At 44.9% G+C, this 57671-nt stretch carries 51 protein-coding genes (1 of these 51 running past the window's edge); 24 read left to right on the top strand and 27 right to left on the bottom strand.

Translation table 11 applies throughout. From position 1 onward, the window contains the following. Positions 1 to 975 carry the 5' portion of a COG3014 family protein gene (locus tag OH460_RS05475; RefSeq protein ID WP_269995799.1) on the bottom strand. The gene continues 417 nt to the left of window position 1, outside the view, so the window shows 975 of its 1392 coding nt (coding positions 1-975); its start codon is at positions 973 to 975; the stop codon falls past the left edge of the window. Between the two features lie 310 nt (positions 976 to 1285). Beyond that, positions 1286 to 1636 (bottom strand): purine nucleoside phosphoramidase, encoded by a 351-nt coding sequence (gene hinT / locus OH460_RS05470; RefSeq protein ID WP_004736268.1) that lies wholly within the window; start codon positions 1634 to 1636, stop codon positions 1286 to 1288. Positions 1637 to 1912: 276 nt separating this feature from the next. Here hinT and OH460_RS05465 point away from each other — a divergent pair, with 276 nt between their 5' ends. Beyond that, a complete protein-coding gene (locus tag OH460_RS05465; RefSeq protein ID WP_061031797.1) occupies positions 1913 to 3904 on the top strand; it encodes a methyl-accepting chemotaxis protein in 1992 nt (663 codons plus the stop codon). 196 nt (positions 3905 to 4100) lie between these two features. Then, positions 4101 to 5267 (top strand): DUF1887 family protein, encoded by a 1167-nt coding sequence (locus OH460_RS05460; protein ID WP_061031798.1) that lies wholly within the window; start codon positions 4101 to 4103, stop codon positions 5265 to 5267. A gap of 188 nt (positions 5268 to 5455) precedes the next feature. Here the strand turns inward: OH460_RS05460 and udp are convergent, their stop codons facing one another. The 4 genes from udp to OH460_RS05440 form a co-directional block, all read right to left on the bottom strand. Beyond that, on the bottom strand, positions 5456 to 6214 hold the full coding sequence (gene udp, locus OH460_RS05455; RefSeq protein ID WP_017632176.1) for a uridine phosphorylase: 759 nt from the start codon (positions 6212 to 6214) through the stop codon (positions 5456 to 5458). Positions 6215 to 6495: 281 nt separating this feature from the next. Next, positions 6496 to 8841, bottom strand: a complete 2346-nt coding sequence (locus tag OH460_RS05450) for a zinc/cadmium/mercury/lead-transporting ATPase (RefSeq protein WP_269995792.1) — start codon at positions 8839 to 8841, stop codon at positions 6496 to 6498. A 164-nt stretch (positions 8842 to 9005) separates the two neighbouring features. Beyond that, the gene (locus tag OH460_RS05445; RefSeq protein WP_008221673.1) at positions 9006 to 10469 is read right to left on the bottom strand and encodes an MATE family efflux transporter; all 1464 of its coding nucleotides are present in this window, start codon (positions 10467 to 10469) and stop codon (positions 9006 to 9008) included. Between the two features lie 144 nt (positions 10470 to 10613). Then, entirely contained in the window at positions 10614 to 11030 is a 417-nt protein-coding gene (locus OH460_RS05440) for a CBS domain-containing protein (RefSeq protein ID WP_008221675.1), read from the bottom strand. A gap of 304 nt (positions 11031 to 11334) precedes the next feature. Between OH460_RS05440 and OH460_RS05435 the strand changes: the two genes are divergently transcribed. Both OH460_RS05435 and OH460_RS05430 read left to right on the top strand, forming a co-directional pair. Continuing rightward, on the top strand, positions 11335 to 11568 hold the full coding sequence (locus OH460_RS05435; RefSeq protein WP_269995788.1) for a hypothetical protein: 234 nt from the start codon (positions 11335 to 11337) through the stop codon (positions 11566 to 11568). Between the two features lie 128 nt (positions 11569 to 11696). Next, complete coding sequence (locus OH460_RS05430) at positions 11697 to 11969, top strand: hypothetical protein (protein WP_171762303.1); 273 nt, start codon at positions 11697 to 11699, stop codon at positions 11967 to 11969. Positions 11970 to 12059: 90 nt separating this feature from the next. Here OH460_RS05430 and OH460_RS05425 read toward each other — a convergent pair whose 3' ends face one another. Further along, entirely contained in the window at positions 12060 to 13046 is a 987-nt protein-coding gene (locus OH460_RS05425; RefSeq protein ID WP_269995785.1) for a glycosyl transferase family protein, read from the bottom strand. A 167-nt stretch (positions 13047 to 13213) separates the two neighbouring features. Here OH460_RS05425 and OH460_RS05420 point away from each other — a divergent pair, with 167 nt between their 5' ends. Both OH460_RS05420 and OH460_RS05415 read left to right on the top strand, forming a co-directional pair. Next, positions 13214 to 13822: a TetR/AcrR family transcriptional regulator gene (locus tag OH460_RS05420; protein WP_269995783.1), complete on the top strand. Its 609-nt coding sequence runs from the start codon at positions 13214 to 13216 to the stop codon at positions 13820 to 13822. A gap of 123 nt (positions 13823 to 13945) precedes the next feature. Next, on the top strand, positions 13946 to 14440 hold the full coding sequence (locus tag OH460_RS05415; protein ID WP_269995781.1) for a peptidylprolyl isomerase: 495 nt from the start codon (positions 13946 to 13948) through the stop codon (positions 14438 to 14440). Positions 14441 to 14570: 130 nt separating this feature from the next. Here OH460_RS05415 and OH460_RS05410 read toward each other — a convergent pair whose 3' ends face one another. After that, a complete protein-coding gene (locus tag OH460_RS05410) occupies positions 14571 to 15008 on the bottom strand; it encodes a c-type cytochrome (protein WP_269995779.1) in 438 nt (145 codons plus the stop codon). Between the two features lie 184 nt (positions 15009 to 15192). On the opposite strand from OH460_RS05410, the gene OH460_RS05405 reads away from it, so the two are divergent. Both OH460_RS05405 and OH460_RS05400 read left to right on the top strand, forming a co-directional pair. Next, entirely contained in the window at positions 15193 to 15834 is a 642-nt protein-coding gene (locus OH460_RS05405; RefSeq protein ID WP_269995777.1) for a cytochrome b/b6 domain-containing protein, read from the top strand. Positions 15835 to 15852: 18 nt separating this feature from the next. Beyond that, on the top strand, positions 15853 to 16281 hold the full coding sequence (locus tag OH460_RS05400) for a MarR family winged helix-turn-helix transcriptional regulator (protein ID WP_004741927.1): 429 nt from the start codon (positions 15853 to 15855) through the stop codon (positions 16279 to 16281). Between the two features lie 71 nt (positions 16282 to 16352). Here the strand turns inward: OH460_RS05400 and OH460_RS05395 are convergent, their stop codons facing one another. From OH460_RS05395 to OH460_RS05380, 4 genes are all read right to left on the bottom strand, one after another. Continuing rightward, positions 16353 to 17216 carry a DMT family transporter gene (locus OH460_RS05395; protein WP_061031808.1) on the bottom strand — a complete coding sequence of 288 codons (864 nt, stop codon included), beginning with the start codon at positions 17214 to 17216 and terminating at the stop codon, positions 16353 to 16355. 110 nt (positions 17217 to 17326) lie between these two features. Next, positions 17327 to 18424 (bottom strand): alkene reductase, encoded by a 1098-nt coding sequence (locus OH460_RS05390; RefSeq protein ID WP_269995772.1) that lies wholly within the window; start codon positions 18422 to 18424, stop codon positions 17327 to 17329. 14 nt (positions 18425 to 18438) lie between these two features. Continuing rightward, positions 18439 to 18816: a lactoylglutathione lyase gene (gloA, locus tag OH460_RS05385; protein WP_061031810.1), complete on the bottom strand. Its 378-nt coding sequence runs from the start codon at positions 18814 to 18816 to the stop codon at positions 18439 to 18441. Positions 18817 to 19053: 237 nt separating this feature from the next. Further along, on the bottom strand, positions 19054 to 19989 hold the full coding sequence (locus OH460_RS05380; protein ID WP_269995768.1) for a LysR family transcriptional regulator: 936 nt from the start codon (positions 19987 to 19989) through the stop codon (positions 19054 to 19056). A 134-nt stretch (positions 19990 to 20123) separates the two neighbouring features. Between OH460_RS05380 and OH460_RS05375 the strand changes: the two genes are divergently transcribed. The 5 genes from OH460_RS05375 (at position 20124) to OH460_RS05355 (ending at position 26889) form a co-directional block, all read left to right on the top strand. Beyond that, a complete protein-coding gene (locus tag OH460_RS05375; RefSeq protein WP_269995766.1) occupies positions 20124 to 21350 on the top strand; it encodes an OmpP1/FadL family transporter in 1227 nt (408 codons plus the stop codon). A 999-nt stretch (positions 21351 to 22349) separates the two neighbouring features. After that, complete coding sequence (locus OH460_RS05370) at positions 22350 to 22931, top strand: magnesium transporter (protein WP_269995764.1); 582 nt, start codon at positions 22350 to 22352, stop codon at positions 22929 to 22931. Next, positions 22931 to 23920, top strand: a complete 990-nt coding sequence (locus tag OH460_RS05365) for an efflux RND transporter periplasmic adaptor subunit (protein ID WP_061031814.1) — start codon at positions 22931 to 22933, stop codon at positions 23918 to 23920. The genes OH460_RS05370 and OH460_RS05365 overlap by 1 nt, the downstream gene beginning before the upstream one ends. Before the next feature lie 345 nt (positions 23921 to 24265). Further along, positions 24266 to 26242 carry an alkyl sulfatase dimerization domain-containing protein gene (locus tag OH460_RS05360; protein ID WP_269995758.1) on the top strand — a complete coding sequence of 659 codons (1977 nt, stop codon included), beginning with the start codon at positions 24266 to 24268 and terminating at the stop codon, positions 26240 to 26242. A gap of 155 nt (positions 26243 to 26397) precedes the next feature. Further along, on the top strand, positions 26398 to 26889 hold the full coding sequence (locus tag OH460_RS05355; protein ID WP_269995756.1) for a hypothetical protein: 492 nt from the start codon (positions 26398 to 26400) through the stop codon (positions 26887 to 26889). Between the two features lie 74 nt (positions 26890 to 26963). Here the strand turns inward: OH460_RS05355 and cyoE are convergent, their stop codons facing one another. The 7 genes from cyoE to OH460_RS05320 all read right to left on the bottom strand — a co-directional run bounded on the left by cyoE (position 26964) and on the right by OH460_RS05320 (position 36647). Further along, on the bottom strand, positions 26964 to 27836 hold the full coding sequence (gene cyoE / locus OH460_RS05350; RefSeq protein ID WP_269995754.1) for a heme o synthase: 873 nt from the start codon (positions 27834 to 27836) through the stop codon (positions 26964 to 26966). Between the two features lie 8 nt (positions 27837 to 27844). Continuing rightward, a complete protein-coding gene (gene cyoD / locus OH460_RS05345) occupies positions 27845 to 28156 on the bottom strand; it encodes a cytochrome o ubiquinol oxidase subunit IV (RefSeq protein WP_004740018.1) in 312 nt (103 codons plus the stop codon). Beyond that, positions 28156 to 28773, bottom strand: coding sequence for a cytochrome o ubiquinol oxidase subunit III (gene cyoC, locus OH460_RS05340; RefSeq protein ID WP_269995751.1), 618 nt, complete (start codon positions 28771 to 28773; stop codon positions 28156 to 28158). The genes cyoD and cyoC overlap by 1 nt, the downstream gene beginning before the upstream one ends. Further along, positions 28763 to 30820, bottom strand: a complete 2058-nt coding sequence (cyoB, locus tag OH460_RS05335; RefSeq protein WP_269995749.1) for a cytochrome o ubiquinol oxidase subunit I — start codon at positions 30818 to 30820, stop codon at positions 28763 to 28765. The genes cyoC and cyoB overlap by 11 nt, the downstream gene beginning before the upstream one ends. Positions 30821 to 30825: 5 nt before the next feature. Further along, a complete protein-coding gene (gene cyoA, locus OH460_RS05330; RefSeq protein ID WP_008221709.1) occupies positions 30826 to 31722 on the bottom strand; it encodes a ubiquinol oxidase subunit II in 897 nt (298 codons plus the stop codon). A gap of 693 nt (positions 31723 to 32415) precedes the next feature. After that, a complete protein-coding gene (locus OH460_RS05325; RefSeq protein ID WP_269995748.1) occupies positions 32416 to 35514 on the bottom strand; it encodes an efflux RND transporter permease subunit in 3099 nt (1032 codons plus the stop codon). An 8-nt stretch (positions 35515 to 35522) separates the two neighbouring features. Beyond that, positions 35523 to 36647 (bottom strand): efflux RND transporter periplasmic adaptor subunit, encoded by a 1125-nt coding sequence (locus OH460_RS05320; protein ID WP_269995747.1) that lies wholly within the window; start codon positions 36645 to 36647, stop codon positions 35523 to 35525. A gap of 236 nt (positions 36648 to 36883) precedes the next feature. On the opposite strand from OH460_RS05320, the gene OH460_RS05315 reads away from it, so the two are divergent. Further along, a complete protein-coding gene (locus OH460_RS05315; protein ID WP_269995745.1) occupies positions 36884 to 37498 on the top strand; it encodes a TetR/AcrR family transcriptional regulator in 615 nt (204 codons plus the stop codon). 48 nt (positions 37499 to 37546) lie between these two features. Here OH460_RS05315 and OH460_RS05310 read toward each other — a convergent pair whose 3' ends face one another. Continuing rightward, positions 37547 to 38443: a LysR family transcriptional regulator gene (locus tag OH460_RS05310; RefSeq protein WP_269995743.1), complete on the bottom strand. Its 897-nt coding sequence runs from the start codon at positions 38441 to 38443 to the stop codon at positions 37547 to 37549. A 175-nt stretch (positions 38444 to 38618) separates the two neighbouring features. Here OH460_RS05310 and OH460_RS05305 point away from each other — a divergent pair, with 175 nt between their 5' ends. Both OH460_RS05305 and OH460_RS05300 read left to right on the top strand, forming a co-directional pair. Continuing rightward, on the top strand, positions 38619 to 38924 hold the full coding sequence (locus OH460_RS05305; RefSeq protein ID WP_105059238.1) for a monooxygenase: 306 nt from the start codon (positions 38619 to 38621) through the stop codon (positions 38922 to 38924). A 48-nt stretch (positions 38925 to 38972) separates the two neighbouring features. After that, the gene (locus tag OH460_RS05300) at positions 38973 to 39347 is read left to right on the top strand and encodes a hypothetical protein (RefSeq protein WP_239961904.1); all 375 of its coding nucleotides are present in this window, start codon (positions 38973 to 38975) and stop codon (positions 39345 to 39347) included. Positions 39348 to 39474: 127 nt separating this feature from the next. Here the strand turns inward: OH460_RS05300 and OH460_RS05295 are convergent, their stop codons facing one another. From OH460_RS05295 to OH460_RS05285, 3 genes are all read right to left on the bottom strand, one after another. After that, positions 39475 to 40017: a cytochrome b gene (locus OH460_RS05295; RefSeq protein ID WP_105059236.1), complete on the bottom strand. Its 543-nt coding sequence runs from the start codon at positions 40015 to 40017 to the stop codon at positions 39475 to 39477. A gap of 109 nt (positions 40018 to 40126) precedes the next feature. After that, positions 40127 to 40645 carry a lipocalin family protein gene (locus OH460_RS05290; protein WP_269995737.1) on the bottom strand — a complete coding sequence of 173 codons (519 nt, stop codon included), beginning with the start codon at positions 40643 to 40645 and terminating at the stop codon, positions 40127 to 40129. A 147-nt stretch (positions 40646 to 40792) separates the two neighbouring features. Next, positions 40793 to 41755 (bottom strand): helix-turn-helix domain-containing protein, encoded by a 963-nt coding sequence (locus tag OH460_RS05285; RefSeq protein ID WP_269995735.1) that lies wholly within the window; start codon positions 41753 to 41755, stop codon positions 40793 to 40795. A gap of 354 nt (positions 41756 to 42109) precedes the next feature. Between OH460_RS05285 and OH460_RS05280 the strand changes: the two genes are divergently transcribed. Then, positions 42110 to 43828, top strand: coding sequence for an amidohydrolase (locus OH460_RS05280; RefSeq protein WP_269995733.1), 1719 nt, complete (start codon positions 42110 to 42112; stop codon positions 43826 to 43828). 153 nt (positions 43829 to 43981) lie between these two features. On the opposite strand, the gene OH460_RS05275 is transcribed toward OH460_RS05280, so the two are convergent. The 3 genes from OH460_RS05275 to OH460_RS05265 all read right to left on the bottom strand — a co-directional run bounded on the left by OH460_RS05275 (position 43982) and on the right by OH460_RS05265 (position 47420). After that, the gene (locus OH460_RS05275; protein ID WP_269995731.1) at positions 43982 to 44638 is read right to left on the bottom strand and encodes a hypothetical protein; all 657 of its coding nucleotides are present in this window, start codon (positions 44636 to 44638) and stop codon (positions 43982 to 43984) included. 382 nt (positions 44639 to 45020) lie between these two features. Beyond that, the gene (locus OH460_RS05270) at positions 45021 to 46502 is read right to left on the bottom strand and encodes a serine protease (RefSeq protein ID WP_269995729.1); all 1482 of its coding nucleotides are present in this window, start codon (positions 46500 to 46502) and stop codon (positions 45021 to 45023) included. Between the two features lie 438 nt (positions 46503 to 46940). Further along, complete coding sequence (locus OH460_RS05265) at positions 46941 to 47420, bottom strand: hypothetical protein (RefSeq protein WP_116870606.1); 480 nt, start codon at positions 47418 to 47420, stop codon at positions 46941 to 46943. Between the two features lie 302 nt (positions 47421 to 47722). Here OH460_RS05265 and OH460_RS05260 point away from each other — a divergent pair, with 302 nt between their 5' ends. The 6 genes from OH460_RS05260 (at position 47723) to OH460_RS05235 (ending at position 55387) form a co-directional block, all read left to right on the top strand. Beyond that, positions 47723 to 48985: a metal-dependent hydrolase family protein gene (locus tag OH460_RS05260; RefSeq protein WP_269995727.1), complete on the top strand. Its 1263-nt coding sequence runs from the start codon at positions 47723 to 47725 to the stop codon at positions 48983 to 48985. 156 nt (positions 48986 to 49141) lie between these two features. Further along, positions 49142 to 50419 (top strand): lipase family alpha/beta hydrolase, encoded by a 1278-nt coding sequence (locus OH460_RS05255; RefSeq protein ID WP_443088674.1) that lies wholly within the window; start codon positions 49142 to 49144, stop codon positions 50417 to 50419. A gap of 186 nt (positions 50420 to 50605) precedes the next feature. Next, entirely contained in the window at positions 50606 to 52177 is a 1572-nt protein-coding gene (locus OH460_RS05250; RefSeq protein ID WP_269995914.1) for an amidase, read from the top strand. Positions 52178 to 52236: 59 nt separating this feature from the next. Continuing rightward, the gene (locus tag OH460_RS05245; protein ID WP_269995724.1) at positions 52237 to 53235 is read left to right on the top strand and encodes a DUF2860 family protein; all 999 of its coding nucleotides are present in this window, start codon (positions 52237 to 52239) and stop codon (positions 53233 to 53235) included. 104 nt (positions 53236 to 53339) lie between these two features. Further along, on the top strand, positions 53340 to 54359 hold the full coding sequence (locus OH460_RS05240; RefSeq protein ID WP_269995723.1) for a helix-turn-helix domain-containing protein: 1020 nt from the start codon (positions 53340 to 53342) through the stop codon (positions 54357 to 54359). A 134-nt stretch (positions 54360 to 54493) separates the two neighbouring features. After that, positions 54494 to 55387, top strand: coding sequence for a DMT family transporter (locus OH460_RS05235; RefSeq protein ID WP_269995722.1), 894 nt, complete (start codon positions 54494 to 54496; stop codon positions 55385 to 55387). 110 nt (positions 55388 to 55497) lie between these two features. Here OH460_RS05235 and OH460_RS05230 read toward each other — a convergent pair whose 3' ends face one another. Beyond that, the gene (locus tag OH460_RS05230) at positions 55498 to 56382 is read right to left on the bottom strand and encodes an SMP-30/gluconolactonase/LRE family protein (protein ID WP_269995720.1); all 885 of its coding nucleotides are present in this window, start codon (positions 56380 to 56382) and stop codon (positions 55498 to 55500) included. 99 nt (positions 56383 to 56481) lie between these two features. On the opposite strand from OH460_RS05230, the gene OH460_RS05225 reads away from it, so the two are divergent. After that, entirely contained in the window at positions 56482 to 57378 is an 897-nt protein-coding gene (locus OH460_RS05225) for a LysR family transcriptional regulator (RefSeq protein ID WP_269995718.1), read from the top strand. Positions 57379 to 57671 lie beyond the last annotated feature (293 nt).

The following is a 57671-nucleotide window of genomic DNA, read 5'->3' as shown; positions in this document are numbered from 1 at the left end:
CTCTACGTTCTGACTTGGGTAATATGGCAGCGCAAGAGAGTATATTGCTCCCTGATCTCGACTGTCATAAACAGGTAAATCTAATCGCCAACTGTCCATTGCTTGAACAGCACTCTGCTCTTGAAGAACAATCACGCGCCCTTGACCGCTACTTAGCTTAGACGACTGCTTGTAACGCTTCTCAAGTGTGGCCAAATCCTGTCGCATACCTAAGCGTGCGGCCGTTGCCATGGTTCTGTCGATAATCTCTTGGTTATCAGGCATCACCGCCAATGCGCGTCGATAATCGACATAAGCACTGTTAAGGTCGTTTGAAGCATCATAAAGCAGACCCGATAAAAACATCAGATAAGCGTTTTGCACTGACTGCAGCTTTTTACCCGCATCTGGGTAATTCGCGAGAATACTGCCGACATTGGCAGACAGCCCCTGCTTCTTCGCATCGTTGGCGGCTCTTTCTAGCTCGGCCTCACGCTGCTTTTTCGCTTGCTCTTGAACTTGATTGGCACGACGCATTTCGATCACCGCACCTTCTAAATCGTTTTTCTTTAAATAGTTTAAGCCGAGATAAAGGTGAAGAAAGCCTAACTCGTAATCCGGCGGCACATACTCGGTAATGTTGTCATTCACAGCCAATGCACCCACACTGGTTGCACTGTCTGAGATAGAGATGACGGCTTTTCTCTGCTGCTCGGTAACAGCCTGATCCGCCGCTTCAAACGAAGACTTACTCTCTGGGTACTTTTGATCCAACAGATTGATTCTGCCTCTCTCAAAATTATCGAGAATATCGCCTGCTGCGTAATCTGGTAACTCTTGTTGAGCCTCTGAATAATCTCCAGATTTAACAGCTTGGTAGATACTTTTATTTTGTGCGCTGTAATGACTGAACAGGTTACCTGCAGACATACTCGCGCATCCCGCGGTCAGCGCCGATAGTAGGGCAATGGAAGCGAATCTAAACTGTTGCTTCACTTATCGTCTCCGTGCATGTTTAAAATGCCAACTTTATTATGGTCTGCTGACCTTTCGTGGTGAAATCAGCTCGAAAGCTCAACAGACCCTAGTCTCATTATCAAAACGAAACGTGCTGTAAAAAGGATCTCAAGCAAGTAAATCCTTGCTTCATCGGGCTCTGGCTAAGCAAAGCCGATATTCAGACAACAGATAACAATTAAAGTTGGCATACAAACAACAAATTTTCCAACTTGTTGTTTGTGTTAATTAACTCATTAACTTTCTAGTTCGTTCATTGACTATTTTGTTAATTCGTTAACTTATTTGATTAGCTCATCAGTAAAGGGCCAAGCGGACGGCCACCAACTAAGTGCATGTGGATGTGGTAAACCTCTTGGCCACCATGAGAGTTACAGTTCACGATAAGACGGTAACCATCCTCTGCGATACCCTCTTCTTTTGCTAGCTTACGAGCAACTGTAAACATGCGCCCCATCATTGCTTCGTCTTCCACTTCAACATCGTTGGTCGTTGGAATAAGCTTATTAGGGATAATTAGGATGTGGCTAGGCGCACGTGGGTTGATGTCACGAAACGCTGTCACTAAATCGTCTTGGTATAGCAGATCTGCTGGAATTTCTTTGTTAATGATCTTACTAAAGATGGTTTCTTCAGCCATGTTTTTCTCCGATAAAACATTTACTTTTTAGTGCTTTGAGTATGCGCTATGCCGCTACAAACCACAATAAACCTGCTTTAAAGCTTAATAAAAAACACCGTTCAAATCAAAGAAAACTAGCCTAAGCTCTCAAGAATGGCATGTTGATTATAACTGAGGGTTATTTTTGCTGTGTGCGTCATAAAATGCGCAAGCGGAGCTCAATAGAATGCTGACAATTTTGTTAGTTTTACTTTGACCTGACATTAGGTCTGCATTTTATTTAGGGAGAAAGCCATGAAGGGATCTGTGATCAAGCGTATGTACGCTGGTTTCGCACTGATCATCATCATGTTCGCAGTCACGATAACCATCATGATGAACAGCATGAATCAGATACACAGCAATTTTGAGAGTGTCTCAGAAACCTCTTTACCGCTTGTTGCGCTTTCCAATCAAACAAGTGTCCAATTGCTTTCGGCAGATAAGTCATTCAAAGATTTCTTAACCACACAAAACACTGAACGCATGTCTGCAATGCGCACAGAGTTTGCTGCATCACAAAACGCTTTTTCAGAAGTCCTTGGTAATCTAGAAGCGGCAAGCCAAAACAACACCTCACTCATCGAACGCATTACTCAGCTAAGAGCCATGGAAGAACGCTACTTTGCTGAAGCAGATGAAGCGATGAACAACTACGTCGCGATGTTTGAAGCGCAAGAGCAAGTACAAAAAGCATCACGTGATTTCCAACGCCTACACTCAGAATTGACCGTTGGCATGAAAGAGTACGTTGCCGATCAGAAGAGCATCTCTGTGAAAGTCATGGCGAAAAGCTACTTCATCAAACTGCAAGATGCAGAAGTGATCACATCAGACGCACTCGCGAGCTCAGATGTGGCATTCGTACAAAAAGCCGTAAACCAAAATAAGAAAGCCGTTACTCACCTAAACTACGCCTACCGTGGTTTGGCAACACAGCTACCTGCTCTTAAGAATGTATTCGATGAATCGGTTCAGAAATTCACCAAAGACGTAGGCCAAAAAGGCGGTGTTCTTGATAAGCACAACAACTACCTACAAGCGAAGCAAGCCCTGTATGTAAACATCGCCAATCTAGCGGTTGAAGTAGACCAAGCGATGGCCGTGTTAGACTCATTCAACGTGACAGCCGAAGAACAACTCAACTCTTCATTGGCAGACGCGAGCAGCATTTACGACAAAGGCCTATTCAACGCGATTGCCATCGGAGTGGTTGTAACACTATTTGCGGCAGCGATTGGCTACCACATTGCTCACAGTGTAAGAGAGCCACTAACGCGCATCCTTAAAACACTAGAAGGCCTGACAGAAGGCGACATGACACAGCGCATCGACATTCGTTACAACAACGAATTCAGCCGCGTGAGTGGTCACATCAACACCTTAGCCGATAACCTACACAATATTCTTGTAAAGCTTAACGATGCGTCAGATGACCTAACCAAAACAGCAAGCGTCAACCAGAAAACCTCTTCAGAGACACAGGCTCAACTGAACAGCCAGCGTGAACAAACAGCGACAGTAGCGACTGCGATGACAGAGATGTCTCACTCTGTACAAGAAGTGGCGAATAGCGCACAAAGCTCTTTGACTATGGTTCAACAAGTCGAGACGGCTTCTGAGTCGGGTCGTCAGATCATGAACACCAACATCAGCACCATCAACCAACTGGAAACTCGCCTAACCGAGTCGGTAAGTGCGGTGGGTGAACTGCAGCAGATGAGTAGCCAAATTGGCTCAATCCTAGACGTAATTCGCGGCATTGCAGAACAGACGAACCTACTCGCACTGAATGCAGCAATTGAAGCAGCGCGTGCCGGTGAGCAAGGTCGTGGTTTTGCAGTCGTTGCCGATGAGGTTCGTGTGTTAGCGCAGAAAACAACGCAATCTACAGCTGAAATCGAAACCATGATCAGCAACCTACAATCCAGCTCGAAAACCGCAAGTAACGTTATCGAAAGCTGTATGAGTGATATGGACATGTCGGTACAACAAGCATCGAATGCCAATAGTGCAATGGAAGAGATTCAAGCCTTGATTCTAGAAATCAGCCATATGAGTACCCACATCTCTCAAGCTGCTGCTGAACAGAGTGAAACCTCGGGTGATATTGCGCGTAATATTGAAGACATTAACCACATCGCCGACGCCAGTTACCAAGCGATGTCATCAATAGCTGAAGCGAGCCAAAACCTAACGATTCTCGCAAATCAACAAGGGGATTTGGTTCATCAATTTAAGCTATAGATAAATGATGAAACCATAGATATTTGGTGAGATTGTTGGGACTTCTTACCCAATAGTGGTAACTATTTGAACAAGGGCAGCTTTTATCAAGAGTTGCCCTTGTTTTTTATGAGCTTTGTCATTATATGGTTATTAAGGCTTGCTGCTTCCCGTTTTTCTTTCACCTTTATGAGCGAGCCGCTATTAAGGAATTTATATGGCTGTTCATGTTGGCATTATCGATCAAGACCCCATTCGCTTGCTTACCCCACTGCTTGATAACCGTACGGTCAGCACGCACATCGTGTTCATCGGTGACAAAAATCAAGTCGATATGTATCAACGCTTAGACAGCGTTTTGCAAAAGCGCGACATTACCAGCGAGTTTTTTGAAATTCCTACGATCGTAAACACGTCCGTGATTAAAGAATCCATTCAAAACCTCGCTGAAGATTTAAAAGCACGTGGACAAGAAGTGAAACTCAACGCAAGTTGTGGTCTACGTCACCGTCTACTTTCAGTCTACGAAGTGTTCCGAACTTACCACTGGCCTATCTTCGTTGTAGAACCAAATAGTGACAAACTATGCTGGCTTTACCCGAACGGCAAAGAAGACGCGCAAGTTCAAGACCGCATCACTATCGACGACTACCTGACGGTATTTGGCGCTCGTGGTGAGTTCAGCGACGTGCAATTGCCTCCGCAACTAGACCAAAAGCTTTATGAGCTAGGTGAACGTTGGGCAAGTAACGCACTTGAATTAGGTCCTGGCCTAGCGACACTGAACTACCTTGCAACCACTTGTCGTAAAGAGCAGAAGCTGGATGTTGAGTTATCCGAAAAACAGCAAGGCTATCGTGAACTAAACATGCTATTGAGTGATTTAGTTGAAGCTAAGATTGCCACTTACGACAATGGTATTTTAACTTTCGCTAATGAAGACGCACGACGCTTCTCAAATGGTGAATGGCTTGAAACTCTGGTTCACAGCACCGTCAAACAGATCCAAGATGACATGCCAACCATTCAAGACCGCTCTTTGAATGTTCAGGTATACCGCCAGCTCGGCGAGCGTGAAGTTCGAAATGAGCTAGATGTGGCATCTGTGGTGAACAATAAACTGCACATCATCGAATGTAAGACGAAAGGCATGCGTGATGATGGTGATGACACGTTATACAAACTGGAATCACTAAGAGACCTATTAGGTGGCCTACAAGCCCGCGCTATGCTAGTGAGCTTCCGTCCACTTCGTCATAACGACATAACACGCGCAGAAGATCTTGGCCTTGCTCTGATCGGCCCAGATGAATTGAAAGATCTTAAAACGCACCTAACCGCTTGGTTTACGGCTGCTGGCGGTAACGAAGACCAAGAGTGCTAAAAAGAAACATTTAAGAGCAAGCTTCTCTTAAACAGATATAACAAAGGCGAGTCGCTATTTAGTGACTCGCCTTTTTCTTATCTGTTTTTTCTCTGTCACTTAACGAGTAAATAAAAAATGGCCGCATCAATCGATGCGGCCATTTTCAAAATTTGCTGTCAGATTAAGACTTAAAGCACTTTTGCTACTTAAAGCATTTTACGAGCAGCTTCTACAACCACTTTGATTGAGCGTGCTTCTGTTACTTTTAGTGTATCGTGATCAGGCGTCTCTTTTTGAGTACGGTTGATGATTACACCAGCAACACAACCCGCTTTCAGACCAGAACTTGCACACATAGTTAGCAGCGTTGCAGATTCCATTTCGAAGTTTAGAACGCCCATGTCTTGCCACTCTTGCATAGAACCTTGGAAACGCTTAACTACGCGACCTGAGAACGTGTCGTAACGCTCTTGACCTGGGTAGAACGTATCACTTGAAGCGGTTACGCCCATGTGAACGGCTGCACCTGATTCTTCAACTGCCGCTTTCATTGCTGTTGCCACTTCGAAGTCAGCAACTGCTGGGAACTCCATTGGAGCAAAGTGTAGGCTAGCGCCGTCTAGACGAACAGAACCAGTAGAAACAATCATGTCACCCACATTTACGTGAGGTTGGATAGCACCAGTAGTACCAACACGTAGGAAAGTGCGAACACCCAATTGAGCTAGCTCTTCTACAGCGATAGAGGTAGATGGACCACCGATACCTGTTGAACATACAACCACTGGCTTACCGTCTAGTTCTGCGCGGTAAAGTGTGTATTCACGATGGCTAGCAAGAAATACTGGGTTCTCCATCTCTTCTGCAATTTTTTGTACACGAGCAGGATCACCTGGAATGATCGCAAGAGTAGCACCGTTAAGATCTGCTTCAGTAACACCTAAATGGAAAACAGCTTGAGACATAGTTCGCTCCTTTTGGCTTATTGGGCTTTTTACCCTTATTTAAGCTCATAGTAAATTCGTGGGGTACGAACACACTCTAACCAAGCTCACCACAAAATGAAGTGACACCCATCACATGAATGATCGCAATAAGATTTCAAGTTTCACGAAAAACCGATTGGCATCACAAAAATAAGCAATGTAAGCACCTGTGTTGCATACTAATGAGACAAAAAACGCCTTTAACGTATTACCGCTAAAGGCGTTTATATAGTAGGCAACTTTATATAAGAGCGTTAGATTTAATCAGATTTAGACTTGAATCGTAGTAAGCGTAATGCGTTCAATGTCACCAGTGCTGTTGCGCCGCTGTCCGCCAGAACCGCTACCCATAACCCCGTAATACCAAACAAACTCGTCACTAAGAACACACCTTTCAAGCCAAGAGCCAGAGCGACGTTTTGACGGATATTATTGATGGTCGCTTGCGACAGCTCAATCATTGCTGGTAATTCAGTTAGACGGTTATGAGTCAGTGCTGAATCAGCAGTTTCCAGAGCAACGTCTGTGCCCCCACCCATTGCGATACCGACATGCGCGGTTTTCATCGCGGGCGCATCGTTAATGCCATCTCCAACCATGGCTACATGCGACTGTTGAGACAACTCTTGTACATAAGACACCTTATCACTTGGAAGCAGACTCGCTTTGTACTGCATGCCAACTTTGCCACTGATCGCGGCAGCACTGCGCGGGTTATCCCCTGTCAGCATAATGGATTGAATACCGAGACCATTAAGGCGCTCAATCGCTAACTTCGCATCACTGCGTAATGTGTCTTGCCATGCAATCAAGCCAATCGCATTGGCAGCTTGCTCAGAATCTTTAACCTCTAATGCAACTACAACGGTTTTACCTTCATCTTCTAGCGATTCGATTTGCTTAGATACCTGTGCATCCAAAGCGAAATCAAGTTTAGATGGCGCAAGCACTCGATATTTCACACCATCGACGTCACCTTCCACGCCACTACCAATCAGCGCTTTCTTGTTGTGAGACTCTGGAATATCAATGCCTAATTCTTCAACTTTCGCCACCAGCGATTTTGCTAATGGGTGAGTAGAGCCAACTTCAATAGCGCCAACCACACGAAGCATCGTATCTTTCTGCCAACCTGCTAGTGGCTCAATATCAGTCACCTGAGGCTTACCTTCAGTCAGTGTGCCTGTTTTATCGAAAGCAATGGTTTCGATCTTACCAAGCTGCTCAAGAGCTGCACCGCCTTTAATTAGCGCGCCGCGTTTTGCTGCTGCAGCCAAACCAGAAGTGATCGCCGCAGGTGTTGAAATAACAAGGGCACAAGGGCACGCGATTAACAGTAGTGCTAGACCACGGTACACCCATGTTTCCCACGGTTGAGCAAATAATAATGGTGGCGTGATGATGACAAGCAAAGCGACCACCATCATCAATGGTGTGTACCAACGACTGAACTTATCAAGGAAACGTTCCAATGGCGCTTTACGCGATTCCGCCTCTTCAATCAGGTGAAGAATACGGTCAATGGCGTTCTCACCTTGTTTCGAGGTAATCGCAATGCGTACCACTTTATCGACTACCACAGCACCAGCCATGATGCTATTACCTTGAGTGTGCTCCACAGGCACAGACTCGCCAGTCAACGCACTTTCGTCAAAACTCGCAGCATCGGTAATCAACTGACCATCTGCTGGCAAACGAGAACCCGCAGCCACTTCAATCACATCGCCAGGTACCAATTCGCTTACTGCTACCTCAACACGTTCACCATGGATAATCTTGGTCGCATTCTCAGGCACTAACGCCATTAGCGCTTGAACGCCGCTTCTTGCTCTTGAAGAAGCAAAAGCCTCTAAGCGTTCACCAATTAAGAAAAGAAGTAATACCATTGCCGCTTCTGCGGTCTCGCCAAGGTATAGCGCACCCAGTGCAGCCACACTCATTAAGGTTTCTATCGCGAAAGGAGTTCCCGAGCGAGCGAGCTGAACGGCTTTCTTAGCGACCGGATACAGTCCAAGTAGACAGGTCGCGATGAATAAACCTTCACTTAATTGAGGCGCTGAGCTTTTCAGTAACGCCGCGAACAGCATCGCAGCGGCTATCGCTATGATCTGTAAATTAGGTTGGATATGCGCTTGCCAAAATGTCTCTGGTTGTTGCTTTTCTTTCTTAGAACCCACTTCCGTTAACGGGAAGCCAGTGTTGATAGAGACTTGTTCGATGGTGTCAGCAAGACTTTCATTGTTATATTTCACAACCAGTTTTTCGGTAGCAAAGAGCACCTTCGCTTGAATTACACCGTCGATATTACTGATCGCTTTTTCTATTTTTCTGGCACAAGCTGGACAGTCCATTCCGGAAACCAACCAACTTTTAGAAAATTGAGCATCGTTCGTTATCGTTGAGGACTGACTGTCTTCTTCTCCACTGTCTGAACTACAACAGCCATCACCCGATGACGCGACTGTCGTTGAAGAAGAGCTGCAACATGCTGATGATGTATCAGCTGCAGTAATGCTTGAAATTTTAGGGCTAGAGCAGCTTGTTGCGGCTGCTTGTGGTTGAACGTCCACTTTTACTGAGCGGCACGCTGCGTGTTTTGCGCACATAATGTATCTCCTTAATATTCCAATACCCTTGGAGTGGCTACTCAGTTATTAAAGTATCCAACCCCAAGTTCATCGAAAGTATAAACCTTGGAGGTAGCTCCAAGGTCAAGAAGAAGTTTTCGGTTAATACAATTATTTAACAGTCTCGACCAAGTAAGTCACTATTATTGAGGCTTCAGTTCGGCACACTCTTCTCTGTTCGCTGAAACATCATCAATCAGCACTGCATCATGAGAACAGAAAGGCTGTGTATTCAAACTTACGATAGACACGTCATCTTCAACTGGCTCGACATTAGATCCCTGCATCAATTCAGAGATGTGGTAACGAAGTACTAAAACACCCAACAAGCCAAACAGAATATTACCCAGCGCTTGTCCGTAAAGAACGCCTAACGCGCCATACCATTGAGAGCCTAAATATACGAAAGGCAAGGTACCAAGTGTCGCTTTACCTAAGTTAAGAGCGGTGGAATACAGCGGCTTACCTAGGTTATTGAACGAAGTGTTCGCGACAAACAGTGCACCGTTAAAGATGAAAGTAATGGCCACATAGGTACAGAAAGCAGCAACAATGATCGCCGCATCCCCTTGCAGACTAAAGCCATGAATCACGAGATCTTGGAGGAAGTACAACAGGACACAAACCACAATGGTGTACACAGTGGTTACAAATAGAGAGTTATTGAGCGTCTCTTTTACTCTGTCCATTCTCTCGGCACCAAAGTTCTGACCAATAATTGGCCCTACCGCGCCAGACAAGGCAAAAATTACCGCAAAACACACCGGCGTTAAACGACCAATCACCGCAAAACCCGCAACGAAGTCTTCACCATATTGTGCAATACCTGTCGTGACAATGGCATTGCCGATAGGTGTCGCGGTGTTAGTAATGATCGCAGGGATTGCGATTGCTAAGATTGGACGGATATTGATGCGCCACTGCACAAATGATGGTGGAGCCACCAGCTCGTGACTGCGAATCAAAGGATAAAGTGAGAAGAATAGAACCGAAAAACGCGCCACCACAGAGGCGATAGCCGCACCTTCAATGTTCCAACCAAAGCCAAAAATAAACAGAGGATCTAAGATCGCATTTACGATCCCTCCCGATAATGTCGCCCACATAGAGCGTTTGGCATCACCCGCAGCTCTTAGGCCAGCACCGGCCGCCATCGCAAGCGCTAAAAACGGGCCACTCGGTAACAAAATCTGCAAATACGCCTGTGCGCGTTCAGCGGCTAAGCCTTTCGCACCAATGGCTGCCAATAACTCTGGAATATAAGCGTACATCACAGCAGTGACGGTTGAGCTAATGACAAACGCGGTTAGCATAATACTGGTGCTGAGGTTTCTAGCTTGGTCTCTATTTTTTGAGCCTATCGCTTTTGAAACCAACGCCCCCATAGCAATGGAAGTACCAATCGACACAGAAGTAGAAAAGAAAGTGAGTGTGCCAGCAAAACCAACCGCCGCAGCCAGTTCAACCTGACCTAGCATACTGATAAACAGCATATCGAGCAGGTCGACCACAAACAATGCCATCAAGCCGACTGAGCCTGCTCCCGACATCACCAAGATGTGGCGCATCGTTGAACCTTCTACAAACTTTGCAGTTTGGTTTGACATGAAACCTCCAAAAACTGAAACACCACAGGCTAAACCTATAGACCGACAAACAGGTCTAATTAGAAAAACTCCACGAAGAAAAAGGCGCTAGTGCGCCTTTTTTATTTCAGGGTGTTGAGAAAAATAATCGTTCTTAACACGCTACTATACAGGATGTTGGAAACATTCATCTAAGTTCTTGCCGATTGCTCTTAAAACATCGGTTCGAGTGATAATGCCGACCAGTTTCTGATTGTCGATGACAGGGTAAGCTTTCGGTTTGCCTACTTGCATCATATCTGCCAATTCGATAATGGATAAGTCTGGTGCGACTGATAGCACCTCTTGGTACATACAATCACCAACAATATGTGTGTCTTGGCAGAAATAGCTAACCTTAACTAGCTTCTCTAATAAATCTTGCTCAGAAAGGAAACCAATCACTTGTTCATTGTCATCAATAACTGGTCCACCCATGTGATGACTGCTCATCACTTTGTCTAACGCTAGACTTAACGGCATATCAGGAGTGAATGTCACAACCTGCTGCGTCATGTAATCTTTCACTTTAATTGAATGCATAGCGTTCTCCCTAAATACTTTGCGTCATGTTTTTATCTGCTTCTTTCATTTAATTGTTGTCTAAAATCTTGATTTTACTAAATGGATTTCAGCAATTTTATTGATAGGCAAAACCTAACAAGACAAAAAAGCAAGGCAGATAAAGGGTTGAGCGCACTTTCAAACATCCAAAAAAAGTAAAAAAAGAGCCCTTACAAAGTCTTACTTTCTCTTGCTTAACCTTACTCAGCCATAGTGGCTTGAATAGATAAACCCTGTAACCTTCATCACACTAATAATTAGAAAAGCCCGATTTAGGACGTTTATGCAACACGACAACACCATGTACGCGTATGTTTATACTCATCACGACGGTACAGAATCCACACTGATTGCAACGGTTGATAACCAACAGAAGCCACTCATTTCTCGCTGTGTACAAGAGATAAAAAGCATGTCGAGCTTAGCGATTGATATGGCGGCGCAACACAACTTGAGAGTGAAGCTCGTCAAATACCAGAAAGAGCAAGAAATCGATTTCGGCATGTTCCTCAAGTAACAACTCACACACTACCCCTTCGCTATACGGCAGCCATGTTTGAGTGGTTGCCGAATTCAGACTGACAAGCTTGAGCAACAAACGGTATACTTGATCCATACCATGCTCTCCTCTTTATTCGGTCTCGTATGTCTTTATCCACCGCCATCTCCAAGATCAAAACTTACTTCAGCACACTGCTGGATTTTCAGTCCCGTATTTGGGTGGTTCATATCTTTGAAGATTCAATTACTGACCAATCATTTGTCATCAATGAGGATGGCTTTAAAGAGCCACTAGAGTGGATGAAAAAACGCGACTATCAAACCAAGATGCTCGATCGTGTTGATAAAATGAAGATATCGCAAGTTATCGAGATTCAATTCGAAGACAAAATGCACCGGCTGATGCGAGTTAAGTAGTCGTTCTGTCCTGAGCATTTCACCGAAACACCCGATACAAAAAAGGCCAGCAATCGCTGACCTTCTCTTACAAGCTCTATCGTATTTCAACTAACGTGCACAGTACTCATGCCACAGGCGTACCGCTTTTTGGTAGGCCTCGGTTTTGTCATGCGTCTCCGCAAACAAAATTGCGGTCATACTATCGACCACTGTATTCGCCATCAAAGTCATCTCTTCAGCCGGCGTCCCGAGTACACATTCACTCGGCAGTGGTAGATCTGAGTTCATCATCTCTTCCCAATAGAAAGACTCAACTTTATCAGGAGAGCTCATCCATACCGTTTGACTCACTTTCGGGTTGTATTCCGACTCACCGTTCATTCCTTTGAAAGAGATAACCGAATGAGATTTGTTGCCAATCACATGTTCAACTTCAGCATGAAGCTGTGGGAAGCCAGGGTGGAAGCTGCCACGTAAGCCTAAACGGCCACCACCAGGGTTCAGTGCTCGAACCACCGTATTGATCGGCGTTCTCAACCCATAACGATGCTTCCAACCAATCATGGTTTGCGCTTCAGGAGCAAAATTAGCCAACGGCAAATAAGCAATGCCATCTTGCTCAAGGATCGACTTAGCATGTTCCGGGTTGTCCGCACGTTGCACACCGACATCTTGCAAATGGCTTTCTACGTGCGTTCTACCGCTCGGCTTGTCCATGTAACCATGCATCAATACCTTATAGCCATTATCAGCTAAGATCTTAGCCGCCAGCAAGTTCCAAGGCTTACCACTAGCGCTTTCATTGCGCTTACCGGCATAACACGGCCAATCAATATCTGCCCCTAAATCGGGCACTCGAGATTGAAACGCTTTAACAAAGCCAGCAATTTCTTCATTGGTTTCGTTCTGCACACGAATTAACATCAGTAGCATAGCCATCTGGTCGTCACCGACCTCTCCGCTTAAATACTCATCCATGATGCGGTAGGCTTGTTCGAACGATAAAGGCTTGCGCCCTCTTTCTCCTCGTCCAACTGTACGAATACACTCTAAAATACTACTCATTGATTGTTTATTCTCTTCCGTTGATATCAATAAAATTCGAATACACTTTCGATTCTATGATACCCACAGTGCATTGCAAAGCGATTCAGTTGCTAACACTCCAATTACCAAAACCATAGTGGGAGTTCTAAAAGTAAACTTCGTGGTGTAAAATTAACGTATGCAATGCTAACCGCGACATATTGAGTAGTACCCAAATGACTGTAAAAAAAACGCTGAGCCAAAGAAAACGTGAATCGATCGTTGCCGCTGCTATCGCAGAGTTTACTGAGCGCGGCTACAAGGCGACCAGCATGGATAAAATATCGAGTCGCGCAGAAGTATCAAAGCGCACCGTATACAATCACTTTGCCAGTAAAGAACTCCTTTTAGATGAGATTCTAGACAGTATTTGGAGCAAAACTCTGGCCGCTACGCATTTCCCTTATCAAGCAGAACTGCCACTTGAAGAACAGCTTTCATCGATAGCCAATCAAGAACTTGAGTTACTTGAGTCTGAAGGCTTCATCGACCTGTCACGCGTGTTGTTCTCAGAGTATTTCCATAACGCAGAACTGGCGCATCAAGCGATGGAAAAATATTCCCAAGCAGAAAGTGGACTTACAACCTGGATTAAAGCCGCGTTGGCAGACGGTCGTTTAGTAGAGCTAGACCCACAATTCGCCTCCACGCAGTTCATTGGTCTGCTTAAGTCTTTTGCGTTTTGGCCGCAAATCATTGGTCATGTGCCGTCACCAGATGCTGCGCACAAACAAGTGATCATTACTTCAAGTGTCGAGATGTTCCTTAAGCAATATCAGGCGTGATTTTGGTGGTTGACGAGAATTCAACCACAATAAAACCATCACTGGTATCCGCTGTTATTTTCCCTATACTGCAACCCACTTTCGTCATTACGACTCAGTAAAACTTCAACTTTAGGTAGCCCTATGATTACTTTCACCACCAACTTTGGCGATATCGAGATTGAACTGAACCTTGAAAAAGCGCCAGTAACGTCGAAAAACTTCCTTAAATACTGCCAAGACGGTTTCTACGAAGGCACGACATTTCACCGTGTTATTGAAGGTTTCATGATTCAAGGTGGTGGTCACACTATCGACATGACAGAAAAACCAACACGTGCGCCTATCGTAAATGAAGCAAACCGTGGCCTAAAGAACGTGATTGGTTCTGTGGCGATGGCACGTACTGATGCACCACATTCTGCTACGGCACAGTTCTTTATCAACCTTGATGACAACGACTTCCTGGATCACACCTCGACTACGAACGCAGGTTGGGGTTACGCAGTATTCGGTAAAGTATCGGCAGGTATGGATGTAGTAAATAAGATTGCAGCTGAGCCAACGACAATTCGCTGGGGTCACGAAGATGTACCTTGTGAAGATATTGTGATTACAAAAGTCACTGTTCGCGATTAATTCACTCACGTGCTCTCCTGACCCTAGTGCATTCGAATTGATAGCACAAAGAGAAGAAGGCTGTGCGATAGGACTATGGTGGTAAGGGTTCGACTTTACCACCTGTATTCAAAGCTCGTTGTTAGAATCGTTACCAACGAGAACGATAAGTACGGTGACACCCTTTGCACGTCTTATTCGCAGAATTTAACCCTTGCTCTGCACTCGACAAGTCTTGTTCAACACTCGCCTGATACAGCTCTGCAAAACCTTGATTCATCTGTAACATTAGTTGATTGAATTTCTCAGGCTTGCTCCAAACCTCCTTCTTGGCCTTACCTCCTGTGTCAGCTTCAGCAAAACTCGCGTTCAAGACATCACCATGTTCCACCAACATTTCACTTAACTCACCCACCTTCAGCCAATCCACGTCACTGTTATTCAATTCTGAATCAACTTGTTTACTGACCTCTTCAATAGAGCTAAAAGCCTGTTGACGATTATTTACAACATCCGCTGCGGCTGCAGAGATCATAGGTAGAGCAATCGTTGGTAGTGCGATGATTAAAGCGATAGTGAATTTTTTCATCGTGTCATTCCTAGTAATTTATTGACTGAGTAGTTAATTGACTGAGTGATTTATTCGTTAATTACGGCTTGATAGTTCAGCCGTAATCGATGAGATGCATTTAATTTACACAACAATAGTTGCACACGCAACTATTGTTGTGTAAATTAATCTCACTTCGTAAACGACAACTGGGAAATGAACTATGAAAATTTGGGATCTACCAACTCGACTATATCACTGGTTACAAGCACTACTATTCATTGGCTTAGCCGCATCAGGTTTTAGTGGCAATGGCCCACATGTTTATCTTGGGCTCGCACTGTTTAGCCTAATTTTATGGCGATTGGTTTGGGGATTCATTGGAAGTGAAACTAGCCGATTCTCACAATTTGTTAGCTCTCCCCGCTCTGCTTTCCAATATTTACGAGGGAAAATCCAGCCAAAGCCAGGGCATAACCCATTAGGTGCTTGGATGGTCATCGGTATGATCACCACCTTGTTCATCCAATGTATTACAGGCCTTGTTATTGCAGGTTTCTTTGATGCGATCCCGGGCTCGGAACTCGTTCTTACCGATGGCGTATTTGAGGTTTCAGGTGTGGTGCACGGCATTGCAGCGCGTATGTTAGTGGTCTGCGTCGTTCTGCACCTATTGGCAATCATGACTTACAAGTTACGTTCAAAACCACTGGTGTTAGCCATGATCACAGGCAAGCAAAACCACAACCCGTCAGTGGAAAGTTTCGAAAGTGGCACTCAATTAGCTTTTTCATCAAATAGCAAAGCATTGTTGGTGCTAATTGCATCGGTATTAGTTACGATGACAATAGTTGTTATGTCATAAAGAGTTAGGTAACAAGCAATGCCAGAAGAATTTGACAGACCAAATAGCTTTGGTTGGTTAGTAAATGTCGTCGCTAATAAGGCGAGCAAAGATTTCGATGTAGAATTGAAAAAGTATGGACTAACCATCGCATTATGGCCGACCTTGATGTGCCTTTGGGAAGAAGAAGGGCTGACACAACGTGATATCGCCGCGAAGTCAAAAGTAGAAAATTCAACAACGACACGCACATTAGATAAATTGGAAAAGCTTGATCTTGTCGAACGAAGAGCGGATCCAAACAGCCGTCGCTCTTTCCGAATTTATCTTACAGAAAAGGGCAAGGAGCTCGAAAAAGATATCATTCCAGTACCCGCTCGCGTAAACAAAGAGTTGATGAGCGCATTAGATGCTGATGAGCAGCAACAGATGATCGGCTTGCTTAAGAAAATGGTCGCGGCTATTTAGCTTAAAGCCAACTCAGCAGCGACCGGTGAATAGCGCAGTCCAATAGACCCTCACCCTAGACGAGGGTTTTCTTATTTTCGTGACCACTTAATGTAGCAAAACAGGGAAGCAATGATCACCGCTCCACCTAATAGCTTTTGCATCTCAACGGTTTCACCCAACATACTCACGCTGAGTAATAGTGTCCAAACCGGCTCTAGAATCATGATCAGCGCCGCCACTTCCATGTTCACTGAATGCTGCCCTACTGTTTGCAATAAGTAACGAATAGAAGTCGCCACAACCGCTGAAACTATAAACCAGAAAGCCAAGGTTTTAGTAATCTCGAACTCAGGTTGAGCCGTCATTGAAGCGAACGCTAAACCGCTCACACCCACAATAAATAGCTGCACACAGATTGACGCGATAGGCTTAATATTGGTGATCACACGCTTATTCATTACAAAGTGAATGGACAACAGCATAGAAGCCAATAAGAAATAGAGCTGACTTTGTTCGACATGCCAACCGTTGGTCAAAGTGAGCAACAACATACCAATTATCGCAATCGGAAATGACATCCAAAAGGCGCGATTAGGTTTGACTCGAAACAGCACCCAAGAGACAAATGGCGCAATGATCATCGCGAGGCTCATGATAAATGCCCCTTCAGATAAAGTCTCTGTCACCGAAACCGCAAATACCCACACCTGTAATGAAGCCGATAGCAGTAAACCCACTCCGCAAAGAGATAGAATCTGCTTAAAAGAGAGCTTGCGAATATGGTGAATACAAAACGGAAGTAGAATCAGGCTTGCCACAACAAACCGCACACCAATGAACACTGGTCCTGGCATTTCTAATACCACCAGCTTAGATGCAATCCATCCGACCCCGGCTAACAGGGTGGCAAATAGGAGATACAATTCCCCACGCATCGCTTTCACGTTCATCATTTTATTCGGTCCAATAAAGAAAAAAGCAACCCGACTCTGCCAGGTTGCTTTTTATAAACATTCAACAGGATCAAGATACTATCTCAATACTCTGCTTCAAGCAGCTGTTTTTAGCCTGCGTATGCTGGGTAGTCTGTTAAGCCTTTTTCAGCACCACCAAACAGTGTATTTGGATCGTGCGCCGCTAGCGGGTAACCATTTTGAATACGAGCTGGTAAATCAGGGTTAGCAACGAATGGACGACCAAAACCAACCATGTCCGTTACACCTTCAGCCACCGCTTTTTCACCGCGCTCGCTGTCATATTTACCTGCGTAAATCAGTACACCATCATAAGCTTCACGAACAGCTGCTTTAAACGCTTTTGGCGTTTCTGGTGCATCGTCCCAGTCAACTTCTGCAATGTGTAGGTAAACAATCTTGTATAGGTTAAGTAGCGCTGCTGCCGCTGTGTACGTTTCAACTGGCGTTGCATCAACCGTACCGTTCAATGAAGTAAACGGCGCAAGACGAACACCAACACGGTCAGCACCAATCGCTTCAACCATAGCTTCAACCACTTCACCTAAGAAGCGTAGGCGGTTCTCGATAGAGCCACCGTATTCGTCAGTACGGTTGTTTGCTTCTGAGTCGATGAACTGGTTAATCAGGTAGCCATTTGCCGCGTGAAGTTCAATGCCATCAAAGCCTGCTTCGATCGCATTAAGTGCAGCTTGGCGATACTGTTCAACCACTTGTTTGATATCTTCTTTGGTCATCTCACGAGGTTCAACAACGTCTACAAAACCCGGTTCATCAGTACCGTTATCGATGAATACTTTTACATTTTCTGCTTTCAATGCAGAAGATGAAATAGGCTGCTCACCGCCAATGTTATCTGGATGCGTAACGCGACCTACGTGCCAAAGCTGAGCGAAGATTACGCCGTCTTTTTCATGTACAGCGTCCGTTACCTTTTTCCAGCCAGCGATCTGCTCGTCAGAATAGATACCAGGTGTCCAAGCATAGCCCTGACCCATTGGTGAGATTTGTGTACCTTCAGCAATAATCAGACCTGCAGTAGCGCGTTGAGCGTAGTAAGTCGCCATCATATCGTTAGCTGAGTTACCAGGTTGCGTTGCACGAGAACGTGTCATCGGAGGCATAACAATACGGTTTTTAAGCTCGATATTACCAAGTTGAATTGGTTGAAATAGTGCATTTGTCATTGTCATTTCCTCGATTAACCTAGTTGAATCAGTTCGATTTGGTAGCCGTCTGGGTCAGTAATAAATGCGATGTGCGTTGAACCACCTTTTACTGGGCCCGCTTCGCGAGTTACGTTGCCACCTAGCGACTTAATCTGGTCACATGCTGCGTAAATATCTTCCACACCCAATGCTAAATGGCCAAATGCGTTGCCCATTTCATACTCATTTGTATCCCAGTTATGCGTTAACTCAATAGTCGTTCCACCTTGCTCGTAACCAACAAAAACCAAGGTGTAGCGGTAATCGTTATTTACGTGGCGCTCAAGTTCTTTCATACCCAAAACTTTGGTGTAGAACTCAATAGACTTTTCTAAATCAGCAACTCGGATCATTGTGTGTAGGAATTTCATATTTCGCCCTTGATACTTTAATCTCAGCCTCGTCGTATGAAGCTAAGTAGTGTTCGTTGAGGTTAACCCTGAGGCCACCTATTTCTCTGTTGCTAGGTATATTACTGAACACACATAAATCAGTGAAATTATTAAAAATTCTCATTTTGATAATTTTTTGTTATTAAGATACTGACTAGTACCAACTAAGCGACACAAAAAGGGAAGCCAATGCTCCCCTTAGATTTCGACTCTCAATTAAAAACGCAAACGCCTATCTTTAAGCGTTTTAGACATCGCATCAGACGTATTAATCACTTGCTCTCGAAACCATTTATGAGCGGGGTCGCTATTCTGCTTCTTCAACCAAATCAGGTAGTGAGACATCTGCTCATAATCAAACGGAGGCTTAAAGAGTTGCAAGCCGAGCCTCTCTTGGAACTGGAGAGCCATAGAGAGTGGAACCGCCGTAATATAATCCGACTGACTACAGAGCAAGATATTGCTAAACAACGATCGTCCGTGAAATGCGATTTTACGTTTAGTTAAGTCCAAAGAAGTATAATGACTCAAGCTGCGTACTTTACGGCGAGTTCGGTCTAATACAGCATGCTTTTCACTCATAAACTGTGCTTCACTGATCTCTCCTTGAATACGAGGATGCCCCGAGCGACACACAATGGCAAAGTCTCCCTGGTACAAGGTTTCACTAGCAATACTTGGATGTTCAGGAACGACTATCTCAATCATCGCATCGAACTCTTGAGTTAAAAGATCTTCATAAATGCGATCATCGCTGTCTGGTTGATCAAAGACTTCCAGCGACAAGTTTTGATTAGGAAGCGCCGCGAAACTATTGAGCAGAACCCACTGTAAGTGCTCTGGTGCAGAAATAACAAACTTACGCTCAGAAGTTTGCTCATCAAAATTAGCCATCGACTGAAACACGCCATTGAGTTCATTGATCGGCGCTTTAATTTGTTCATACAAGCTTTGCGCATAAGACGTAGGCGCAACACCTCTTCCTTTGCGAACAAAAAGCTCTTGACCAATCTCTTTCTTTAGGCGAGCTAACGCGGTACTGATGGTCGATTGATTGGTACTGAGTTGATCCGCAGCTTTACTTAAACTGCCCTGCTCCATCACCGCAGAAAACACGGCAAGTAGATTAAAGTTGGGGATGTCGTTGCTCATATATCATTACTCGTTAGGCGACCATGAGCACCATGCTATCGTAAAAACGATAGAATGAAATAAGAATCCCTCGTTTAAAGTCCCAAATTGAGACACTAACATCCCGCGTAATTAGTTTCTTAATAGGTTTCCCCATGAAAAAACATTACCTTGCCATCACTATTGCGATGATGACGAGTAACGCGATGCTTTCAAACCCAGCACAGGCTGCGGCTCACCTTCTTCCTGAACTTGCTTCTCTCAACGCCAGTACCGCAGGCGCAGGGTCGGCAGCGTTAGGCGAAAGTGCGTTAACCGCATGGACTAACCCTGCCGCTATGTCTCAGCTACAAAGCGCTGAACTCACCGTCAATCTGGCAGGCCTCTACACAGACATTAACTACTCAGACACAGACCCAACAGAGCGTTTTGACAGTAACATTGATGCTGGCGGTTGGGCTCCGGTGGGAAGCTTCTACTTTGTTGCCCCTATCAACGACAAATTTCACGCTGGTTTTGCTTTGGCTTCTCAAGGTGGTTCGGGGATCGATTATGGTGATAACTTTTCTGGACAGCGTTTATTAAAGAATGTTGAATTCATGACTGTTCAACTGATGCCTTCGATATCTTACAAAGTGAATGAGCAGTTTTCGCTGGGTGCCTCTGTCAATGCGGAATACCTCACTGCAAACGGCGAGTTGAATCCTTTTATCGGCACTGGCAACATTGGATCTGAACACTTATTCAAAGCAGACGCGGATGATTTCACGGTTGGCTACTCTCTTAGTGCCTTTTACCAACCGAACGAACAACACCGTTTTGGCTTTATTTACCGATCTGAACTTGCTCATTACGGTGAGGGTGATCTTCAACATTCGGCTAGCGACACCAAACCCGATGTTGGGCTCGACTTTATCATGCCTCAACACATCCAGATTAGCGGCGTGCACGCCGTCAATGACCAATGGGACATGCTGTGGAGTGTGACTTGGTATGACCTATCAACTTGGACAGACCTCACGCTAGACATCAATGATAACTCAGTAAAAGTTGTCGACCGTAACTTTGACGATGTGTGGAACCTAGCCATAGGTACTCATTACCAAATCACCCCAACCTTACGACTAGAAACAGGCATCAGTTACGAAACTTCTCCTCAAGATGACGCAACTCATCAATATATGGATCTTCCTGTAGGCGAAACCAAACGTATTGGCGCAGGTGCCACCTATGCGCTCAATAAGAACTGGGAACTGCGCGCTTACTACGATTACATCGATCTGGACGAGCCCGAGTTGAATTATGCGAATGGCCGCGTTGTAGGCACTTATGACAACAGCGCACACTTCTTTGGAATGCAAGCGAACTATCGCTTCCTGTAAAGCAGCCATCTCGACCTTTCGTCGATTATCTATGAGTAACGCACAGTGCCTGATTCATGGCTTCACTCGTGCACTACATCAAGGCCTAGCTGTCCGCTAGGTCTTTCTCTATCTGTTCTTCAGCTGCAATATTTCATCCCCATTCAACATCGCATTTGATTGGGTTAGATTACATATTCAATAGAACATAAACAATACGATATTGTCTCGTTTATCATGACACTGTGTTTAGCGTCTTTGAGATATACATTTGAGGAATTAAAGCTACAATATTTCGAATCCAACGGTCTACCGTAAACAGAAACGTGTTTTTCCAGTGTTCAAAAACCTATTATCAGTTATATGTCATCCATCATTCACTTCTATTACTCCCTTTATTGTAAAAAGCGTGTAAAAAGATGAATTCCGCCAAATTTCTTATTGATACTTTTATTAGTCATTTCATTGATCCAAACCAAATTAACTAACGATGTTTTAAAGCCGAATTTGAGCGCCAGCAAATAATTCAATATACCGATTTAGAGCAATATTAACTCATCGTAATTACGATATTATCAAATCGTAATTCTGGGTAGATACTGCTCAAAACTCTTCCTATTATCCTGCTAACAAATCAATTCTTAGCCCAAACAGAATGCTGACAAATGTTTTACAACACTATGTCAATTGCCATGGAAGATCCCCTCGACAGACGAGGTATTACACGTAAAGAAGACAATAGCGAAAAGAACGAGCCTAATATTTCGTTCGACAGTGCATCGTCATTCAACCTGCGTTTCAGGCTAACAATAAGAATTGGTTTGTAGGGAAGCATATTCGCTTCTTGATACCGAGAATCGGTTGTCTGGACTGAGTAGTATCACTTTAAATACCATCTATTACTTTTGTTTATTATGCGCACCAATCTACCCACATAATAGACATCTACTTTTTAAGGTATCGTTAAAAGTTAGACTTCTAGGCTGCAAATTCTCTCTTCTTATTGATGTAGGTTGAGATATGAACTTTATTAAAATCGTTTTCCAGAAAATCTGGGCCGTTGTGATGGTCTTGATTAAATTCTGCCTGTTTATGGCAGTGATGTTTGCTGGAGCATGGGCTCTTGCACCATTAGGCACAATCCATTCTAAAGACATCGACATGTCTCAATTCAACAATCACCCCAATGAAATGATGATGAACTTCTTCCAGATGGAGTCCTTCTCTGGTTACTTGTTCTCAGTGACCATTGCTGTGGTATTAGCCGGTGTTTACGGCATGTGGCAGTTGCATGAACTGGGTGTGCATAAAGCAAAAGAGCACAAAAGCGCTCACGTTCAAATCGTGTTTGCACTGTCACTTTGCGGACTCTTCATCAGCAAAACATTCTGGGTTATCGCTTTGGTTATCGCATTGGCGAACTGGAAACATATTGGTCAATCACTGAGTGATGTGATTCGCCGTGGTGTACAGCCTAAACAAGACGCGACCAATACAGAGACTGCCGCAGTCCACGTATCACCTGAACAACCGGTAACAAAGCCGTCTTCAAAAGAAAAGACTCCAACAACACCATCCGCTACAGAAAAAGAGGTCGCATAATGAAAGAGATGATGATTCCATACATCCTAATTGTATGGTCACTATTTGCGACAGGCGCACTTAAGAAGAACTTCAAGAACTACACATGGGCTGCCATTGGTGGCGTAACGATTCTTGCGGTATTAGCGGTTATCTCTCGCTTGTGGGCACCCGTTGATTTAACCAACTCAACCACAGTGAAAGCACCACACGCGGTAATGTCACCAATCTTTGGCCAGCAGATCGACCAAGTGCTTGTTGAGCACAACCAAATGGTTAAAGAAGGCGACGTAATTTACACACTCGTCGACATTGACTCAGCCGCAGACAAAGCAAAGATCGAATCTTCAATTGTTCAGAAAGAAGAAGAGATTAAGCAAATGGATCGCGACTTAGAGCGTGCTGAAACGTCACCTGAAATCTTCAATATGCGTGACGTAGAAAAGTACGACTCTGATCTTCGAGTGCTGCACGCTGAACTTGTGTCGTTAAAAGCCGATCTACAAAAAGTAAATTGGGCGCAAGAGAAAAAGACCATTAGAGCGGAGTTTGACGGTCAGGTTTCGATAGTGAATATTGCTGAAGGTTCTGTTATGGGTAACATGCACCTCTACAACACCAGCAAAAAATTCCTTGAGATGCGTATTTCAGACCAAACTTACAACTATGTTCAAGTTGGAGACTTCGCTGAGTTCTTCGTTGATGCATACCCAGGCCACGTGTTCCGAGCAAAAGTACACAGCTTTAATGCCGGTACCGGTGAGTCGAGTATTTCTCCACTTCAGGGGCCACAAAGCGTCGGTCAACACGTAGTAAGAAACGGCAATGGTTTAGGTCGTACTATCGTACTTGAGATCATTGAACCAGAAGGTTACAACATCCCTATTGGTTCAACTGGCGCGGCTTGGATCTCAGCTGAGAAGCCACATCCGTTCTGGGGCTTCATTGATGTAATCGGTGCAGCAACGGTTCGTCTACAATCTTACAAGTCATACTTAGGTGCTTGGTAATATAGCCGCCTACTAATACTTAAGATCTTGGTAAGAGCTTGAGCTCTTAGTAAACGATTAAGCATTCAATGATGTGACGGTTATTCGCTCGTATAACTTCCACTCATGAACCTGCGACTAATTTCAAAATAAATGCCCTGAATTTCAGGGCATTTTTGTATCTGTTGCAAGCTCATTTACTAATTGATTTAGATCAAAATTAATCGCCAATACAATCGTTGATCAAATAAATCATCGTAAATTCGATAGATTGAAATATTATTAGCGCGTAGATAGCGACCTCCCCCACCTCTATCATTTGGCTCAAGAAATCCAATTCCTGTATCCAAATATAAGGTCACTACCATGACTAATACATTCAAAAAAATGGCACTTCCTGTTGCTATCGCGAGCACTCTACTTGCTTCTGGTTTTGCATCTGCAACGCCAACTGTAGAAGCGACATCGAAAGTCGGCCAAGAACTTCAGACGGCAAATGCTGCGCAATACCAAAACATTGATCTTGATGCTCGCTACAAGAGCGAGGTTCTATTCGAACACAAATCAAACCTATTCTGGGGCAAAGGCGAACGTATTCAAGTTGTTTCTAAAACAGGCGATTCTCTAGCTTACACTGCTGAGTCTGACCATGTTCACCCAATCCTCACCAAGCATGGTCGTAAAATGGACCAAGCAATCATCAAAGTAGATGACAACGTATATCTTGGTTACGGTTTCGGTCTAGATACACCTGTAATGATTGAAGGCACGGACGGCATCATCATTGTTGATCCAGGCGAGTCGGTAGAAATGGCTCAATCGGTTAAAGAGCAGTTCCGTCAAATCACCGACAAGCCGGTTAAAGCAATCATCTATTCTCACAACCACATCGACCACATCTCTGGTGTGCGTGCATGGGTGACTGACGAAGAAGTGGTATCAGGTGAAGTAAAAATCATCGCTGAAGAAGGCCTAACCGCTGCCGTGGCTAACTGGTCTTCAAACCTAGGTACTCTATTTGGTCACCGTACTTCTTACACCGGCGCTAAGCACGTAGAAGAAGGCGAGCACGGCACAGTAAACGACGGCCTTGGTCCACGCTTCATGCAAGGTGCTATCTCGTTCATCGAACCAAACCTGCTTGTACCAAGCCAAAGCCACATCGAAATCGAAATTGCTGGCGTGAAAATGCACATCGAGAACGTGCCATCTGAAACTAAAGATGAGTTAGTGGTTTACTTCCCAGACCAGAAAATCCTGCACGCGGCTGAAGTACTTCAAGGTGAGAACTTCCCTAACCTTCACACCATCCGTGGTACTAAATTCCGTGACCCATCAATGTGGTTCAAGGGCATCGACGTAATGCGTAAGTTCGACACTGAGATCATGATTAACTCTCACGGTCGTCCTGTTGAAGGTAAAGAAGCAGTAGCTGACGTACTAACGGCTTACCGTGATGCGATTCAATACACTCATGATCAAACTATCCGTTACATGAACAAAGGTATGACGCCAGACGAGCTAGTTGAAGTAGTTAAACTTCCTAAGCACCTTGCAGAACACCCTTGGTTAGGTGAACACTACGGTACTGTTGCACACGCCGTGCGTCAGATTTACGTAGGTTACAACGGTTTCTTCGAAGCGGATCCATGGCAGCTAGAGCCAATGGCTTACGAGCAACGCGCTAAAGCATTCGTAGAGATCATGGGCGGTCGTGACAACATCCTTACTACTGCACAAGCAGCAATTAAGGCTGAGAACTACACATTTGCAGCAGAAATTCTTTCTTACCCAATCACGGTAAACAAACAAGATATGGAAGCTCGTGAGATGAAAGCACAAGCTTACAAAGCATGGGCTGCAGACCAAGTGAACATCAACTGGCGTAACTGGGCGCTTAACGCAGCTGCTGAACTAGAGAACAAGCGTGACTTCTCTAACATGATCAGCTTTGCTTCTGTGGACGTTCTTACTGCGCTACCAAGCAATCAGATCTTCGACATGATGACTTCAACGCTTATCGCTGAAAACTCGTTAGACGTGAACATGATGCTAACGTACAACTTCTCTGATACGAACGAAGCATTCACTATCGAAATTCGCAACGGTATTGCTCAGTTACACGAAGAAGCAGTGAAAGGCGCAGACGTTCAAATCGACACCACTCGTGCAGTATTGAACCAAATCTTGATTGCAGGTCCAAACGCTCAACAAGTGATTGGTACCAACCTACAGTCTGGTGCATTCACGTTCTCGAACGGCGACATCAAAGGTTTCGGTCAATTCATGAGCTACTTCGATAAGCCAATGACTCCAGAAGAGATCATGCTCATCGTTCGCTAATTGTCAAAGGCTGCTAAGGATGGCGAGTCGATAACTTAGGGACCCATTGTGGTCCCTTTATCGTTTATTTGTTAGTACAGTTCGCAACCTTAACTCAACGATCTAGGTCTATTGTTGGACTAAGGAAACTGCCCTACTTCGTTTAAGGTTCACACATGCTAAAACGTTTTGTTCTATTGCTTTCACTCAGTTCGTCTCTGGTATTAGCTTGCGGCTTACACCAAGAAACCGGATTTAGTTTGGTGACAGAGCCCGGTTCACTCGAGGTGTTTGGCAATGTCATCACAGCCAGACAAGACGATGAATTCAACAATCTCAATAAGCCGGACCACTTTCGACTCTTTGCGATCAAGGCTGCGCTTGCGAAACCCCACCCAAGCAAAATTGAGTTCAACTTATTCGAAGCAATTAAAGGTCATTACAGCCAAGTGAAACTCGAGAACGGCGTCGATGTTTCAGGCAGAGACACTTTGCCTACCGAGGAAGATCTATTACTGATTACGGAACTCGATGTGTTCGATGCGTTAGCAACCGGCACTATCTCTTGGGATCACGCGATACTAAACGGCTTAGTGATCATCAACGGCCCACAAGATAAACGAGAGCAGCTTGAAGATTGGCTTGGTGATATTTTTAAAGGGCAATAGCTTAAAGCGAAACAGATAAAAGATCGTCAAACCCTCGGACTTCAGAACATTGAGGGTTCAACGACAAACTTAAATCAAAAAAGCGTAGGCAACGGAACCAACTCCAGCCCCAACACACCACTGATGCTCATCACCACCAGCAGAGAGACTTTAAAGACCGTCTTTGACCATTGGATGTAGTTGGCGCAATCCACCTTACGGAATGTCACCTTGGTCCACATAAAGCATACTGCTGCCGACACCGCTAGGTATTCGTAACCCGCTTCTCCGAGCAAGAACAGCCCGAGTGCAACCGCGCCAAACGCAACCACGTACGCTTTCATATGTTTGTGAGCCTTATCGACACCCTCTTTTACCGGCAGTACAGGGATACCTGCATCTCGGTAGTCTTGAATGCGGAACATCGCAATCGCATACGAGTGCGGCATCTGCCATAAACAGAACATGATGAACAATAGAACGGCTTCTAAGCTTAGGTAGTTAGTCACGCCAAGGTAGCCAACCAATGGAGGAACCGCGCCAGAGATGCTTCCCACTAAGGTGCCGTAAACCGAATTACGCTTGTACCACATGGTGTAGAAAAAGACGTAAAACACATAGCCAAGCAACACCACCACCGCAGACATTGGATTAACGTATTGGAACAATAAAGCCGTACCAGCCAGCAACATGACTAACGCATAGATGAATGCGACGTCAGTATTGATGTTGCCCTGAACCAACTCTCGGTTCTGAGTGCGTTTCATTTTTTGATCAATATCGCGATCAAAAATGTTATTCACCACACAACCTGATGCAATCACAAGCCCCACACCCGCCAATGTTGTCAGTAACAACATCGCACTGGCTGGTTCTGTCTTTGCGGCAAGGAAAAACCCCGCCGCAACAGAAATCAGGTTGCCGAAAATGATGCCCGGTTTGGTAATAGACAAATAACTTTTCAGCATACCCTAGCCTACAACTTCATGTTGACGTTCATGTTGTAGATGATCCACACCGAGCCAGCGATAAGGATCAATACAACAATGGCAGTAAACATCAGTGATACTAAATTCCACTGACCATCGGTTGTCTTCACTTCCATATGTAGGAAGTACTTAAAGTGTACGAAGATCTGCACTAGCGCACAGCCAAACAGAACGACGTAAGTCTCAGTACTTGGAAGCGCATGCGCCCACACTACATAGAACGGAATAATGGTCAGAATCAGTGATGCAACAAAGCCAATCACGTAATCTTTTGCGCCACTGTCTAGATGCTGTTCCATTACATCACCCCCATTAAGTACACGATGGTAAATACACAAATCCAAACGATATCTAGAAAGTGCCAGAACAAGCTCAAGCACTTAAAGCGCATCGACATGTTGTCGTTCAAGCCTTTTGTTGAAAGCTGGTGATACGCTACTGCCATCCAAATAAGACCAAACGTTACGTGCAAGCCGTGTGTGCCTACCAAGGTAAAGAACGCAGATAGGAACGCACTCTCTTGAGGGCCATAACCTTCAGCAATCAAGTGATGGAACTCATACACTTCCATACAGATAAAGGCTAAACCCAGAAGAAACGTTACTTTTAGCCACTTTTTCAGACCAGCAACGTCTTGGCGTTTCATTGCGATCATGCCAAAACCGAAGGTGATACTACTGAACAGCAACATCATGGTTTCCACAAACACGAACGGAAGTTCGAAGATGTCTTTACCCGTTGGTCCTGCAATAGAGCCACTTTCTAAAACGGCATAAGTCGCGAAAAGCGTGGCAAACAGCACACAGTCACTCATCAAGTAAACCCAGAAGCCAAACAGCTTGTTGCCCGCTGAGTCATGGTGATGATCATGCGAGTGTGCAAGATCGTAAGTGTGCGACGGAGTATTAGCTTGCATACGTCGTCTCCAAATCATCTTTATTTGTGTTGTTATCACCGTCAGCGCTGTTTTCACCCACCGACTGTTTTTTCGCTTCTGCTAACTGTGCACGTCGAGCCGCTTCAATCGCTTTGATCTCCTCAACTTCCACGTAGTAGTCAACATCGTCGTTGTAGCTGTGTTGAATACACGTCACGACAATACCAACCAGGCTTGCCGCCGCTAGCCACCAGATGTACCAGATCATTGCGAAACCAAATACCAACGACCATGCAGATACATAAATACCTGTCGGTGTGTTCTTCGGCATATGAATACGTTCGTATTCTTCTTCCTTAGTTGGATCGAACTCGCCGCTTTGCTTTTGATACCAGAACGCATCTAGCTCATCGCCCTTAGGCAGTTTTGCAAAGTTGTAGAACGGCGGTGGTGAAGACGTTGCCCACTCAAAAGTACGTCCGCCCCACGGGTCACCAGTAAGGTCGCGGTTTTGGTCACGGTCACGAACACTCACGAAGAACTGAACAAACTGACACACAACACCCATCGCAATCACACCAGTACCTGCAGCCGCAACCGCCAGTAGAGGTAAGAATTCAGGGTTAATATCTTGGCTCAAACGACGCGTCATGCCCATGAAACCAAGAGCGTAAAGCGGTAAGAACGCCATCAAGAAACCGATGATCCAGCAGTAAAACGCACGTTTACCCCAAACTTCGTTCAGAGTGAAACCTGTCGCTTTCGGGAACCAGTAGCCAATCGCCGCAAAACAACCGAATACTACGCCACCAATGATCACGTTGTGGAAGTGAGCAATTAGGAATACTGAGTTATGCAGAATGAAGTCTGCACCCGGTACTGCCATTAATACGCCCGTCATACCACCAACGGTGAAAGTGATAAGGAAACCAACAGTCCACAGCATAGGTGTTGTGAAACGGATGCGGCCTTTGTACATGGTGAACAGCCAGTTGAAGATCTTAACCCCGGTCGGGATAGAGATAATCATGGTTGCGATACCAAAGAAAGCATTCACATTCGCGCCAGAGCCCATAGTGAAGAAGTGGTGCAGCCAAACGACAAACGCAAGGATAGTGATTGCAACCGTTGCCCAAACCAGTGAGGTGTAACCAAATAGCTTTTTACGTGCGAACGTTGCTGTCACTTCCGAGAACACACCGAAGATAGGCAAGATCAGGATGTACACCTCTGGGTGTCCCCATGCCCAAATCAGGTTCACATACATCATCACGTTGCCACCAAGATCATTGGTGAAGAAGTGCGTGCCGATGTATCTATCCAGCGTCAGTAGCGCGATGGTTACCGTTAGGATCGGGAAAGAGATGATGATCAGAATGTTGGCACACAGAGACGCCCACGTGAACACAGGCATCTTCATCATTGGCATAGACGGAGTACGCATGCGCAGAATGGTCGCGAAGAAGTTCACGCCTGTTAGCGTTGTACCGACACCAGATATTTGCAGCGCCCATATCCAATAATCGACCCCGACTCCAGGGCTTGCCTCAATACCTGATAGTGGCGGATAAGCCAGCCAACCTGTACGGCCAAATTCACCAAGGCCTAGTGACATATTGGTTAGGATCACGCCCACGACAAACAGCCAGAAGCTCAGATTGTTTAGATAAGGGAACGCAACATCACGAGCACCGATTTGCAGCGGTACGATGATGTTCATCAAACCAATAACCAGCGGCATCGCTACAAAGAAAATCATGATCACACCGTGAGCGGTGAAGATCTGATCATAGTGATGCGGTGGTAAGTAACCGCTCTCGCCTGCAGCGGATAGCAACTGCTGACTACGCATCATTACCGCATCGGCAAAACCACGAATCAACATGATCATTGCAACGGCAATGTACATGAAGCCCAGTTTTTTGTGGTCTACTGAAGTAAACCATTCGTTCCATAAGTATTGCCATTTCCCAGCTTTCGTTACCGCAGCAACAACAGCTAAACCAACCAGCGCAATCACCGCAAGTGTCACGACGATAATAGGTTCGTGGTAGGGAATGGACTCTAGAGTTAATCTTCCAAACATTACGATTATCCTTGGTTTTCCGGCAAACAGTTCATTGAACCAGGGTGCTGAGTCACAACATCAGTGAACAAAAATGGTGGGACACTAGAAAACAGCGTCACAGGTTCAGCGACACTTGGCGCTGCCAGTGAACGGAACTGCTCCCAATCTTCAATGCGATCAGGGCTTGCCTTCACCGTCTCCACCCAGTTTAAAAATGCCACTTGATCAGGCAGTGCTGATGCGGTGAATTTCATCTGAGAGAAACCTTCGCCACTGTAGTTCGACGCAAAACCTTTGAAGTCACCTTCGTGGTTTGCAATCAAGTTCAACTTGGTCACCATTCCCGGCATCGCGTAGATCTGCGAACCAAGACGCGGGATAAAGAACGCGTTCATGATGTTGTCTGAAGTCAGCCTAAACGTAACAGGTACATCTTTCGGGAACGCCACGTAGTTAACCGTTGCAATGTGTTGTTCCGGGTAGATGAACAGCCATTTCCAGTCCAGCGATACCACTTCAATCACCATTGGCTGTACATCACTCTCTAGAGGCTTAGATGGCTCTAGTTCGTGTGTTGAACGCCAAGTGATGGTCGCAAGAATCGCAATAATGATGATTGGAATCGTCCATACTACGATTTCAATCTTGGTCGAGTGCGCCCAGTCAGGTGCATACTCTTCCGTGGTATTGGTTTCGCGGTATCTATAAGCAAAGTAGACCGTCATTAGGATCACAGGGATAACGACAATCAGCATCAGAAGCAAAGCAGTAATAATCAGCTCTTTTTCCTGAACGCCAACACTACCTTTAGGGTCGAGCAATGCGGAGTTGCATCCTTCGAGCATCAGGGCAGTTGCCACCAAACCAATCCTCGACAGGTTTGCTCTCGATAAAATGCGTTTATATCTTGAAGCTTCCATTAACTTTCTCGATGGTTATCCAGTCTCAAATCGAACGTCCGAGTACTGGTTATCATGGTCATTAGAATATTTATGTGTTGAGCATGTGAAACGCTGCATCTCAAAGGGAAGCCGAATTGAGCCTGATTTTGCTTGGTGAAAACATTACCGCACGGTTAAAACCACACAAAAATTATGACTTAATTGTTACACTTTGAAATGCATTGTTACATTTGGCGCATTATGGAGAGTTGGGATTGAAAGCTCACCCAGCAAACTTGGAAACTAACCTTCCAGTTATGAAAGTCGAATGGCTGAAATGTGTCGAGAAACAGATACACAAGATAAACGTGCTACATCAGCGAAGCTAATTGTGGAAAGGAATGGTAATGAAACAATTGACGAAGGGAGAGGTAGCCAACGACGACCACACCGATGAACTACATTAGAAATCGCGAATTAAACAAAGCGTGATCCAGTTCAAATTTATGAATTCACATACAAGTTTAATGGTATTCATAAATAAAATTGTTAGCACGAAGTATTCATTATCAATATGAATGATAAGCTTTATTTCATCACGATGATGGGTATCGAAATAGAAGGCCAATGAAGCCAAAGCCGAGTAAAAGGAGTCGTTTTGCCGTCAAAATACAGAGACAAGCACGCCCTTACTCTCCCACTTCGAGGAAAATAAGGGCGCTGATTTGTCAATTATGCCGCTTGTGGTGCCACGGTTTTGCGCTGTTTTTTAGTCATCAGATGATAAACCACAGGCACGAAATAGAATGAGATAAGTGTGGTTAATACCGTACCGCCAACAATCGCGACCGCGAACGGAGGCCAAAAGCCACCACCAGCGATGATCAATGGCATAAAACCGCCAACGGTTGTAATCGTGGTCGAGCTGATATGACGAGTACACGACATCACCGCCTCTACGACCGCATCCACATTACCAGACGAGGCTTGTTCATCCAGTTTCAACTCCGTCAAAATAACGATGGCTGCATTAATCGCTAGCCCCGCAATTCCGAGCATCGCTATGATCACCGTAAAGCCAAATGGATAGCCGAAGATCCACACCGATAACAACCCTAGCCCACCAGCCAATGCCGCCACCATAAAGATGATGCTACTTAACCTAAACGAGTTAAACGACATCACGACAACCAACACCATCAACACAACCACAACGGCGACATTCGAGATAAGACTGTTTACCGAGTGATCGCGCTCTGCGGATTCGCCGCCAAAATCGATGCTGTAGCCCGATGGAATTTCGTAACTTTCCAATCGTTTTTGGAACTCATTGAGCACGGTTTGCGGCAAGACGCCCGCTTCAATGTAGCCCTCTATGGTGTTGACACGCTGTCCGTTGCGACGAGTAATTGCACCACGACTGGTGGTCAGTTCAAGCTCAGCCAAAGTCGAAACATTAATGCCCGTAGAGTAGACCTCAGAGCTGATTGGCAAACGAATATTACTTAAATGCGCAAGGTTTTCACGGGCTTCATCCGCAACACGAACACGGATTGGTACTGACTCACTGCCCTCAATCACAGAGCCACTTTCGCGACCAGTCAGTGTAGTTTGCAACATGCCAGCAAACTGATTCAGTGAAATACCGTTGAGTTTTGCCGTGTCTTCATCGACCTTCAGCCACACCTTAGGTGTACCCGGCTGCAAGGTTTCTCGCGTGTGAGTCACATGAGGAACACTCGCTAAGATCAAGCGAACATCTTCACCAATCGCTTTCAAGGTATCGAGGTTTTCACCATAAACACGTAGCTCAACTGGCGCAGTAAATGGAGGGCCTTGGTTAAGCTTACGTACCAAGATTTGTGCTTCCGGTACCTCTTCATCCAACACCTTCTGCAACTCAGGAATCAGCGCGTTGGCTTGAGCAAAGTTTTCCGTTTTCACCATGGCTTGCGAGAAGTATGGCGCGTTATTTTGTCTTGCTTGTAAGTTGTAATAGAAAGACGGGAAGTTTGCGCCCACCAACCAATCAATGCGCTCAACTTCTGGATAGCGATGGATGATGTCGTCTATTTTTTCCGAGGTATTCTTGGTCGCATAAATGCTCGCTTGAGGCGGCATGTACACCTGAATCTCAAACATGTCTCTGTCTGATGGCGGGAAGAACTGCTCAGTCAGCTGAGACATACTCCAGTAGCCAGTAAACGGCACCAATAATACCAAAGCAATCGTGATGATTGGATGCGTGACACCAAAACGGACAGAAGATGAGAACCAACGTGTTAGAGCAGGAATTCTTAAGCCCGTCATGTACCAGTGATGTTGCCCCTTCTTGTCCACATCACTCAATTGTTTCGGCAACAACCTTGTCGCTAGGCCAGCAATTAAGGTGTGCGATATAATATAAGAACCGATCAATGAGAAAGAGACCGTAATCGCAATACCACCGACAAATTCTCCCGACGCACCCGGCATCAAGATAATCGGTGCAAACGCCAGAACCGTGGTCAAGGTTGAGCCTAGTAAAGGAATCCACAAGTGCTTCAGCGCATTCATGGTTGCTTCTGCTCTGTGCTGCCCTTTCAATCGATACGCCTGAATGGTGTCAACCATCACCACCGCGTTATCGACCATGATCCCGAGCGCAACAATCAAGCCTGTTACCGACATCTGGTTGATTGGCACGCCGGTCATTTTCATGATCGATAGCGTAAGCAGCGAAGTGAGTGGCAGCGAAATAGCCACTAATATTGCCGCGCGGACGCCTAAGGTCACGAACAATACAATCAAGATCAAACCGAAACCGATCATCAAGCTTTTGCCTAAATCATTTAGGCGAGTTTCGGTATAGCCCTGCTGATTGAACAGTACGGTGACATCGATATTACTTGGCAGCTCTTGTTGAAACTTGTCGATCAACGCATTCGCACGTGAAGTCCAATTATCAACCCGAAGATCAGGGTGCATTCGCGCCGCGACGATCACACCCGGTTCACCATCAATAATGGCAATCTGATCTTGTGGGGTTTTCTCACCACGCCTTACCGAAGCGATGTCTTCCATGCGAATGATGTGACCATTACTATCCGTCGCGATAGGGACTTGCTTAATACGCTCAATTGAATCAAGTTCCGATTCAATCTCTAAACCAAATCGAGAATAAGCACTGACTAGTTCGCCCGCCGAGTTCTTAGCGTCTGCCCCTTCCAGAGACTCAGCGATGTTAGCACTCGAACGCCCTAGCGCTGCGGCATCAGCAGTTCTTAGACTTATTTGAATCTCTTCTTGTGGCATCCCATATTCATCAACAAACTCGGTACCCGACAAGGTTCTCAACCGCTTAGCCAGTTCTTTAGCATAACGTCCAAGCGTTAAGCGATCAGGTTCGCCCGCACCAGACCAAGTCAAAGAAGCAATGGTGGTGAAAGCATAGGTATGGTCACTGTCGAGATCGGGAGAATGGGCACCCGCAGGTAAGATGGATTCGATATCAGACAGCTTGTCACGTGCTTGCGACCAGACTGGTTCAGGCTCGGTGATAGTGTCATCAAGCTCAAGCGTTACAATAGACACGCTCGGCCTTGAGGTTGAGCTCACCAGTTTAACTTCACTCAATTCACGAAGCTTATTCTCGATAACCTCCGTAACCAAAGTTTCCACTCGTTCGGCACTGGCTCCGGGAAAGCTGGTTGTGATGTTTGCATAACGGTTGATGATCACCGGATCTTCTGCGCGCGGCAGCGTCATGAAGGCTGAAATGCCACTCACCATCAGCAGCGCGGTCATTAAGATCAGTAATCGGGTATTGGAAATAGTCTCTATGATTTTCATACTATTCCCTATTCCGCAGCAGTGGTTACTGGCTTCACGGTTTGGCCCGGAACCAAGCGATGCAAACCACTCGCGATAACCTGCTCGCCATCTTCAATCGCACCACTCACATACGCTTGTTGATTGTTCGCAAACAACACCTGAACACTTCTACGTTCAACCTTGTTGCCATCACCAATCACAAAGATGTTCCAAACACCGCGCAAACCATCAATCAAACCATTTAAAGGCACCCAATAACCTTGGTCGTCGATTTGCTCGTCAAACTTAAGGTAGGCCAGTTGACCTTCTAAAACAGTCGCTTGCTCAGGGAAAAGATAGCGTAAACCAACACTGCGGGATTGCGTGTCGACCATGGCACCCGGATTCAACAACGTTACATCATAATCATCTCGCCCAACACGAATGCTTGGCGAAGAGAGTGATGTTACCTTTGTCATCTGATGGGCAGGAATACCGATAAAGGCTTCTTTGCCTTCCGATGCCAGTAATGTAAGAGTTGGATTACCGACATTGACCACATCACCTAACGAGACAAAACGCGTTGCGATAGTGCCTGAATAAGGCGCAAGAATCGTCGATTTAACCAATTTGAGGTCGTTACCTTTTACCGAGGCGTCAATGCGCAGTAAGTTCGCTTGTAATACACGCTGCTCACTGGTTAACGAATCGATTTCTGCTTCGGCACTGAAGCCTTTTGCTTTTAGTGAGCGTTGACGTTTTAAGTTCGCAGCAACAAGGCTCAACTGGGCTTTCACTTCTTCAGCTTGTGCTTTTAGTTGGCTCGATTCGGTCTTCAACAGCTGAGTATCTAACTTGATTAACGGCTGACCTTCTGTGACTGTGTCACCGACATCCACCAGAATCTCGTTAACTTTCCCCGCCAATTCAAAGCCGAGATTCGCCTGTTGACCCGCTTTGACCACACCGACATATTCACGTTGTACTTCGTATGATGGAGAGCGTTCCAAAGCGACAGTCTCTACTGTTAAGACTGTCGACGCTGCACTATTCGATTTCACTGCAGCATTATCTGCATCGGATGTTGTCTCGGCTTGTGTATTTTCACCACACCCGACAAGAAGAGTCGACAACGCCACTGCCACTGCGCTTCCCTTCATCAATTTATACATACTTCCTGTTCCTATGCGGTACTCAATTATGTTCTTTTTTTAGACTAACCAAACCAAACTAGACTGTCTAGTTTGATTATGTTAAAAATAAGTTTCATGGTTAATGATTGATAAAACCATCACAAAAAGCATAATGCTTAGCGCCAAATGAGATACCTATTACTGAATATCAATAGACATTAAGCAAAGAGACAAGCTAGGTAGCGACCCAACACCAAGTAACGAGAAGCAAGCACGTGACGAAAATCATCAAAAGTGAACAGAAGAGATCGCAGATCTTAACCGCAGCAAGTAAACTTTTCTCTGAACATGGCTTCAAGATCAATATGGATCAGATAGCCAAAGCAGCGAACGTTTCCAAGCAAACGGTCTACTCTCACTTTAAAAGCAAAGACGTTCTTTTTGAAACCTGCATGCAAACCAAATGTGCCGAGCGTGAGCTGAGCCATTCAGCCTTTGACATGGGCGCCACTTTGGAAGAAGAATTGGTGAAGTTTGGTGTCAAGTTTCAGGACTTATTGCTGGATGAACAGTCACGACAAACCTTTCAGAACGCGGTCAGTCAATCCAACACGCACCCAGAGATCGCCTCTATCTATTTAGAGACCGGCCCTCAAAAAACCACCAAGTTACTCGCCGATTACCTGCAATCGAAAATAGATTCTGGAGACCTTACTCTGTCGACGTCTAGCTCACCGATCATTGCAGCTCGTCAACTGCTGCTGATGTTTCATGGCAAGTCAGCGTATTGGTCGCTCTTCGGCCATGATAGCGGCGAATCTGACGAGGAAAGGCTCAACTACACGCGCGAATGCGTTGCACTTTTTTTGAATGGAAACCAGCCTCGTTAATCACTCATAACTCATAACTCATAACTCATAGCTAGTTTCTCATAGCACTTAGTCCGCATTCTGGGCTGATTCGAGAAGCAGTTCATAGAAACGTTTTGCGGCTGGGCCTGTCTTCGCACCTTTCGGCAGAGTTAGATGCAATGGAACCTGATAACCACTGCCATTTTCTACATTCAAAACCGTGAGCTTGTCACTGCCTCGGCTATCAACAATATGCTTTGGCAGCCTACAATAGCCTACGCCCTGCTCTACCGCACCAAAGGCATGATCGAAATTATCGACCGTAATACGCTGGCTCGACTTCAACCAGCCGACATCTTTTTTCTCTCCCAGCTTTTCAACCGAGCCTAAATCTCTTACTACAATTTGTGGCAGCGACGATAACTGGTTCAATGATATAGATGCTGCACTAGCAAGCGGATTTGAATTGGCGGCAACAGGCTCCATCTTGGTAAATCCAAAAGCTTCGGCCGAGTAATTGGTAATTGGCAGGTTGATGATGGCAACATCGGCACGTTCTTGAGTGACCATTTCGGTGGTCTTCGACAAGGATGTTTCAACCACTTGGATTGAAGTGGTGTTGTTCTCGGCCATAAACGCAGCCATCGGCTTATAAAGGCGCTCAAGGCAGCACAAATGGTCAACGGCGACCACAATTTCAGACTCCACACCCTTTGCTAACTGTTCACTGATCAGCTCCAATTCCCGAGCCTGTTCCAGCATACTACTCGCCCTGCGCAATAACGCTTTGCCGTCTTCCGACAGCACCGCTCTACGTCCTTCAACTTGCACCAGAGACACACCCAATTGATCCTCCAATTTTCTCAATGCATAGATCAGCGTGGTATGGCTCTTGTTGAGCTGCAATGCTGCCGCCTGAATGCTGCCAGCGCGGTCTATCTCATAGAGTGTTTGCCATTGGTCGAGGGTAGTCTTTAATCTCATCGGTCTAAAATCCTGACAGTTAGTGGCAATATTATGAACTTTTCTGTCTGTTTTTTACAGGTAATATAAATCTCAACAACAAACGAGAATGGCTTGTTTGTCTTAAACACCTATTTGTTAATGGAATTTTTTAAACGGAATTTGCTAAACAGAATTTGCTAAACGGAGAAACACCATGAAACTACTACAAGTTGATTTTGAATTTTCAGGCCCTTTCGGTGAAGAGATGTCGAACGCACTCGTAGACCTAGCTAAGTCCATAAACAACGAGCCGGGTATGATCTGGAAAATCTGGACAGAAAACCAAGCCGAAAAGCTAGGCGGTGGTGTCTACCTTTTTGAAGACCAACTCAGCGCAGAAAATTACCTAACAATGCATGCCGCTCGCTTAAAAGAGATGGGCGTTGATGAAGTTCGCGGCGTGATTTTTGACGTCAATCAACCATTAACTACCATTAACAAAGGCCCAATCAACGGCTAATAAAATGAATAAAGAATGAGTGAAAGGCACGAGATAGAGAGATAACAAATGAACAATAAAACGTTTTTAAGCCTACACGGCATCATTTACGCAGGTTTTGCCTTCGCGTTGTTTTTTCTACCAACGGTCATGTGGCCTATGTACGGCGTGGAAATTAATGATAAGTACGCTTATTTTCTCTCTCAACACACCAGTATCTTCCTTGGTGGTATTGCAGCGATAACGTGGTTACTGCGAGATATTGAAGCGGGAGTCAGTGCCAAGAAACTCATCCAAGGCTTGGTTGTCACCAATATGCTAGGTGCAATCATCACACTGTATGCCGCTTTCACGGGCATCTTTGTTGGCTTTGGTTGGAGCGACCCAGCGTTCTTCCTTTCGCTATCAGTACTGAGCGTGTTGCAGGTGCGTAAGCAAGCTTAGTGAGTATGATTCTCAGGTAACATAAACAAAAAAACACTCGGTACATGCCGAGTGTTTTTATATTAATTTTTCTATCAAGACCAAAGTTAGATTCACTAATAAGAGATAATCTTGATGTCTGATTTTGTTATCTGCTAGCAGACGACGAACGACCAAGCATGCGGCTTAGTGTGCCATCTTTATCGACAAACTGGTGTTTCAATGCGCCTAAGACATGCAGAGCAAGTATCACCATGATCAAGTTAACTGAGTTAACGTGAACGAAAGAAGCTGCAGATTGTAACCATTCCGTTTTCTCACCGGCGGCAATTAGCTCTATCCCGAATAAATCTAATCCTCGGCCCCCCGCCACACTCATCACAGCGCCAGAAATTGGCATCGCCAACGTCACAAGCAGTAATAAATGATGAACGCCTTTCGCCGCTATCTCTTGTGCTCTAGATAGTACCGCCACGCTGCTAATTGCGCCCTCTTTAAGGCGCCATAAAAAGCGCAACAGTGCTGCAGCTAAAACAATCAAACCCAATGATTTGTGAAGCCCCATCAACTCGCCTTTTTCAGGGCCGCGTGGCATGCCTTCGAATTGAAGTCCAATAACAAACACAGCGATAAACAAAATGCCGGTAAGCCAATGGAAAATAACCGTCTGTTTAGATAATGATTTATTCATAATGACCACTCTATGTCTCTGACCTAGGTGTTATTTTGACTCATTATCATTACACTTAACATGGTCTTTGCGTAAAGTTACGTAAAGACCAAGAAACCGCTACATACCGTTATTTTGAATGCTCGACGTAAATCAGCTCATCGGTATTAAACCCACGATCTTTCGACATCGCTTTAAACTTCTCCATCACTTCTGGTGCGACTTCAGGAGTTCTTGCTAGTAGCCATAAGTAATCAGTGTCGGGCCCAGAAACGAACGCGTATTGGTATCCTTCCTCTTCCAATTCAAACACCACATAAGCACCATAAAACGGACCGAAGAACGACACTTTTAAGTAACCTTGGTCGCTACCTTCAACAAAATACGCTTTGCCTTCTGCCTCATTCCATTCGCCCTCTTCAGCCGAATAACCGCGGTTAATCACTTTCACGCCGCCATCATCGCGTAGGCTGTATTCAGCGCTCACATTACTTAAACCGCGCTCAAACGAGTGGTCTAAGCGGGCCACTTCGTACCATTTCCCTAAATATCTATCCAATTCAAACTGCTGAACTGGCTTTACGGTTTCTGGCATGCCAACGCATCCGCCCAATAAAATCACACTCAGCAGCAAAAGTATTTTCTTCATCCTAACCTCGACTTGTTTTAATCGTAATACGAGTAAGTCATTTGAGTCTTAACTTACGTCCTTGTTAATACGTGAACCCCATTAGCATGGTTCATATAACATTAAATTATTCAGACGTTTATGGAAATCGTTTCGTTGGTGAATGAATCAAAGCCGCTTCATTGACTCTCGATATTGAGTCGGCGTCACCTGCTTATAAGATTTGAACTGGCGATTGAAGTTAGCTTGGTTGTCATAACCGACTTTTTCCATAATCAGATTCACAGGCAGAGATGTATTTAGCAGTAAATCACACGCGACATTTAATCGAATTTTCTTCAACCGCTGACTGAAGCTCTCGTTGTAGTGCTTTTGAAACAGGCGCCTGACACTGCTCTCACTCACATACAAATGACTAGCTAAGTCATTTACGGAAATATCGTGGATAAAATGATTCATCAGAAAGGCTTCGACCTTGTCTAGCTTGTGGCTGACTTCGTCTTCTTCAATCGAGTTAAAGGTTGGGTTAATTAACTGCACGACTTCTTGGTCATCAATCAGCAGAGCAAACAGAGAGAATAGAGTCAGTAGCTGTTGATGAGGAGGCTGTTCCATCACCTTATCTAGCAGTTGTGTTGCCCTCTCAGCAGTATTAGGAGAAAACTGCAACCCTTTCTTTGAGTCTTCTAACAGCACACGTAACGGTTCAAGTTCACGACAGCACGCCATCAACGGCTCAATCCAATCTTTACGAAACCAAATCACATGAGTTTCGCAAACGCGTGAGTCATCACTGCTCTCTTCCGAATAAATGGCATGAGGCAAATCTGGGCCAACCAAAATCATATGGTTATGGAACACATCGCTTTGGTGGTGGCCGACAAAGCTATGCCCCGAGAAGTGACGATGAATAGCAATCTCATATTCTTCATGTCGATGCCAACCATAACTCTTGCTGCCTTCAACGATTTTCTTGTAGCGCCATGACATGCCAACTCGTTGTGGCACCTTTTCTAAGTAACCTTTCATTACGACACTCTGTGACCCTCTAATACTGAAAGTATACCCGTCAAACCATTTAAGTGAGCACTTTGACTGAAAAGTATTGGATATTGCGCTAACGGTACTCATCCAACTTTCTCCGCTAAATATACTGCAGGTGAACTTAATCAGGAGAGCAACTATGGACACTTTATTATTAAAAATACGCGATATGATTCATGCCACTCGTCAGCAGTGGATCGGAGAAATCACCTACAGCCACAATATTAAAGGTGATCACACGTGGAAACTTTATGGCTATCACTCGTACGCCGAGTACAAGAATGATTTGCTTAAAAGTTTGAAACAATAACCATCATGAAAGGCATACCAAAGCCACAATACGCGGGGTAATCCCGGCTTTTGTTCGTCATTCATGTAAAGTTTCACACTGACCACTCGCTTTCTATACTTATTAAACAGTGGAACATGGAAGACACAATAATGAACAACAAGCTTACTCTGCCACGCACTGCATTAGCCGCTTTAGTCACAATGTTAGGTGCTGTATCACCAGCTCTCGCACAAGCTGAATCAGCAGTGCAAAGCCAAGCGGCTGACCAAATTTTCACTAATGCCGATATATACGGGCATCGAGAGTCCGATTCTATCGTTACCCATGACGGCAAGATCATTTTTATTGGCGACCTCGAACAAACAAAAACGTTTCAAGGGCAGAATACCGACGTTATCGACTTAGGGAATGCTTTTGTTCTGCCGGGTTTCATAGATAACCACAACCATGTTTTTGAAGCCGCCTCTGAGCTGGGTGGCGCTTGCGAGCTGGATTCAGAAGCAACACTCGAAGAACAAATCCCCTACTTAGAGGCCTGCAAAATCAATGCTGATTCAAACGGCAGAGGATGGTTAATGGGGTATGGATTTTCATTAGAATCGACACTCAATAGCGATTCCGAATACACGCCACTTGAGATCATCGACAGTGTCTTCCCCGATCGACCAGTCGTGATCATGGAGCAGACTTCACATTCAATGTGGGTTAACTCCAAAGCACTAAAAATCGCCAGAATTAGTCCGCAAATACCAGACCCACAAGGTGGAGCCTATTTAAAAGATCCTGCAAGCGGTAAGCTCAATGGCATCTTACTGGACAACGCTGGTGACCAAGTCATGGAAATGGCCTGGAACAGTCAAAGCGAGCTCTTCGAACAAAGCTACCAAGGCTTAATGTACGGTCTTGAAGAAGCGACTGCGCACGGTATCACCACCATAGGTGACGGTCGCATGTATTGGAAGCGCGGTTGGTATGACGTTTGGCTAGAAGCCGAGCAAAACCAAGACCTCACAGCACGCGTCTCATTACGCCCCTGGGTTTACCCTTCTATGGCGATGCCTTCTCAGTTGGAAGTGTTTGAGAAGATGTACTCTGATGACAAAAGTCGTCTATTGCTGGTCGATCAGGTGAAAATGTACAGCGATGGTATTTTTATCAATGGCACGGCAAAAACGCTCGCTCCTTACTTAGATACTTACTTACCAAATTCTCCTAATGGCTTGAACTACATTCCACCAGCACAGATGAAACAGTGGTTAACGGCCCTAGAAAAAATCGGCTTTAGTGCCCACATACATGCTATAGGTGACGGCGCAGTTCGAGAATCTTTAGATGCCATCGAGAGCGTACGTAAGCAAGGTTCGCAAAAGCCATACACACTAACCCACGTTGAATTGATCAATGATGTGGATGTTCCACGATTTAAACAACTCGGCGTAACCGCGGATTTCCAAGTTGGATCAGACTACGTCGCGCAACATGATCACGAATGGGCTAATGCCTTCTTAGGTGCAAGACGCGCGAAAGCCATGATGAACCTCGACGCAATCCTCAAAACCGACGCCAATATCACGTTAAGCAGTGACTGGAACGTTCACGACATCAACCCACTGGTTGGCATCGCGAATAGCTTAATCATGGGAAAGACCGGTCTAACCGATATCTATACCGCCATCGACGCTTACACCCTCAACGCAGCTAAAAGCCTAGGAATTGATGATATTACGGGGACGATTGAAGTTGGGAAGTCTGCAGACTTCGCCATTCTTGACAAAGATATCACCACCTTATCAGCAAGAGGCATTGCCAAGACTCAAGTGCTGATGACGGTACTGCGTGGCGATGTGGTTTACGATGCATCCCACTAAAAAAGCAATGTAAAAGGCTAAAAATTTAATGGGAATTATCCAAAAGGGTTGGTATTTATTACCAACACTTTTTTATTTAATACTAATTTAGAGTAATCAAATAAATATGGAGTAAGATTGTTAATATAAAAATCCACTCAAATCTTTACATGGTTAAATAGCATTAAATTTAACAAGTCGTTCACTATAACCAAAGTTGGCCGGTGTGTGATTAACTTCCACTGTAATACTACCAGACAGTTTTCCATCTGTTTTATACACTGGACATGATGCAATATCTGATAAGTATGACTCTTCTGTTGGAGCGCTGAAGTAATAAATCTTTTGTAGATTACATTCACCAACCTTCATTCCCAACGCTTCAACTTCAGAACGCTGACGGTAGTAATGTGGACCGATATCAAGAAGATACTCAGGACTATGTGTATAAATCTCGCTAGTGTAGCGCTCGGTAAACTCACTCTCCGCAATAAAGTGTTCATTTGCCATGCTGTAAAGCACATTCAGATGCCAGTAGATCAACTCAGACTCATCATTGGTTGATGTGCCAGGCTTAGAGTAGACACACTGGATCTGACTATGAGGAACTTCCAAGCTCTGAGTTGCTTGGATGTTATTACGAAGAGCCTTGATTCCACAGCGGTGCATCGTGAAACCCTCATTCTTCATCGACTCGGTAACTTGGTTAATCGACTGATATTGAACGTAAACCCCTTCCGGTGACTCGCCAGTGATAACGTTAGTATTATCAGCATAAGCAAACGAACTAAAAGAATAGATTACAGACACTAAAGCTATTGTTTTTTTCATTGTTATTTGTCCTTTGTGATTGGCGGCAGGAAAATAACTCAGAAAACAAATATGCAACACAATGCACACTTAAATTTGTGATCTTGATTGAAGCAATGATTACTTTTATGAAAATTAAAGTTTGGTGTCGGGTATATTTTTATATAAACAGGATTAAACGCCTCAAAAAAATTATGGATTTATACTAATAGATTTACCTTATAACAATTAAGGAAATAGTATTTACTATTAACATATTAGATATTTAAAAACTATCATCTACTACCAATTATCATCACAACCACCTTCATTTTTATTAATCATTCTGTTTAATTATAATAATCAAAAGCGAGCCTAACCGACTCGCCTTTATTATGAATGTCGTAAACTGACTTCTCGTTTATTATTGAGACTCTGACAACAACAGGGATAATCCGGAAAAACTTCGGAACGCATTGATCATAATGTAGAGATCTTCATCAGCCCTAGGCACCTCGCAAGTTTCAAAGTTGCCAGAGCGATAAGGTCGGCAATCGTAAGTACTTTTCGTTGGTTGCGCGCCAGAACGAATGTAGAGATCAGCATCCCCTACTCCAGACTTGATAACGATATTCACGTCCGTGGTGCGATTTGCAGCTTTGAGCACAAACAGTTTCTGTTGTCCGGACGTCGCGGCAAGATCGCTAGTCACGCTTCCTAAAGTGACCTCAGGAATATCATTGTTCGGCTCACCGACTGAGCCATCTGGCAACGTATCACCAAAGTATGAAGACACGAGTGGCCAAATCTTACTGATTTTCACGCCTTGGTTTTCACAACCTCCAAAATGATGCAGCGCAATCGCTTTGTTGTTGTCAGTACGCAAAACAGGTGAACCAGACGACCCGCCAATGGTGTCACAGAAATAACCAGTGTCGGTATTAGCACCTCGTCCACCAGTTGAAGCTACATCAATCTGACACATTCCAGAACCATTTTGGTCACTTTCAATTGCTAGTTCTTTCGGCTTACCAGCTCCATGTTGAGGAATATAAATACCATCGCCAAAGATTGGCTCCTGATCATCTAAACCTAGATAGCCAAACGACTCAATTTTTGAAAAAGCATCAACAGTGAAAAGTGTGTAATCCAAATCATAATCGGTGCTAAGTATCTTACTCCCCATGACTTTTACCGTGGTGGCCATAGAACCGTCACAAGTACGACGCTGATAGTTAAACCATACCTCTGTATTTCTCAGTTCTGATTCTGATGCGACACAGTGGTTGTTGGTGAACATATGGTTATCTGGCCCCACCCGCCAAGCGGTACATAGACTACGCCCATTAATGAGTAGCCTTGCAACGGGCGTTGTCCAAGCCACCTTATCTGGATGAGACTCTTCCCAACAGGCTACGTCTCTGCGCTCATTAACACCACATGTCGATAACGTTGCCAATGCCTCTTCGCCAGCACTCTTGCCCGCCATGTAGTAATCTATCTCGAACTCAGCGTATTGGCCCTTTGAGTTTGGAATAACCTCAAGCAGCATGCGCTCGCTTGAGATAGACTGAGCAAACCAATCTGTCTGGCTGTCACGATACTCAACTACCTCATCATTGGTGCTCGAACTCAAGCGCAATAGACTGCCTTTCGGCACAACAAGCGACTTGAAGTGAAGCTTAATGAACGATGCCCCCACATGCTCAATTTGCTGTTTGCGCACGTTGCCCGATGTCTCAATCAACGCTTGGTTCGACAATGGGTACTCAACTTCATTGGCAATAACGGGTAAGTGTGGCTGAACAGTAAGATTGAGCTGAACTAGGGATTGTGGCTGCGCATTTACGAACGAAGAAAATAGACATGTTGCCGCTAACCCAAGGTTAGATAAGATTACTTTCATTGGATTTCCTATATCGATTGGTAGTGTTCCCTCCACAAACATATGCGCTAATAAACAATATGACACAAAATGCATATAATATTTTCAGTAAAGAAATATTCACACCAACGACAATTGCTTACATTCAATAACATAGCTCTCAACTGGACTTATTCGTACCTCTCTCGCTGTACAAATTGGTGTGCGACTTGAACACAAAAAGAATCATGGGTAAGCAGCGTATTTTGCTATTCTGAAGATAATTTCGGCAGAGCTATACTCTTCATATAGTCAATATAGAAAGCCTTGAACTGCCACACTTAAAACTGCGTGGATTAAATAAGTAAGAAGTCGTGAAATGGAATGCAGGTAAACAGAAACTAAAAAGGGCTAGCAAAACTGCTAACCCTTCTAAGTTGAGAGTTCGTTTCAAACTCCCTATATGTATTCAACTTTCGATTATGCTGTTTTTTCATCCAAGTTTGCGTCTTGCTTATCATCAAGAGCAAAGTAGATTTTCGACACAATCACTTCAGCAATTAGAATCGTAAATACCACAGCAAAGAAAGCAACAACACCGTTCCAAGGACCTGTAAAGCTCACCTTGTCACCGAACAATAAGTTAATCGCTTCTAGCATGACAAACTTCGAGCCCACCAAGATAATGTAAGTGGTAATCGCTCGGTAAACCTTAGGTGCAGTACCCGGCTTGCTTTTAAAGTGCTCAGCAATCTTATGTTCTAAGCCAATAGAAAGCTTCAATAGTAGCTGAAGCAACAATGCCGCTATCAAAGAGATAGTGAAAGACTCAATGTTGACGAAGTCCCAGTACTCATCAAAGAAGTTAAGAACCACTAGGTCCACCAGCACAGCTAACGTGTAACCTACAAATAGACGTTGTGGTGTATTGAATCCGTAAACTTTGTCTGAATTAGTCATGTTGTCTCTCTTTAATTTGATAAGTAGCTTCGATTTGAAATACATCTTAGCGTTCGAATCGAAGTAAAACTTACCATTTGATGACATCATCCCCTTTCCATTCAAAATTGTTAACCTTTACTAATTGATCATTTTCCATACCAATAATTCTCTTCCCTCTATACAGCAAAACTCAAAAATATAGAAAAGTGCGAAAAGATAAGTCTCGTCACTGCTTGTCACCAAATGGCAATTTTAAAAATACTGCACCGCCTATAATGGCTCCATCAGCGACACACACTCATTTCCAAAAGGTGCAGACTATGAAAAAGCTAATCACTAACGCGAACGTATTTAACGGTGTTGATAACAACCTAATCGAGAACGTATCTATTCTTATTGAAGACAACTTGATCACTCAAATTGGTGAGGTTGACGCTACGTTAGCCGATGAAATTATTGATGCTCAAGGTGGCACAGTAATGCCTGGTTTGATTGATGCCCACGTTCATATCACGCTATCTGCGCCTTTCAATGTGATTGATACTATGACACGTGAAGAAGTAGCGATTCGCTCAGCAAAGATTTCAGAAGAGATGCTGATGCGCGGCTTTACCACCATTCGTGACGTAGCAGGTAACACGCTTGGTCTTAAGAAAAGTATCGATAACGGCTACGCAACTGGCCCACGAATTCTCCCTTCAATGGCGGCAATTTCACAAACCAGCGGTCACTCAGATTACCGCCAAAACCAAGCTCAAGAACGTTTGGCTAATGGGCACGAAGACTCGCCAATGATGAAGCTTGGCGCAATGAAAGTGGCAGATGGCCGTTCAGAAGTATTGAAAGCGGTACGTGAACAACTGTTTATGGGCGCGTCACAAATCAAGATCATGGCTGGTGGCGGTGCATCATCAACTTTTGACCCGCTAGACACATTGCAATTTACGTCTGACGAAATGGAAGCCGCAGTACAAGCCGCATCAGACTATGGCACTTATGTTGCTGCGCACATCCACACTTCCGATGCGATGCGCCGTGCAGCTGAAGCGGGCGTGATGTCTTTCGAACACGCGACCATCATGGATGACGACATTGCCGAAATCATCAAAGAGAAAGGCATTTGGGTGATTCCTTCTTACTTTACCTCTTCATTGATTGCAGCACGTAAGATCCCGCTGCCAAACGAAGAGACATATCGCAAGACAGAGCGCGTGGGTAAAGCCATGTTCAAGTCGGCAGAACTGATTAAGAAATACGACATCCAAAACATCGCGTTTGGTACCGATTGTGTGGGCGAAACCAATGTGCATGCGACTCAACTTAATGAGCTTGGTGCGATCGAGCAAGTATTCGATACCATCACGGCACTTCGCATGGCGACATCAAACTGTGGGCGTTTATTCGAAATGTCGACTTACCAACACCCTTACCAGCAAGGCAAGCTAGGCCAAATCGTTGAAGGCGCGTATGCCGACCTACTGATCATCGACGGTAACCCACTGGAAGGCGTAGCATGTGTAGCAAATACAGAGACACAAAAGCTGATCATGAAAGACGGCAAAGTGTATAAAAACACGCTTTAGCGTTCAGTATACCCGCTAAAAATGAAACCTCTCAGGCAAGCAAGCGAACTTTATAGTCGCTTGCTTGCCTTTTTATTAAGCGCTGTTTTATTGCTACTATTAGACACAGGTTATTGATTTATGGATGAATCAGGGTGGAATAAGGATGACATTAGAATGAGAGTTGTACTGAATACACGTCTATTTTCATTGCTAAAGGTGATTACCTCGCTGCGATTCGTCTTGGTATTGCTAACCAGTTCAGTGCTGTTCGGATGTAGTAACTTTCGAAACTTATCCCATGAGATAGACGCAATTGACTCCATTACCGACCAATACCAACTGGTTTTGAGCCAACCCGCATCAGAATCAGCCGTCGTGATTCTACAAATCAAAGACATCAATCAAAGCGAAGTGGATGGCTACGATGGAATCATCAACAGTGACCGTCTCCACTTGCAGCTATCAAATAATATCCATTACCTACTTGTCTTTGAAGATAAGAACCAAGACTTAACCCTACAAGCTAACGAAGCATTAAGCGTTATTAATCTTAGTGACTACCAAGACAACTCCACCATCAAAGTCTCACTCGAAGTGAATGAGAATGAAGCCCCAAGCGCCTTTGTTGATCGTTCGCTTTCTTCACTGTTGAAAATCGAATTAGATCTAGTAGATATCGGCGCAGTCGTGAGCCTTGAAGATCCCCCTTTTGACAGAAAAAACGCCAAACTTGGGATGTGGCAACCACTAACATTCCTGCTCGAGCATAATGCTGGGCTCTACTTTTTATCAGAGTATGATCCAAACAAAATCCCTATCTTGTTTGTGCATGGCATTAACGCAACTGCATTGGATTTTGAGCGGCTGATTGAAAAAGTCGACCAATCTAAATATCAAATATGGGTTTTCAACTACCCTTCCGGTTTATCTTTGGCTTTGAACTCCAAAGGTCTGAACAACCTAATGCACACCGTCGTCACTCAATACAAGATTCAACAACTACACGTGGTTGCGCACAGCATGGGCGGGCTTATCGTTGCCAATAGTATTCGTCAGTGTCGTATCGGACAGTTATGTGATTTTGTCAGTAGCATGACCACCATCTCGTCCCCATTCGGTGGTGTTGCTTCAGCTAAGCAAGGTATAGAGTACTCTCCCGTAGTAATGCCAGCCTGGGTCGATTTAAATCCAGAAGGCAAATTTATCGCTGACCTGTTTTCTGATAACGATAAAAACCACACTCCACATTTTTTGGCGTTTGGCTATAACTCGGGGGAGCTGTTCAATACCAAAAGTAACGATGGTGTCATTAACCTCTCAAGCCAGTTATCACGACCTGCCCAATTGAAGGCGGACCAAATTCGTGGTTACAACGAAAACCATCTGAGTATTTTAGATAATGATGATCTGTTTGAAGACCTGTCTAACTTTTGGCTAACAGCAGAGCAATAACCCCTCCCTATACATAACCCGACAAACCAGTTGGCGTGAATGGTATGAAGATTGGCGGTATTTGCACTGCAAGCCAACACGCCAATCTTTATTCTAATCCCATAAATCAGCACACGGAGTGACGCTAAACCTAGCGAGCTGGGTTTCTCAACAAGGATAGTGACTTTCTAACTTGGGATAGAAATGATGGCTATCAATGAATTAAAACGCAGAGATTTTTTCAAAGTGATGGGGAAAGGTGCAGTTTCTGCTGCGGCTATCTCTCTGCCTACCTTAGCGAATGCAACGCCAACTTCGTCAACCAATTTGCCTTCAGATCACCAAAGCGTTGACTCGCCACTCGATGCGACCGAGATGGCGAACCTGATAAGAGACAAAAAAGCCTCGCCAAAAGAATTCGTACAAGAAGCCATCTATAGAATTCGCCAAACCAACGATCAGGTTAATGCCGTTGTTTCTGAGTGCTTTGACTTAGCGCTAGAGCGTGCAAACTCATTTAACCCGAACTCACCTTTTGCTGGCGTGCCTTTCTTGGTGAAAGACTGCGTTGATGTTGCTGGGCTTGAATGCACCCTGGGTTCGAAGCTAAACCAAAGCAGAAAACCCAACACGACCTCTTGGTTTATTCGTGCAACTCAAAATGCAGGGCTGAACACCATTGGCATGACGAACATCCCTGAAATGATGACACTAGGCTGCACACAGAATTCCCTTTACGGCGCTACACGTAACCCATGGGATCTAAGCCGAGGTGTTCACTCATCGACTGGCGGTGGCGCAGCAGCGATTGCAGCTGGCTATGTACCCTTAGTGCATTCTACAGATGGCGGCGGTTCTTCTCGCATGCCTGCTTCAGCAACTGGTATTTTTGGCTTTAAACCCAGTCGAGAATCTTTGATCTCAGGGCTAACTGATGGCTCAACAAACGAAGGTTTTACTCATCAATCGTTTATGTCGAGAACCGTTCGTGACGCGGCTTTGGCAGTTTCAGTCACAGAGCATCATACAAAAAATAACTTTGAGACGCCTTTTCCTCGAACTCCAATAGGAATGGTTAATGCTTATCTTAACCGTCAGATAAAGATTGGTGTCACCCTCAAAGATATCCACGGCAGGCTTCCCGATGAAGACACGCTCGCAGCCATTCGTTCTACGGTCTCTTTGCTCGAAAGCCTTGGGCATATTGTTATCGAAGTTGAACAACCAATCAAAAATGGCGATGTGTTCATGCGCAACTACATGGGCGTATTTGGCAACAAGATGGCAAGCTTTGCTGAGCAATTCGACCGCTTAGGGATGCCGCTAGAATCGATGCCAGACAAAGTAAGCGACAACGTCGTCTATTTAGCTCGTACGATGCAAGCTCGCTTAAAAGCTACTCCTAGCTTGTATATCGATTCTCAAGAGCGATGCCGAAACTTCGCGATCAATCACAACCGAGAGTTCTTTAAAAACATCGACATTTGGCTCACCCCTTGTGCAAACCATGTTCCTTTGGACATCGAATATTTCGACCAGAAAGCGCACTCCGGCAAAGAAATATGGGCACGTTCAGAAAAATTAATGTCCTACACGCCAATCGAAAACGTGGCAGGCAATCCGGCGATGTCGGTTCCCTTGTATTGGAACAAGCAGAACCTTCCTGTTGGTAGCCACTTTTCCGCAGCAAGAGGCAACGACCGCCTGCTATTTGAATTGGCCTATCAACTAGAACACGCCAAGCCTTGGGCAAACAAAAAAGCCCCGATTGCGCTTTAAAAAGCAATTCACTTTCAAAACAGTTCAATTTAGAAAACCATTTAAGTACGAGTCTATTCATGAAACATATTATTTTCCTATTCTTGGCAAGCCTGACGCTTGCGCCACACTCATTCGCAGCTCTAGCACCAAGCGAAGGCTTCAGTGGCAACATGACCTTCCTAACTGGCTTCACCGCAAACTCAAGTAACCTCGATGTTGGTCAAAGCAACCATCAATCTCAAGCCGATTTAATGTCGTCGGGGAACACGGAAGCCGAGGGAATGGTCGCGGTTTTGGGTTCGGTGCAATACACCTTTGGCGCTTTGAATCACAAACAGTTTTTCTTAGGTACCTCAAGAGACGACATCATCACAGGTACGTTGGCATTTGAAGTTGGATATAGGCAGCAAGTGGAAAGCGGAATGGTGGTTGATTTTTCTATCTTGCCGACTCTGATATCAGGCGAAGTATGGGATGACCCTTATGCTGTTGACTCAAATAGGAAAGAAACCGACCTCACTGGCACTGTGGTTCGAATGCAGCTTTCAAGAATAATGGGCTCGAACTTTAATCTCGATGTCGCTTCTGGTGAGTCAGACGTTAAAAAAGAAAACACCGGCCTAAAGGGGCTTGGTTTAACTGACGAAGAACGCGCACTGATGATTCGAGAACGAAAGTACTTTTATCTCAAGTCTGGTTATCAGTACTTCTTGAAAGATGGGTCAGGCATTCTCACACCTTCAATGAATGTTTTCTCTTCAGATTCTGAGGGTGATGCACTGTCGTTCTTGAGCCTTGGCGCGGAAATTAACCTAGCGAAAAGATACGGAAATCATGGTCTTGCTTTGACACTCAATGTAGCAAAACGCAGCTATGACAAGGAGAACCCAATCTTTAATAAGACACGTGAAGACAAAGACTTTGGCGCCTTCGTTGCTTATGAATACGCCAATATCTTTGATGCAAAAAACTGGTCTTTGGTGTCACTACTCGGCGCAAAGACAACGAATTCAAACATTGAGTATTACCAATCATCACAATATGTGGTTTCAGTCGGCGTTGATTACAAATTCTAAGATTGAACTGAGGTTTTCATTACTTGTAACCCGTAAACAAATCCTTTAATTTGGACATATTACCGAGAAGAACACTCTTCAATCGCCAGCAATAACAGGGAGTTATGGTGGAAAGTTTTAGTACTCAATTGCCCATATTTTGGTTTAAAACTTTAGATTCTGCTATTCAGGCTAGAATTGGAGACAGCAGCGATATCTGGTCGGGAGCAGAGGTCTATCAACAACTTTGCTCCGCCGAATCGATCTCGGCTTATCAGCTTCAAACCGCCATCACCAACATCTACCAACGCTTTGATCATGAACTGATCGACCTATTTGATGAGTCCGCTCGCTACTTCGATGAGCTTGAAATGGGCGCGCCGGTCATGGCCATGCTCACCGCGCCAGATCTCGCCAGCTTTTGCCAACTGCTGAGTCGATACTCCATTCATATACATCCATTACTGAAAATTTTCAGCCGTGAAACAGAAAATGGTGAAGTTGAGCTTTGGGGCGTCACACCCGAGTACATTGACGAAACCACACTGATGACACACATCAGCTTGGGGCTCTATTTCAGCATTATGATCAAGCTCGTTCGCAGATACCTTAATGCGCCGAATCAAAAGCTCGCCATTCACATCCACAAGAACACCATCGGTGATGAGTTCTTGAGCATCTATGAGCGTGTCTTTAATGTTGAAATGAAGGAGGGCTTCCCCGCCCGCTACCTCCTATTTCCTAACGATCTTGTCCAGGTGAAACCTCGCCAATTCCAAGCTGACTTTCATGCAGAGTTAGTACGAATCGCCGATCAACAGATGGAAAAAACGTTAAAAACTAACCTGATCTACAAAGTGAATGAAACGTTCAAGGTGCTCGCGGTGAAAGACACCAACCTAGATAGCGTGGCGAACAATCTTCACATCAGCCCTCGAACCCTGAATCGTAAACTTAAACAACAAGGGGTGAGTTTTCGTCGTTTGTTCGATAAATACCGACTTGAGTTGAGCATGACGTTACTGAATCAAAACGACGGCAACATTACCTATGTAGCTCACGAACTTGGCTTTTCAGACTCGAGCGCATTCAGTCGAGCATTCAAGAATTGGACTGGGCACTCTCCTACTGAACTCAGATCTTAACAGCAGACCTCGCACCTATATAAGTAAGCATCGAACGACATTCTTCTTACTTGGTTTTTGTTCTTACATATTTTCGATTCTCATGTATTATGTGCGCCCATAATTGTATGACAAATGTGTAGTACTGTTCCTGTATGACCAAAGCCACCAACCACGCGATTTTGCTCTTAGTATTCGCCAACCTGCTTGCCTCCTTTTCAGACGTCTCACTCAAAGTGCTGAACGGTGAAGTGCCTACGTTTCAATATGTGTTTATCCGCCAACTATTGAGCGTGATGTTGCTGCTTCCTTTTTGGCTAAAGCTACCCAAAGAGACGCGAATGCAAGGTGGTTGTCGCATCAACTTCTTGCGGGCTCAATTCATCCTAGTGGGCAGCGGCTGCGCAATGATTGCCATCACACACCTCACCTTGGCGACCGCAAACGCGATGTTCTATGTTGGGCCCATTCTTATGCTCCCGCTTTCTATTGTTTTACTGAAAGAGAAGCCGACATCATCAAAAGTGGTCGCGACATTGATTGGTTTCGTGGGTGTGCTAATCGTTTTGCGTCCAGAGCAATTTCACTGGGCCGCTATTGCAGGCTTAGGCAGTGCGCTCGCTATGGGTGTCGGCAATATTTTGATTAAACGTCTTCACGCAGAACAACACATTATCTCGACGCTATTTTGGACCAGTGTAATGACTCTGCCTCTGGCGTTGGCTCTTGCTCTGCCTGCATGGACGGCGATTGAATGGCGTCATGTTGGGTGGATTATGGCAATCAACCTATTCGTTCTGGGATACCATGCCCTTGTGGTGGTGGCTTATAAAAAAGCGCCAGCAAATCAAATTGCTCTCGCGGAATACTCGGGGTTGGTGTTTGTGACCCTATTTGGCGTGATGTGGTTTGACGAGATTCCAGACATGCTGACCCTTGTCGGTATCAGCCTCATCGTCATTCCTATGATGCCAATAAAATGGAAGAAGTACTTCAGCAGGCCAAATCAAACAGCCCTTGATATAGAAGCCAATCAACCTAAGCCTTAATCGTCGGCACCATCATTACAGCGCATAGAGCTAACCCACTTTCGCTATTCAAATGAGAAAAGGGACCGGTATTTCTACCCGTCCCTTTTTGTTTTCGCTTGTGTTAAGCGTTACTTAAGCTTGAACAGCAACACTTTGTTGTATGCCGTTACCATCAGTAAGTCTTGCTGTTTCCCGCCAATTTCTAGGTTGCTGATATGGCCTGCATCAATAGCAATGAAGTCTATCTGCTTACCGTCTTTATCGAACACACCCACGCCACCGTGCGCTGCAACAAATAGGTTGTCATCGGCATCAACAGCAACGCCATCAACCATAGGTTCAGAGCCAGACTCCGCCTTCACCTGAGCAAACTGCGTCTTATTGCTGAGTGACTGTCCATCAACATCAAATCGGTATACCCAGCCATCAGATGTGTCGGCAACGTATAAAGAAGATTCATCAGAAGAAAAAGCGATGCCGTTTGGTAGCTTGAACTCTCCAGAGATCAACTTTAGATCACCATCTAGGTAACGATAAACGCCGTTAACCGGTTGCTCTGGTTCTGCTTTTGCTGGGCCGTAACCTTGGATACCAAACGGAGGATCGGTAAACCACACGCTGCCATCGCTGTTAACGGTTAAATCGTTCGGGCTATTGAGCAGCTTGCCGTTATACGTTGCAGCGACAATCACTTTCTCTCCGTTACCCTGACGGTACGACAGCTTTCTATCATGGCGGGCCGCCCAAAGGTTGCCTTTCGCATCGATATCGAGACCATTGGCATAGCCAGAATTGTCATCAAAAACGCTCAACTTGCCGTTAAGATCATAAGAAAAGGTTGTGTTATTTGGAATATCACTAAACAAGAAACGTTGATGTTCCACATCCCATGTTGGGCCTTCAACAAAGCCGAATGAGTCTCCAACCAATGTTGGGTTGCTTTCTACAACAGAGGCAGCTGAAGCATTCATAGAGGCAGCCATTGCAGCGGTAATAAGTAGTAATTTGTTCATTGTTCTTCTCCTTTCTGTTTACGTTTTGAATCTTAGTTTCTTGAAGGAGTGAGAAAAACAGTACAAAATGACTTCACTGTTTACTAAATGGTGTTAATGATGAATTTGATTTATATGCAGACCTTCTTGACTGTCGCCGAAGAGCAAAGCTTCACCAAGGCCGCTGAAGTATTGGATGTGTCAAAAGGTTTGGTGTCTCGGCATGTACAACGACTCGAAGAAACATTGAATTCTAAGCTGTTTCACAGAACGACTCGTTCTATCAGCCTCACGGAAGTGGGTGAAGAGTTGTATTCGAAAGCGAAGCAAATTCAACTATTGGCAACTGAAGCGGAAATGCGTGTCTTAGACATGACTCAGGAAGTGGCAGGCGATTTAAAAATTACCGCACCGATAGAGTTTGGACGTGCGCTTTGTCGTCATATTATCCCTACTTTCAAGCAAGAGTACCCAAAAGTGGATTTGATTCTCGACTTTGGGCCGATGAAAAAGAAGATAGAGTCTGGCGACTTTGACATTGCTTTTCGAGCCTACGATGAACTGCCTAATGATGTGATTGCCAACGATCTCGGGTACATCCGCAATGTTCTGGTTTGCAGTGCGGGTTACGCATCGACTAACCCACTTGCCACCACTAAAGACATCCATAAATGCAGCTTCATTCTTAACAGTCAAAATGAACGCTGGAATCAGCTGGAGTTGATCAATGGCGAGCAAACCTACCATGTTGAAGTAACCGGAAGCGTTAGCTCGAATACCTACAGTTCAATTTTAGAGTTGGCGATGCAAGGGATAGGTGTCGCCAGCTTGCCGTTCTATCAAGTTGAAGAGCAGCTCAAACAAGGTGAGCTTATTCACGTATTCCCAGAATGGTCGATAAAAGCCCAAAAGCTAAGCCTCATCTATGCTCAAAGAAGGGTAACACCGCAGAAGTTGGTCACTTTTAACCGAGCGGTAAAAGAGTGGTTGGAATCGAATAACGCATATACGTTGTGAGTCTTAGAACGCCGAATCTTTCAATTGGAATGCATGTGCGTTCCATTCATATCAGGCGCAATCACAATACTTTTCAATAGCTGATAGGCTGCCGTGTGTTCGTCGATTTTGAAACACCCTCCCCCTCTAACTCCCTCTCAAGTTGAGTTCATCAACCCCTCTAGATTGACGACCGAGGGGGAGAATCTTCTTTGCCGCTGAACGTGTAAATGCACATGTCATGATCGGTATTCAATTCCTCCCCTTTCCTCGAATCATAATGGATCGAAGATGCGGATTAAGGAGAGGTTAGG

The sequence above is a fragment of the Vibrio sp. Makdt genome, from assembly GCF_027587015.1.
GTDB lineage: Bacteria > Pseudomonadota > Gammaproteobacteria > Enterobacterales > Vibrionaceae > Vibrio > Vibrio chagasii_B.
The sequence above is the reverse complement of the archived record's forward strand: the minus strand, read 5'-3'. Positions and strand labels throughout refer to the sequence as shown.

Coding starts and splice junctions, on each gene's coding strand:
- OH460_RS05390 (WP_269995772.1), bottom strand. CDS start 18,424: ATGACAAATGCACTATTTCAACCAATTCAACTTGGTAATATCGAGCTT.
- OH460_RS05380 (WP_269995768.1), bottom strand. CDS start 19,989: ATGAGCAACGACATCCCCAACTTTAATCTACTTGCCGTGTTTTCTGCG.
- OH460_RS05430 (WP_171762303.1), top strand. CDS start 11,697: ATGTCTTTATCCACCGCCATCTCCAAGATCAAAACTTACTTCAGCACA.
- OH460_RS05375 (WP_269995766.1), top strand. CDS start 20,124: ATGAAAAAACATTACCTTGCCATCACTATTGCGATGATGACGAGTAAC.
- OH460_RS05460 (WP_061031798.1), top strand. CDS start 4,101: ATGGCTGTTCATGTTGGCATTATCGATCAAGACCCCATTCGCTTGCTT.
- OH460_RS05275 (WP_269995731.1), bottom strand. CDS start 44,638: ATGAAAAAAACAATAGCTTTAGTGTCTGTAATCTATTCTTTTAGTTCG.
- gloA (WP_061031810.1), bottom strand. CDS start 18,816: ATGAAATTCCTACACACAATGATCCGAGTTGCTGATTTAGAAAAGTCT.
- cyoB (WP_269995749.1), bottom strand. CDS start 30,820: ATGTTTGGAAGATTAACTCTAGAGTCCATTCCCTACCACGAACCTATT.
- OH460_RS05445 (WP_008221673.1), bottom strand. CDS start 10,469: ATGTCAAACCAAACTGCAAAGTTTGTAGAAGGTTCAACGATGCGCCAC.
- OH460_RS05395 (WP_061031808.1), bottom strand. CDS start 17,216: ATGATGAACGTGAAAGCGATGCGTGGGGAATTGTATCTCCTATTTGCC.
- OH460_RS05435 (WP_269995788.1), top strand. CDS start 11,335: ATGCAACACGACAACACCATGTACGCGTATGTTTATACTCATCACGAC.
- OH460_RS05290 (WP_269995737.1), bottom strand. CDS start 40,645: ATGAAGAAAATACTTTTGCTGCTGAGTGTGATTTTATTGGGCGGATGC.
- OH460_RS05360 (WP_269995758.1), top strand. CDS start 24,266: ATGACTAATACATTCAAAAAAATGGCACTTCCTGTTGCTATCGCGAGC.
- cyoD (WP_004740018.1), bottom strand. CDS start 28,156: ATGGAACAGCATCTAGACAGTGGCGCAAAAGATTACGTGATTGGCTTT.
- cyoA (WP_008221709.1), bottom strand. CDS start 31,722: ATGGAAGCTTCAAGATATAAACGCATTTTATCGAGAGCAAACCTGTCG.
- OH460_RS05250 (WP_269995914.1), top strand. CDS start 50,606: ATGGCTATCAATGAATTAAAACGCAGAGATTTTTTCAAAGTGATGGGG.
- OH460_RS05440 (WP_008221675.1), bottom strand. CDS start 11,030: ATGCATTCAATTAAAGTGAAAGATTACATGACGCAGCAGGTTGTGACA.
- OH460_RS05285 (WP_269995735.1), bottom strand. CDS start 41,755: ATGAGTACCGTTAGCGCAATATCCAATACTTTTCAGTCAAAGTGCTCA.
- udp (WP_017632176.1), bottom strand. CDS start 6,214: ATGTCTCAAGCTGTTTTCCATTTAGGTGTTACTGAAGCAGATCTTAAC.
- cyoE (WP_269995754.1), bottom strand. CDS start 27,836: ATGCTGAAAAGTTATTTGTCTATTACCAAACCGGGCATCATTTTCGGC.
- OH460_RS05370 (WP_269995764.1), top strand. CDS start 22,350: ATGAACTTTATTAAAATCGTTTTCCAGAAAATCTGGGCCGTTGTGATG.
- OH460_RS05310 (WP_269995743.1), bottom strand. CDS start 38,443: ATGAGATTAAAGACTACCCTCGACCAATGGCAAACACTCTATGAGATA.
- OH460_RS05260 (WP_269995727.1), top strand. CDS start 47,723: ATGAAAAAGCTAATCACTAACGCGAACGTATTTAACGGTGTTGATAAC.
- OH460_RS05450 (WP_269995792.1), bottom strand. CDS start 8,841: ATGTGCGCAAAACACGCAGCGTGCCGCTCAGTAAAAGTGGACGTTCAA.
- OH460_RS05400 (WP_004741927.1), top strand. CDS start 15,853: ATGCCAGAAGAATTTGACAGACCAAATAGCTTTGGTTGGTTAGTAAAT.
- OH460_RS05365 (WP_061031814.1), top strand. CDS start 22,931: ATGAAAGAGATGATGATTCCATACATCCTAATTGTATGGTCACTATTT.
- OH460_RS05325 (WP_269995748.1), bottom strand. CDS start 35,514: ATGAAAATCATAGAGACTATTTCCAATACCCGATTACTGATCTTAATG.
- OH460_RS05320 (WP_269995747.1), bottom strand. CDS start 36,647: ATGTATAAATTGATGAAGGGAAGCGCAGTGGCAGTGGCGTTGTCGACT.
- OH460_RS05245 (WP_269995724.1), top strand. CDS start 52,237: ATGAAACATATTATTTTCCTATTCTTGGCAAGCCTGACGCTTGCGCCA.
- OH460_RS05265 (WP_116870606.1), bottom strand. CDS start 47,420: ATGACTAATTCAGACAAAGTTTACGGATTCAATACACCACAACGTCTA.
- OH460_RS05465 (WP_061031797.1), top strand. CDS start 1,913: ATGAAGGGATCTGTGATCAAGCGTATGTACGCTGGTTTCGCACTGATC.
- OH460_RS05305 (WP_105059238.1), top strand. CDS start 38,619: ATGAAACTACTACAAGTTGATTTTGAATTTTCAGGCCCTTTCGGTGAA.
- OH460_RS05295 (WP_105059236.1), bottom strand. CDS start 40,017: ATGAATAAATCATTATCTAAACAGACGGTTATTTTCCATTGGCTTACC.
- OH460_RS05415 (WP_269995781.1), top strand. CDS start 13,946: ATGATTACTTTCACCACCAACTTTGGCGATATCGAGATTGAACTGAAC.
- OH460_RS05355 (WP_269995756.1), top strand. CDS start 26,398: ATGCTAAAACGTTTTGTTCTATTGCTTTCACTCAGTTCGTCTCTGGTA.
- OH460_RS05230 (WP_269995720.1), bottom strand. CDS start 56,382: ATGAACAAATTACTACTTATTACCGCTGCAATGGCTGCCTCTATGAAT.
- OH460_RS05405 (WP_269995777.1), top strand. CDS start 15,193: ATGAAAATTTGGGATCTACCAACTCGACTATATCACTGGTTACAAGCA.
- cyoC (WP_269995751.1), bottom strand. CDS start 28,773: ATGCAAGCTAATACTCCGTCGCACACTTACGATCTTGCACACTCGCAT.
- OH460_RS05240 (WP_269995723.1), top strand. CDS start 53,340: ATGGTGGAAAGTTTTAGTACTCAATTGCCCATATTTTGGTTTAAAACT.
- OH460_RS05235 (WP_269995722.1), top strand. CDS start 54,494: ATGACCAAAGCCACCAACCACGCGATTTTGCTCTTAGTATTCGCCAAC.
- OH460_RS05225 (WP_269995718.1), top strand. CDS start 56,482: ATGAATTTGATTTATATGCAGACCTTCTTGACTGTCGCCGAAGAGCAA.
- OH460_RS05300 (WP_239961904.1), top strand. CDS start 38,973: ATGAACAATAAAACGTTTTTAAGCCTACACGGCATCATTTACGCAGGT.
- OH460_RS05280 (WP_269995733.1), top strand. CDS start 42,110: ATGAACAACAAGCTTACTCTGCCACGCACTGCATTAGCCGCTTTAGTC.
- OH460_RS05420 (WP_269995783.1), top strand. CDS start 13,214: ATGACTGTAAAAAAAACGCTGAGCCAAAGAAAACGTGAATCGATCGTT.
- OH460_RS05410 (WP_269995779.1), bottom strand. CDS start 15,008: ATGAAAAAATTCACTATCGCTTTAATCATCGCACTACCAACGATTGCT.
- hinT (WP_004736268.1), bottom strand. CDS start 1,636: ATGGCTGAAGAAACCATCTTTAGTAAGATCATTAACAAAGAAATTCCA.
- OH460_RS05270 (WP_269995729.1), bottom strand. CDS start 46,502: ATGAAAGTAATCTTATCTAACCTTGGGTTAGCGGCAACATGTCTATTT.
- OH460_RS05255 (WP_443088674.1), top strand. CDS start 49,142: ATGAGAGTTGTACTGAATACACGTCTATTTTCATTGCTAAAGGTGATT.